50 protein-coding genes, 1 tRNA gene, 1 rRNA gene and 3 pseudogenes (1 of these 55 running past the window's edge) are annotated in these 57,671 nt (G+C 39.8%); 41 read left to right on the top strand and 14 right to left on the bottom strand.

Translation table 11 applies throughout. The features are described 5' to 3' along the window. Positions 1 to 2 precede the first annotated feature (2 nt). The 6 genes from rrf (at position 3) to tsaD (ending at position 3,151) form a co-directional block, all read left to right on the top strand. A 5S ribosomal RNA gene (gene rrf, locus CUU66_RS02290) occupies positions 3 to 119 on the top strand. A 164-nt stretch (positions 120 to 283) separates the two neighbouring features. Then, a tRNA-Met gene (locus CUU66_RS02295) sits at positions 284 to 357 on the top strand. Between the two features lie 176 nt (positions 358 to 533). Beyond that, the gene (gene tsaE / locus CUU66_RS02300) at positions 534 to 986 is read left to right on the top strand and encodes a tRNA (adenosine(37)-N6)-threonylcarbamoyltransferase complex ATPase subunit type 1 TsaE (protein WP_101640075.1); all 453 of its coding nucleotides are present in this window, start codon (positions 534 to 536) and stop codon (positions 984 to 986) included. Next, complete coding sequence (gene tsaB / locus CUU66_RS02305; RefSeq protein WP_101640076.1) at positions 983 to 1,681, top strand: tRNA (adenosine(37)-N6)-threonylcarbamoyltransferase complex dimerization subunit type 1 TsaB; 699 nt, start codon at positions 983 to 985, stop codon at positions 1,679 to 1,681. The genes tsaE and tsaB overlap by 4 nt, the downstream gene beginning before the upstream one ends. Positions 1,682 to 1,694: 13 nt before the next feature. Next, a complete protein-coding gene (gene rimI / locus CUU66_RS02310) occupies positions 1,695 to 2,147 on the top strand; it encodes a ribosomal protein S18-alanine N-acetyltransferase (protein WP_101640077.1) in 453 nt (150 codons plus the stop codon). After that, positions 2,144 to 3,151, top strand: coding sequence for a tRNA (adenosine(37)-N6)-threonylcarbamoyltransferase complex transferase subunit TsaD (gene tsaD, locus CUU66_RS02315; RefSeq protein ID WP_101640119.1), 1,008 nt, complete (start codon positions 2,144 to 2,146; stop codon positions 3,149 to 3,151). The genes rimI and tsaD overlap by 4 nt, the downstream gene beginning before the upstream one ends. Before the next feature lie 485 nt (positions 3,152 to 3,636). Here tsaD and CUU66_RS02320 read toward each other — a convergent pair whose 3' ends face one another. Further along, positions 3,637 to 5,565: an ABC-F family ATP-binding cassette domain-containing protein gene (locus CUU66_RS02320; protein WP_101640078.1), complete on the bottom strand. Its 1,929-nt coding sequence runs from the start codon at positions 5,563 to 5,565 to the stop codon at positions 3,637 to 3,639. A gap of 183 nt (positions 5,566 to 5,748) precedes the next feature. Here CUU66_RS02320 and moaC point away from each other — a divergent pair, with 183 nt between their 5' ends. Together moaC and CUU66_RS02330 are read left to right on the top strand one after the other, a co-directional pair. After that, a complete protein-coding gene (gene moaC / locus CUU66_RS02325) occupies positions 5,749 to 6,237 on the top strand; it encodes a cyclic pyranopterin monophosphate synthase MoaC (RefSeq protein WP_101640079.1) in 489 nt (162 codons plus the stop codon). A gap of 36 nt (positions 6,238 to 6,273) precedes the next feature. Continuing rightward, the gene (locus CUU66_RS02330) at positions 6,274 to 6,930 is read left to right on the top strand and encodes a redox-sensing transcriptional repressor Rex (protein WP_101640080.1); all 657 of its coding nucleotides are present in this window, start codon (positions 6,274 to 6,276) and stop codon (positions 6,928 to 6,930) included. Positions 6,931 to 7,096: 166 nt separating this feature from the next. Here CUU66_RS02330 and CUU66_RS02335 read toward each other — a convergent pair whose 3' ends face one another. Both CUU66_RS02335 and CUU66_RS02340 read right to left on the bottom strand, forming a co-directional pair. After that, positions 7,097 to 7,297 carry a YdiK family protein gene (locus CUU66_RS02335; protein ID WP_101640081.1) on the bottom strand — a complete coding sequence of 67 codons (201 nt, stop codon included), beginning with the start codon at positions 7,295 to 7,297 and terminating at the stop codon, positions 7,097 to 7,099. Beyond that, positions 7,294 to 8,028, bottom strand: a complete 735-nt coding sequence (locus tag CUU66_RS02340) for a CPBP family intramembrane glutamic endopeptidase (RefSeq protein WP_101640082.1) — start codon at positions 8,026 to 8,028, stop codon at positions 7,294 to 7,296. The genes CUU66_RS02335 and CUU66_RS02340 overlap by 4 nt, the downstream gene beginning before the upstream one ends. Positions 8,029 to 8,317: 289 nt before the next feature. On the opposite strand from CUU66_RS02340, the gene groES reads away from it, so the two are divergent. Then, a complete protein-coding gene (groES, locus tag CUU66_RS02345) occupies positions 8,318 to 8,602 on the top strand; it encodes a co-chaperone GroES (protein WP_101640083.1) in 285 nt (94 codons plus the stop codon). Positions 8,603 to 8,680: 78 nt separating this feature from the next. Continuing rightward, positions 8,681 to 10,318 (top strand): chaperonin GroEL, encoded by a 1,638-nt coding sequence (gene groL / locus CUU66_RS02350; RefSeq protein ID WP_101640084.1) that lies wholly within the window; start codon positions 8,681 to 8,683, stop codon positions 10,316 to 10,318. Between the two features lie 282 nt (positions 10,319 to 10,600). On the opposite strand, the pseudogene CUU66_RS24665 reads toward groL, so the two are convergent. Then, positions 10,601 to 11,038 (bottom strand): annotated as a pseudogene (locus tag CUU66_RS24665) (helix-turn-helix domain-containing protein); the annotation flags it as partial. Between CUU66_RS24665 and CUU66_RS02360 the strand changes: the two are divergent. After that, a pseudogene (locus tag CUU66_RS02360) lies at positions 11,016 to 11,374 on the top strand (winged helix-turn-helix transcriptional regulator). The pseudogenes CUU66_RS24665 and CUU66_RS02360 sit on opposite strands and share 23 nt — an antisense overlap. 446 nt (positions 11,375 to 11,820) lie before the next feature. Here the strand turns inward: CUU66_RS02360 and hxlB are convergent. Then, positions 11,821 to 12,378: a 6-phospho-3-hexuloisomerase gene (gene hxlB / locus CUU66_RS02365; protein WP_101640085.1), complete on the bottom strand. Its 558-nt coding sequence runs from the start codon at positions 12,376 to 12,378 to the stop codon at positions 11,821 to 11,823. An 8-nt stretch (positions 12,379 to 12,386) separates the two neighbouring features. Next, entirely contained in the window at positions 12,387 to 13,019 is a 633-nt protein-coding gene (hxlA, locus tag CUU66_RS02370; RefSeq protein ID WP_101640086.1) for a 3-hexulose-6-phosphate synthase, read from the bottom strand. A 215-nt stretch (positions 13,020 to 13,234) separates the two neighbouring features. Between hxlA and CUU66_RS02375 the strand changes: the two genes are divergently transcribed. From CUU66_RS02375 to CUU66_RS02400, 5 genes are all read left to right on the top strand, one after another. Next, the gene (locus CUU66_RS02375) at positions 13,235 to 13,600 is read left to right on the top strand and encodes a winged helix-turn-helix transcriptional regulator (RefSeq protein WP_101640087.1); all 366 of its coding nucleotides are present in this window, start codon (positions 13,235 to 13,237) and stop codon (positions 13,598 to 13,600) included. Between the two features lie 681 nt (positions 13,601 to 14,281). Then, positions 14,282 to 15,754 carry a glucose-6-phosphate dehydrogenase gene (zwf, locus tag CUU66_RS02380; protein ID WP_101640088.1) on the top strand — a complete coding sequence of 491 codons (1,473 nt, stop codon included), beginning with the start codon at positions 14,282 to 14,284 and terminating at the stop codon, positions 15,752 to 15,754. Positions 15,755 to 15,881: 127 nt separating this feature from the next. Continuing rightward, positions 15,882 to 16,775 carry a phosphogluconate dehydrogenase (NAD(+)-dependent, decarboxylating) gene (gnd, locus tag CUU66_RS02385; RefSeq protein ID WP_101640089.1) on the top strand — a complete coding sequence of 298 codons (894 nt, stop codon included), beginning with the start codon at positions 15,882 to 15,884 and terminating at the stop codon, positions 16,773 to 16,775. 318 nt (positions 16,776 to 17,093) lie between these two features. Then, positions 17,094 to 17,585: a hypothetical protein gene (locus CUU66_RS02395; RefSeq protein WP_101640091.1), complete on the top strand. Its 492-nt coding sequence runs from the start codon at positions 17,094 to 17,096 to the stop codon at positions 17,583 to 17,585. Between the two features lie 235 nt (positions 17,586 to 17,820). Continuing rightward, the gene (locus tag CUU66_RS02400) at positions 17,821 to 19,158 is read left to right on the top strand and encodes a glucose-6-phosphate isomerase (RefSeq protein WP_101640092.1); all 1,338 of its coding nucleotides are present in this window, start codon (positions 17,821 to 17,823) and stop codon (positions 19,156 to 19,158) included. A 160-nt stretch (positions 19,159 to 19,318) separates the two neighbouring features. On the opposite strand, the gene CUU66_RS02405 is transcribed toward CUU66_RS02400, so the two are convergent. After that, positions 19,319 to 19,837 (bottom strand): DJ-1/PfpI family protein, encoded by a 519-nt coding sequence (locus tag CUU66_RS02405; protein ID WP_101592853.1) that lies wholly within the window; start codon positions 19,835 to 19,837, stop codon positions 19,319 to 19,321. Between the two features lie 143 nt (positions 19,838 to 19,980). Here CUU66_RS02405 and CUU66_RS02410 point away from each other — a divergent pair, with 143 nt between their 5' ends. From CUU66_RS02410 to CUU66_RS23935, 6 genes are all read left to right on the top strand, one after another. Then, positions 19,981 to 20,376 carry a winged helix-turn-helix transcriptional regulator gene (locus tag CUU66_RS02410; protein WP_101592854.1) on the top strand — a complete coding sequence of 132 codons (396 nt, stop codon included), beginning with the start codon at positions 19,981 to 19,983 and terminating at the stop codon, positions 20,374 to 20,376. Between the two features lie 502 nt (positions 20,377 to 20,878). Continuing rightward, a complete protein-coding gene (locus CUU66_RS02415) occupies positions 20,879 to 21,736 on the top strand; it encodes a YitT family protein (RefSeq protein ID WP_101640093.1) in 858 nt (285 codons plus the stop codon). Positions 21,737 to 22,232: 496 nt separating this feature from the next. Next, entirely contained in the window at positions 22,233 to 22,736 is a 504-nt protein-coding gene (locus CUU66_RS02420; protein WP_101640094.1) for a hypothetical protein, read from the top strand. Positions 22,737 to 22,840: 104 nt separating this feature from the next. Continuing rightward, complete coding sequence (locus CUU66_RS02425; protein ID WP_180955126.1) at positions 22,841 to 23,047, top strand: iron-containing alcohol dehydrogenase; 207 nt, start codon at positions 22,841 to 22,843, stop codon at positions 23,045 to 23,047. Further along, entirely contained in the window at positions 23,040 to 23,591 is a 552-nt protein-coding gene (locus CUU66_RS02430; RefSeq protein ID WP_101592857.1) for a DJ-1/PfpI family protein, read from the top strand. Before CUU66_RS02425 ends, CUU66_RS02430 begins: the two co-directional genes overlap by 8 nt. 66 nt (positions 23,592 to 23,657) lie before the next feature. Beyond that, a complete protein-coding gene (locus CUU66_RS23935) occupies positions 23,658 to 23,804 on the top strand; it encodes a hypothetical protein (protein ID WP_180955127.1) in 147 nt (48 codons plus the stop codon). 334 nt (positions 23,805 to 24,138) lie between these two features. On the opposite strand, the pseudogene CUU66_RS02435 reads toward CUU66_RS23935, so the two are convergent. From CUU66_RS02435 to CUU66_RS02445, 3 genes and pseudogenes are all read right to left on the bottom strand, one after another. Further along, positions 24,139 to 24,423, bottom strand: a pseudogene (locus CUU66_RS02435) (tyrosine-type recombinase/integrase); the annotation flags it as partial. Positions 24,424 to 24,622: 199 nt separating this feature from the next. Continuing rightward, complete coding sequence (locus tag CUU66_RS02440; protein WP_101640095.1) at positions 24,623 to 25,174, bottom strand: DJ-1/PfpI family protein; 552 nt, start codon at positions 25,172 to 25,174, stop codon at positions 24,623 to 24,625. 111 nt (positions 25,175 to 25,285) lie between these two features. Further along, the gene (locus CUU66_RS02445) at positions 25,286 to 26,452 is read right to left on the bottom strand and encodes an iron-containing alcohol dehydrogenase (protein ID WP_101640096.1); all 1,167 of its coding nucleotides are present in this window, start codon (positions 26,450 to 26,452) and stop codon (positions 25,286 to 25,288) included. Positions 26,453 to 26,887: 435 nt separating this feature from the next. On the opposite strand from CUU66_RS02445, the gene CUU66_RS02450 reads away from it, so the two are divergent. The 13 genes from CUU66_RS02450 to CUU66_RS02510 all read left to right on the top strand — a co-directional run bounded on the left by CUU66_RS02450 (position 26,888) and on the right by CUU66_RS02510 (position 42,089). Beyond that, complete coding sequence (locus tag CUU66_RS02450; RefSeq protein ID WP_101640097.1) at positions 26,888 to 27,562, top strand: NAD(P)H-dependent oxidoreductase; 675 nt, start codon at positions 26,888 to 26,890, stop codon at positions 27,560 to 27,562. A gap of 893 nt (positions 27,563 to 28,455) precedes the next feature. Continuing rightward, positions 28,456 to 29,553, top strand: coding sequence for an L-dopachrome tautomerase-related protein (locus CUU66_RS02455; protein ID WP_101640098.1), 1,098 nt, complete (start codon positions 28,456 to 28,458; stop codon positions 29,551 to 29,553). Positions 29,554 to 30,489: 936 nt separating this feature from the next. Then, a complete protein-coding gene (locus tag CUU66_RS02460; RefSeq protein ID WP_101640099.1) occupies positions 30,490 to 31,941 on the top strand; it encodes an aldehyde dehydrogenase family protein in 1,452 nt (483 codons plus the stop codon). Between the two features lie 160 nt (positions 31,942 to 32,101). Continuing rightward, positions 32,102 to 32,725, top strand: a complete 624-nt coding sequence (locus tag CUU66_RS02465; RefSeq protein WP_257967875.1) for a nitroreductase family protein — start codon at positions 32,102 to 32,104, stop codon at positions 32,723 to 32,725. 351 nt (positions 32,726 to 33,076) lie between these two features. After that, positions 33,077 to 33,502: an OsmC family protein gene (locus CUU66_RS02470; protein ID WP_180955128.1), complete on the top strand. Its 426-nt coding sequence runs from the start codon at positions 33,077 to 33,079 to the stop codon at positions 33,500 to 33,502. A 985-nt stretch (positions 33,503 to 34,487) separates the two neighbouring features. Then, complete coding sequence (trxA, locus tag CUU66_RS02475) at positions 34,488 to 34,802, top strand: thioredoxin (RefSeq protein WP_101640101.1); 315 nt, start codon at positions 34,488 to 34,490, stop codon at positions 34,800 to 34,802. A gap of 242 nt (positions 34,803 to 35,044) precedes the next feature. After that, positions 35,045 to 35,563, top strand: a complete 519-nt coding sequence (locus CUU66_RS02480; RefSeq protein WP_101640102.1) for a DJ-1/PfpI family protein — start codon at positions 35,045 to 35,047, stop codon at positions 35,561 to 35,563. 132 nt (positions 35,564 to 35,695) lie between these two features. Beyond that, entirely contained in the window at positions 35,696 to 36,412 is a 717-nt protein-coding gene (locus CUU66_RS02485) for an SDR family oxidoreductase (protein ID WP_101640103.1), read from the top strand. 375 nt (positions 36,413 to 36,787) lie between these two features. Continuing rightward, the gene (locus tag CUU66_RS02490) at positions 36,788 to 37,687 is read left to right on the top strand and encodes an aldo/keto reductase (RefSeq protein WP_101640104.1); all 900 of its coding nucleotides are present in this window, start codon (positions 36,788 to 36,790) and stop codon (positions 37,685 to 37,687) included. A gap of 930 nt (positions 37,688 to 38,617) precedes the next feature. Continuing rightward, positions 38,618 to 39,046, top strand: coding sequence for an RrF2 family transcriptional regulator (locus CUU66_RS02495; protein WP_101640105.1), 429 nt, complete (start codon positions 38,618 to 38,620; stop codon positions 39,044 to 39,046). A gap of 144 nt (positions 39,047 to 39,190) precedes the next feature. Then, a complete protein-coding gene (locus CUU66_RS02500) occupies positions 39,191 to 39,526 on the top strand; it encodes an IDEAL domain-containing protein (RefSeq protein WP_101640106.1) in 336 nt (111 codons plus the stop codon). A gap of 486 nt (positions 39,527 to 40,012) precedes the next feature. After that, positions 40,013 to 40,789, top strand: a complete 777-nt coding sequence (locus tag CUU66_RS02505) for an SDR family NAD(P)-dependent oxidoreductase (protein ID WP_101640107.1) — start codon at positions 40,013 to 40,015, stop codon at positions 40,787 to 40,789. A gap of 595 nt (positions 40,790 to 41,384) precedes the next feature. Beyond that, on the top strand, positions 41,385 to 42,089 hold the full coding sequence (locus tag CUU66_RS02510) for a hypothetical protein (protein WP_101640108.1): 705 nt from the start codon (positions 41,385 to 41,387) through the stop codon (positions 42,087 to 42,089). 1,222 nt (positions 42,090 to 43,311) lie between these two features. Here CUU66_RS02510 and CUU66_RS02515 read toward each other — a convergent pair. Next, complete coding sequence (locus CUU66_RS02515) at positions 43,312 to 43,821, bottom strand: ECF transporter S component (RefSeq protein WP_101640109.1); 510 nt, start codon at positions 43,819 to 43,821, stop codon at positions 43,312 to 43,314. Positions 43,822 to 44,192: 371 nt separating this feature from the next. On the opposite strand from CUU66_RS02515, the gene CUU66_RS02520 reads away from it, so the two are divergent. The 6 genes from CUU66_RS02520 (at position 44,193) to essA (ending at position 54,044) form a co-directional block, all read left to right on the top strand. Continuing rightward, positions 44,193 to 44,486 (top strand): WXG100 family type VII secretion target, encoded by a 294-nt coding sequence (locus CUU66_RS02520; protein ID WP_101640110.1) that lies wholly within the window; start codon positions 44,193 to 44,195, stop codon positions 44,484 to 44,486. Positions 44,487 to 44,580: 94 nt separating this feature from the next. Continuing rightward, positions 44,581 to 44,820: an EsaB/YukD family protein gene (locus tag CUU66_RS02525; RefSeq protein WP_101640121.1), complete on the top strand. Its 240-nt coding sequence runs from the start codon at positions 44,581 to 44,583 to the stop codon at positions 44,818 to 44,820. A 53-nt stretch (positions 44,821 to 44,873) separates the two neighbouring features. Then, entirely contained in the window at positions 44,874 to 46,208 is a 1,335-nt protein-coding gene (gene essB / locus CUU66_RS02530; RefSeq protein WP_101640111.1) for a type VII secretion protein EssB, read from the top strand. Positions 46,209 to 46,245: 37 nt separating this feature from the next. Continuing rightward, complete coding sequence (essC, locus tag CUU66_RS02535) at positions 46,246 to 50,745, top strand: type VII secretion protein EssC (protein ID WP_101640112.1); 4,500 nt, start codon at positions 46,246 to 46,248, stop codon at positions 50,743 to 50,745. A gap of 4 nt (positions 50,746 to 50,749) precedes the next feature. Next, entirely contained in the window at positions 50,750 to 53,569 is a 2,820-nt protein-coding gene (gene esaA, locus CUU66_RS02540) for a type VII secretion protein EsaA (protein WP_101640113.1), read from the top strand. After that, on the top strand, positions 53,559 to 54,044 hold the full coding sequence (gene essA, locus CUU66_RS02545; protein WP_101640114.1) for a type VII secretion protein EssA: 486 nt from the start codon (positions 53,559 to 53,561) through the stop codon (positions 54,042 to 54,044). Before esaA ends, essA begins: the two co-directional genes overlap by 11 nt. Positions 54,045 to 54,583: 539 nt before the next feature. Here the strand turns inward: essA and treR are convergent. The 3 genes from treR to treP form a co-directional block, all read right to left on the bottom strand. Beyond that, positions 54,584 to 55,294: a trehalose operon repressor gene (gene treR / locus CUU66_RS02555; protein WP_180955129.1), complete on the bottom strand. Its 711-nt coding sequence runs from the start codon at positions 55,292 to 55,294 to the stop codon at positions 54,584 to 54,586. A gap of 25 nt (positions 55,295 to 55,319) precedes the next feature. Then, positions 55,320 to 56,987 (bottom strand): alpha,alpha-phosphotrehalase, encoded by a 1,668-nt coding sequence (gene treC / locus CUU66_RS02560; RefSeq protein ID WP_101640117.1) that lies wholly within the window; start codon positions 56,985 to 56,987, stop codon positions 55,320 to 55,322. Positions 56,988 to 57,141: 154 nt separating this feature from the next. Then, on the bottom strand, positions 57,142 to 57,671 hold the 3' portion of the coding sequence (treP, locus tag CUU66_RS02565; RefSeq protein ID WP_101640118.1) for a PTS system trehalose-specific EIIBC component. The gene runs 886 nt beyond the window's last position; the window shows 530 of its 1,416 coding nt (coding positions 887-1,416); its start codon lies off the right edge, out of view; its stop codon occupies positions 57,142 to 57,144.

Here is a 57,671-nt window from a genome sequence, read left to right on the forward strand (position 1 = left end):
TGTCTGGTAGTTATGGCGAAGAGGCCACACCCGTTCCCATCCCGAACACGGAAGTTAAGCTCTTTTGCGCCGATGGTAGTTGGGGGCTCTCCCCCTGTGAGAGTAGGACGCTGCCAGGCAGGATTTTAAATATCTTATTACCGTCGCGGGGTGGAGCAACGAGCATAACCTCCATGTCAATTCTGCGAGTTGTACCGATTGAGCTGCTGCTTGGGATTCTTTCTGAAATCGGGACAGTCGGGAAAATATAAAGCATAAGGAAAAATTTAATACTTATTATCGTCGCGGGGTGGAGCAGTCTGGTAGCTCGTCGGGCTCATAACCCGAAGGTCGCAGGTTCAAATCCTGTCCCCGCAATCATATGACTAAAAAAGCGAAACTCTGTTTCGCTTTTTTTATTGAATCCATGAGATGATTTGTCTCTTTTCAGTAAAATAAGGTAAACTACATATATCAATCTTTTTCCTTAGGAAGATGCTTCTCCTCCTAAGGTTTTTTTATAGCATGAGAAAACTTTATAATCAGGTGAATATATGACATATGAAATCATAACTAAAAATGTGGAAGAAACAACGGCTTTTGCTGTTCACTTATCAGGCCATTTAATGCCAGGTGACGTTATAGCCCTCGAAGGGGACCTTGGGGCTGGCAAGACTGCTTTTACAAAGGGGATAGCTAAAGGGCTGGGTATCACTAGAAATGTCAATAGTCCTACCTTTACCATTATTAAAGAATACAAAGGGCGTCTGCCTTTATATCATATGGATGTGTACCGTATGGAGGATGAGGAAGAAGACTTGGGCTTCGACGAATATTTTATGGGTGAGGGAGTATCCATTGTAGAATGGGCTCATCTTATTGAGAATCAGCTGCCAGTGGAAATATTGCATATACACATTTACCATCATGAGAATAATTCTAGACGTCTTGTCTTTTCACCGGCTGGAAAAAGATATGAAGATTTATGCAAGGAGATTTTTAAATGAAAGTATTAGCTATCGATACGTCCAACTATGTTATGGGGATTGCCTTAATAGAAGAGGGGAAAGTTCTAGGTGAATATATCACTAACTTGCAAAAGAACCATTCTGTCCGGGTGATGCCCTGTATAGAGGCACTATTGAATGAATGTAGTGTAAAACCAACAGAATTAGATAAAATAGTAGTTGCTAAAGGTCCTGGTTCATATACTGGAGTACGTATTGGAGTCACTATTGCAAAAACGCTTGCTTGGACTTTGAAGATTCCTCTAGCTGGAGTATCGAGCCTGGAGACACTTGCTGCGAACGGCCGCTTTTTTAACGGGCTCATCTCACCCCTATTTGATGCACGGCGGGGCCAGGTATATACAGGACTATATGAATTTAGGGACGGAGTTCTTAGAAGTGTCAGGGAAGACCAGAATATCCTGCTCTCTGACTGGGCTCAATCGTTAAAGGATCTGGCAAAGCCGGTTCTATTTTTGGGCAACGATGTACCGATACATCAAGATACTGTGAACGACATTTTAGGGGATGCATCTGTATTTGGATCCATTTCTATGTACAATCCCCGCCCAAGTGAGTTAGCATTTCTTGGCTTATCAAAGCCAGATGAGGATATTCATACATTTGTCCCTAATTATATCCGTCTGGCTGAAGCAGAAAGTAAATGGCTGGAACAGCAAAATAATTCATTATAAGGAAGAGAGAACAATGGGGAATACTTTAACTTATCGATTAATGAATATTGGGGACATTGACCAGGTTTTAGAAGTCGAGCATCTTTCCTTTTCTCTCCCCTGGAGCAGGGAAGCGTTTATGAACGAACTGCTTAATAATAAGCATGCTGTTTATCTGGTTCTAGAAGAACAAGACAGAATTATCGGGTATTGCGGTGCTTGGGTAGTGCTTGATGAAGCCCATATCACAAATATCGCGATTTTACCCCAATTCCGCGGGCGGAAGCTGGGAGAGGCATTATTAGTCAAAATGATTCAGACTGTGCGGAATATGGGGTCACTTACCGTAACTCTGGAGGTTAGAGTCAGTAATATAGCTGCGCAGTCTTTATATAGGAAATTAGGATTTCAAAATGGCGGAATAAGAAAAAGCTATTATACAGATAACTATGAGGATGCATTAGTAATGTGGGTGAATTTAAGATGAAGGATCAAATTATTTTAGGTATTGAGACAAGCTGTGATGAAACAGCTGTAGCCGTTGTGAAAAATGGCAGAGATATTATCGCAAATGTGGTTGCTTCCCAAATAGAAAGCCATAAGCGTTTTGGAGGAGTAGTTCCTGAAATCGCTTCTAGACATCATGTTGAAGAAATTACCTTTGTTATAGAAGAAGCTCTTAGGCAGGCCGGAATAGAATACAGCAACATTGATGCAATAGCTGTAACAGAGGGGCCCGGTCTTGTGGGAGCACTGCTTATAGGAGTAAATGCTGCTAAGGCTCTTTCCTTCGCACATAATATCCCTCTAATAGGGGTTCATCATATTTCCGGCCATATCTATGCCAACCGTCTGGTAACTGAATTAAAGTTTCCTCTGATTGCTCTAGTCGTGTCCGGCGGGCATACTGAATTAGTCTATATGAAAGAACATGCTTCATTCGAGGTAATCGGCGAAACCAGGGACGATGCAGCAGGAGAGGCGTATGATAAGGTAGCAAGGACTTTAAGTATGCCATATCCGGGCGGCCCTCATATTGACCGTCTGGCACACGAGGGAGAGCCTGTAATTAAGCTTCCGAGATCCTGGCTGGAAGAAGGTTCTTATGATTTCAGCTTTAGCGGACTGAAATCTGCTGTAATTAACACCTTGCATAACGCTGAACAGCGTGGAGAACAGATTAATCCCGCTGATTTAGCTGCAAGTTTCCAGGAAAGCGTGATCGAGGTCTTAGTCGGGAAAACTCTTAGAGCAGCCAGGGAATATGATGTTAAACAAGTATTGCTTGCAGGTGGAGTGGCAGCCAATAAAGGGCTCAGATCGGCGCTTACGGATGCTTTTGCTGATATCCCAGCAGTTGAGCTGATTATACCGCCTTTATATTTATGTACAGACAATGCAGCTATGATAGCCGCAGTGGGCAGTGTGTTATATGAAAAGGGCAAAAGGTCTGATTTAGCTTTAAATGCTAATCCAGGTCTAGAAATGTAAGAAAAGTGGTCTCCTTATTAACAGGAGACCATTTTTTTGTGGATATAGTCAATTTTCTAAAAATTTTGTGTATAACTTTTTATAAGGATGAATTTTGTGTGTTGATAACTGTTAGTTTTGTGGATAAACCACTTATTTAATGTGGATAATGTGGAAAAGTGTGTTGATAGCTTATTTATCCTTGGTTCTGGTGTGGATAATAATGTGTATAAAAAGTATAAATTTTACCTTTGAGAAAGAAATGAAGGTGGTATAAGAGTAAAATGTACAAGCTTAAGGAAAGTAGAGGGAAATTTAATTGGTTTGCGAGCAAGGATTCTGTAATGGGTACAATACTAGCTTAAAGCCATACATATTTTAAGCTGCTCACCTTCGATTATTTCACCAGCCGCTTTGAGAGAATACATCAATATTCAGCCTCCGATTATGTCTATCTGCATACATCCAGTTCCTTTCATATAAAAAACCGGAGCAATCACTCCGGCTTAGCTTTCTAATAATAGCTCCTCGATTTCAGCCCATTCTTCCAAAATCTCGTCTAATTCTTTTTGTACAGACTCTAGTTTTGAGTTAATCTCCAGCACTTTTTCATGATCTTGAAAGATTTCCGGATTGCACAGCTGCTCATTATATTCCTTGATTCGAGGCTCAAGTATATCAATGGCCGCTTCTATTTCCTCTAGTCTTCTTCTTCTCTGACGTTCTAGCTTTTGAGCTTCTTTATCTATTTTATGAGACGTTTTATGAGGCTTAGGCTCAGCAGCAGGCTGTCTGCCTTCTATAGCGGCTATTTCCTGCTGTTCCTGTTTTTTCATCATATAATAGTCGTAATCACCGAGAAATTCCTCTGAACCATTTTTAGAAAGCTCGATAACTTTTGAAGCAATTCTATTAATGAAATACCGGTCATGCGATACGAATAATATGGTTCCCGGATAATCCACTAAGGCATTTTCTAATACAATTTTGCTATCCAGATCCAAATGGTTTGTCGGTTCGTCCAAGATTAACAAATTGGCTTTTTCCATCATCAGTTTGGCCAGTGCCAGGCGGGCTTTTTCGCCGCCGCTTAATGCTGAAACAGGTTTGAGAACATCATCGCCTGAAAATAAAAAGTTGCCGAGGACGGTCCGGATATCTTTTTCATTTTCACCTGGATATTCATCCCACAACTCATTTAGCACTCGTTTATTGGATTTAAGATTTGCCTGATTTTGGTCATAGTAGCCTATCTTTACATTCGTCCCTATGTGGAACGATCCGTCCAGGGCAGGCATTGCACGAATGATGGTCTTAAGTAATGTGGATTTACCTATTCCGTTTGGACCAACAAGTGCTATGCTCTCGCCCTTCGAGATTCTGAACGAGATATTCTGAGATACAGGTGCATTGTCATAACCAATTGCCAAGCTGGATAGATTAAGTACCTCATTACCACTTGGCCGATCAATACCAAATCTAAAAGAAGCCGATTTTTCTTCACCTTGCGGCCTGTCCATCACTTGAATTTTTTCGAGCTGCTTTCTTCGGCTTTGAGCTCGTTTAGTGGTGGAAGCCCTGGCAATGTTTTTCTGAACAAAATCTTTCAGCTTTTCGATTTCATCCTGTTGTTTTTCGTATTGTTTCAATTCCCGTTCGAAATCTTCCGCTTTAAAAATCAGGTACTGCGAGTAATTTCCAATGTATTTTTTTATGGACGTCCTTGATATTTCGTATACCTGATTGACCACCTTGTCCAAAAAATACCGGTCATGCGATACAATTAAAACAGATCCAGAATACCCCTGCAGATATTGTTCAAGCCAGGTAAGCGTCTCAATGTCTAAATGGTTTGTCGGCTCATCCAGTATGAGAATGTCAGGTTTTGTAAGCAGCAGCTTCCCGAGGGCCAGCCGGGTTTTCTGTCCGCCGCTCAGAGTAGATATTTTAGTCTTAGGATCAAACTTGGAGAACTGAAGACCGTGCAGGATGGAACGGATATCTGCCTCGTATTGATAGCCGCCCAGTTCCTTGAATTGAATCTGTGCTGAATCATATTCTTTCAGGATTTTTTGATACCTTGCCTCATTGTTATACGTATCAGGATCAGCCATACTCGTTTCGAGCCTCCGCAGTTCTTTTTCAAGGTTCCGAAGAGGTTCAAACACCGTAAGCATTTCATCCCAGATGGATAAAGAGGATTCCAGACCTGTATCCTGTGCGAGGTAACCAATCGTTACATCTTTCGGTTTGATTATTTCCCCGCTATCATAAGATAAGAAACCTGCTATAATCTTTAGGAGAGTTGATTTACCTGCTCCATTTCTGCCTACAAGAGCAACTCTGTCCCGATTTTGGATTTCGAGTTTAATATTAGAAAGAGCCACTTCGGCTCCGTAGTATTTCGTTAAAGAATTTACCTGAAGTAAGATCATTGTATTCACCTCAATATACCGTTAGTTTACCTTATTTCATGCCAAAGGGGAAAGTATAAGATAGGTAGAAGGAATTAATATATTAGCTCTAATAAGACTGGAAATATTCTTTGTGATATATTTAACAGAACATCATACACAGATTTAAATAAATAGTGTATCATCGAAAGAGAGGCGATTATTTTGGGAGAACTCACACACTTTAATGAGCAGGGACGAGCACGTATGGTGGACGTAAGCCATAAACCGGAGACCGTACGGACGGCGATTGCTCAATCAAGCATTACGATCAATCAAGAAATCTATACAAAAATAGAAAATCGTGAACTAAAAAAGGGCGACGTCCTTTCAGTGGCCCAGGTAGCAGGCATAATGGCATGTAAAAATACATCAAGCATCATTCCGATGTGCCATCCTATTCCTATTAACGGCGTTGACATTTCTTTTAGATGGGAACCTAAAGAAAACGGGTATGAACTGATTATTACCGGTTCTGTTAAGACGAAGGGAAATACTGGTGTTGAAATGGAAGCGCTGACAGCCGTATCGGCCGCGGCTTTGACCGTATATGATATGTGTAAGGCTTTAGACAAAGGCATGATCATTGGTCCCACTTTCCTTGTCGAAAAAACAGGCGGGGTTTCAAGCAGGGATTTTACAAGGAATCCATAAAAGGTATATCAATGAAATGTAAAAGGGGAAACAGCTATGGCTCAAGAACAAGTGAAAATACCTCAAGCTACTGCAAGAAGGCTGCCGCTTTATTATCGTTTTTTAAATAATTTACACTCTCAGGGGAAGCAGAGAGTCTCTTCTGCTGAACTGAGTGAGGCAGTTAAAGTAGATTCAGCGACCATCCGTAGGGATTTTTCCTATTTTGGTGCACTGGGAAAAAAAGGGTATGGATATAACGTAAACTATCTGCTGGGCTTTTTCCGGAAGACTCTCGACCAGGATGAACTGACAAAAGTTGCTCTTATCGGGGTGGGAAACCTTGGGACGGCATTCCTAAACTATAACTTCCTGAAAAATAATAATACCAAAATAGAAATTGGCTTTGATGTTGATGAAAGCAAGGTAGGAACAGCGATAGGAGATGTTCCAATCTATCATATGGATGAGCTTCAGGAGAAGCTGATTGAGGAAGGGATAACAGTCGCCATTTTGACTGTTCCGGCTCCCGTTGCCCAGCCGATCACGGATTCTCTCGTCGAGGCGAATATCAAGGGAGTTTTGAATTTTACACCTGCACGTTTAAATGTCCCTCCGTCCATAAGGGTTCACCACATAGACCTTGCTGTTGAATTACAATCCTTTGTATACTTCTTGAAACATTATCCTATAACAGAAAAAGAATTATTGTAAAAGCTCTGTCCTAGTGATTGCAGCCAGCGGAACCAGGTTTCTGCAGGAAGTACGGGAACCCCATTGGCGTATATGCTTCCCTTAACCTCCTATTATAATCAACATAATTCTAAACATCGGCTTTATTATAGCCATATAAAAAAAGGAGCCCTCGAAAGGCTCCTTTTTATTTAGTCAATTTCCTTAATTTAAAGTAGAGTGCAAACATTCTTATTGCTGATGCAAAGTCGAGTGTTGCCAAAAAGACAAGAAAATAGGAGAAAAATCCCCAGCCTGTCTGCGAGACATTCTGTGTAGCAAACACAGTAAATAATATACCAAGTCCTAAATATATGACTGCCATAAATAATGGCGACTGCTTTCTCATAAAATTCCTCCTATAAAGCCTTGAACCTTCTCTGCATCATTCATCATTTTTTCAATATCATCTTTATAGACACTCTGAACAATAACCACCAGTGTATTCATAGCCACGTGGGCGAAGATCGGAACAATGATTCTTTTTGTTTTTACATATAAAAATGCAAACGAAAAGCCCATTGCTGAATATAAAAGCAGGTGAGCCGGTTCACCGTGTACCAGGCCGAATATAAGTGAACTGATCAGGGCCGATATAATAAAGTTAAATCTCTTATATAAAGCCCCAAAAATGATTTTACGAAACACTATTTCTTCTAGAATGGGGCCGATTATTGAACTGACCACAATTACCAGAGGGACCGCTTCAATCAGCTGCACAATCTGCTTCGTATTCTCAGAACCCGGATCGATTCCGATGAGCCGCTCAATGTTCCCTGCAATAGACTGTGCAAATAAGGAAATGAATACACCGCCTATGGCCCAAAGGATTGAGGCTGTAACAGGCGCAGCTTCCCGTGCGTACATATTTTTTTTCATATCCTTACGGAGCAGCAATAGTATGATAATCAATGCTGCAATAAAGCTGATTACAATCCAGTAGGCACCCGCAGTTAAACTTACCCTTTCAGCTGGCAGCCCTGCGTTTCTTTGGATAAGTCCTAATATGGGAACGCCAATTATGCCAGAAAGCTGCATGGCAACATACACAATAATGACAAGCCAGTACTCTCTTTTCAATATATGTGGTCTCCTTTTGTCTGACTTTTATACCTCATATAAAGGCCATTTTACTAACTGTTTGGAAGTTGTTCAAATAATTAAGTCTGAACATGTCCTAATAAGACTATACTATATTAGTCTTAATCTGGTAACGAAAGAAAATTAATCCCAGTGTTGAAAAAAGTTTAGCTTCATGCTTGCAAAAATGGTTGGTTTTATTTAATATAATAATTGGTGTTAGCACTCTAAGTCGCCGAGTGCTAATAATTCAAATCTTACTTACCTATATTTGAGGAGGTTGTTTCAATTGTTAAGACCATTAGGTGATCGCGTAGTAATTGAACTTGTTCAATCTGAAGAAAAAACTGCAAGCGGTATCGTATTGCCGGATACTGCAAAAGAAAAGCCTTCAGAAGGAAAAGTTGTATCTGTTGGAACAGGACGTGTTCTAGATAACGGTGAAAAAGTCGCTTTAGAGGTTTCGGAAGGCGATCGAATCATCTTCTCAAAGTATGCTGGAACTGAAGTGAAATACGAAGGCAATGAATACTTAATTCTTCGTGAAAGTGATATTTTAGCTGTAATCGGCTAATCATTTTCCATAAAACATACTTAGATTTAGTTTATGTTTAATACTTACTTTTTATAATTTCAGGGAGGTAATGAAACAATGGCTAAAGATATTAAATTTAGTGAAGAAGCCCGCCGCTCTATGCTGCGTGGGGTAGACGCTCTTGCAAATGCTGTTAAAGTAACACTTGGACCAAAAGGACGCAACGTGGTTCTTGAGAAGAAATTCGGTTCTCCGCTTATTACTAATGACGGTGTAACGATCGCGAAAGAAATTGAATTAGAAGATGCATTTGAAAATATGGGTGCTAAGCTGGTTGCTGAAGTTGCCAGCAAAACAAACGATGTTGCCGGTGACGGTACAACGACTGCTACTGTTTTAGCTCAGGCTATGATCCGCGAAGGATTAAAGAACGTAACAGCTGGTGCTAACCCAATGGGCATCCGCAAAGGTATTGAAAAAGCTGTAACGGTTGCTATCGAAGAGCTGAAAGCTATCTCTAAGCCAATCGAAAGCAAAGCTTCTATCGCACAAGTTGCGGCTATCTCCTCTGCCGACGAAGAAGTAGGACAATTGATTGCTGAAGCTATGGAGCGCGTTGGAAACGACGGTGTAATCACAATTGAAGAATCTAAAGGATTCACTACTGAATTGAATGTTGTAGAAGGTATGCAGTTCGACCGTGGATATGCTTCTCCTTACATGGTAACTGATTCTGACAAAATGGAAGCAGTTCTTGATAATCCATACATTTTAATCACTGATAAAAAAATCGCAAGCATCCAGGAAATCCTTCCAGTGCTTGAGCAGGTAGTACAGCAAGGCAAACCATTGCTATTGATTGCGGAAGATGTTGAAGGTGAAGCTCTTGCGACACTTGTTGTGAACAAACTTCGCGGAACATTCAACGCAGTTGCTGTTAAGGCTCCTGGCTTCGGTGACCGCCGTAAGGCAATGCTTGAAGACATCGCTGCATTAACTGGCGGTGAAGTCATCACTGAAGAATTAGGCCGTGACCTTAAATCTGCTTCTATTGAATCCCTTGGCCGCGCAGCTAAAGTTGTGGTTTCTAAAGAAAACACAACAATCGTTGAAGGTGCTGGAGACAGCGCGCAAATTTCTGGCCGCGTAAACCAAATCCGTGTTCAATTAGAAGAAACAACTTCTGAATTCGACCGTGAAAAGCTACAAGAACGTCTTGCTAAATTAGCTGGCGGAGTTGCAGTAATCAAAGTTGGTGCTGCTACTGAAACTGAACTTAAAGAGCGCAAGCTTCGCATTGAAGATGCTCTGAACTCTACTCGTGCTGCAGTTGAAGAAGGTATCGTAGCAGGTGGCGGTACTGCCCTTCTTAACGTATACAACCGTATTGCAGGCATTGAAGCAGACGGCGATACTGCTACTGGTGTGAACATCGTTCTTCGTGCAATCGAAGAGCCTGTACGCCAGATTGCTCACAATGCAGGCCTTGAAGGTTCTGTAATCGTAGAACGCCTAAAACGCGAAGAAGTCGGCACAGGCTTCAACGCTGCAACTGGCGAATGGGTAAACATGATCGACTCCGGTATCGTTGACCCAACTAAAGTTACACGTTCTGCACTACAAAACGCGGCATCTGTTGCAGCTATGTTCTTAACAACTGAAGCTGTAGTTGCTGACAAACCAGATGAAAATGCTGGCGGCATGCCTGATATGGGCGGCATGGGCGGCATGGGTGGAATGGGCGGCATGATGTAATAAGCATCAAAAAGGCTTACTATATAGGGGTTTTTAAGTGGGTATAATTGCTCATACTTTTACTCATAGTAAGCAAAAAATGCTCGCTTTTTTCACAAAACCCATCTTATCAGAGAAGGTCTTTCATCAGTTCACTGAACTGGTGGGAGGCCTTTTCTTCATTGTGGGCAGTGTATGAGCAGAAACATCATAGTCCCATTAATGCTGAATGTCTTGAATTCTCCTTAACCTCCTATACTGCTACTCCTGCTTCAATCAAAAGGGACAAGTGAAGAGTTATGATTAACGAAAGCGTTTTATATCGCTGAAAGGGGCCAGACCGAACAATCGAGCATATTCACGACTGAATTGAGAAGGACTCTCATATCCAACTTGAATGCAGCATTTGCAGCTTCCTCTGTCTCAGAAAGCATGAGGCAACTAGCCTCTTGTAACCTTAATTGTTTTTGATATTGCAAAGGACTCAATCTCGTAACTTGTTTAAAATGATCATGCAAGATGAAGAACTCATGTTAGCGGTTAAAGCTAGTTCTTCAATGCGCAAAGGCTTAGCAAAATCTTGCTTTATCATATGAATCACTTTGGCGATACGCTGCGCATGACTACCGATCATTGCTGTCTGTTTTACAGAATCACCTTGTTCATCCTGTAGTATTCGGTATAGAATTTCACGGATCACTAAGGTGCGAGTACGGGAATATCCTCTGGTGCATCTAAAATTAACTGTGAAAAAGAATTGACCCTTTCGGTTATTGGCGGGAAGTGGAAAATGCTTATTTTATGGCATTTAGGCAAAGAAGGGACCAAGCGGTTTGGCGAATTAAAAGCCCTTATGCCGGGCATTACGCAAAGAATGCTGGTGAATCAGCTGCGGGAGCTGGAAGATGATTTTATTGTAAAACGTCAAGTATACCCAGTTGTTCCGCCAAAAGTAGAGTATTCACTCACTAAGAAGGACATACTTTGCTCCCGATTCTGGATTCTATGTACAAGTGGGGAAAAAACTATATGGAAAATGTGATGGGCACTCCAGCAAATAAAGCGTCTATTAAATAGCAATCCTTCCAACTAAAGACCACAAGTAGACGTTAAAAAGTCAAGAGTTGTGGTCTTTTTTGTGCAGTGGCTAAGGGGAACGTACCCTATCACCTTGTTATTGGAAATCGACTATATCAACCGTTCAAGCTATTATAAATGGAAAGCAACTCAGCCACAATGTAAAGAAAAGGCTAGGCAGGAACAGGATTTACGGGATCACCACAATGACAAACGAACTCAAAACAAACTAAAAAACGCGCGCCAATTGAATATCGGCACGCGCTAATTGAATAGTTTTTTTACATTGTCTACTTGATGGGAACAAGACCATTATTATTTTAAAGTGTTTTTTTTATTTTACATCTTCGTTGACTCACTGGTGTCTTCTCAGAATTAGCCTTATCATTAATTGTTAAGATAGCCCGAAAACAAATGGTGTTAATTTGGATAAATGGTTTACTACTTTATTCCAAATTGGCATGTTTGCCGTACATCGTATTGGTATCTAAGCCTTTTTTGTCCATGAACCTCAGGATCACAGCATCGTAAAAAAGTAAGAGAGTTTGCTCAAAAAGAGAGCCCATCGGCTGGATTGTTTTATAGTCGCCTTCTGACTGGTCTTTGGGCGAGCCAGGCAATTTTATTGCGATATCCGCTAATTTTCCGATGGTGGATTCAGGAAATATTGTTGCTGTTGCAATAGTCCCACCGATGTTTTTTGCATTCGCAGCCATGGAGACCAAACTTTTTGTTTCTCCTGAACCTGATCCGATGATCAAAATATCATCCTTTTCAAAGTTAGGGGTTACGGTTTCGCCAATCACATAAGCATCTATCCCCATGTGCATCATTCGCATTGCAAAGGATTTACCCATAAGCCCAGATCTTCCTGCACCAGCTACAAAGACCTTCTCTGATTCAAGAATCCCGTTAACCAGTTTTTCAGCTTCTTCGTCAGCTATTAATTTTACTGTACGATTAAGTTCTTTTATGATTTCAGCTAAATATTGAGTAGTCTGCATAATTGGTATTAGCCTTGTTTAACCAATTTTTGCATTTGGGCAGCTGCACCTTTAATATCAGTTTGTCCAGTGATACCGCCACCAACAATGACAAGGTCAGGTTGTGCTTTTATGACTTCCGAAAGTGTTTCTAATTTAATGCCGCCTGCAACTGCAGTTTTTGCATTTTTAACAACACGTTTAATGGTTTGAAGGTCTTCAAAAGAATTTTTCCCAACTGCCTGAAGATCGTATCCAGTGTGTACACAGATGTAGTCAACGCCAAACGCATCCACTTCTTGAGCACGAGTTTCAAGATCCTTCACAGCGATCATATCAACAAGGATTTTTTTGCCTTGTTTTTTAGCTTCTTCAACAGCACCTTTGATTGACATATCTTCAGCTGCTCCAAGGATAGTGATGATATCAGCGCCAGCTTCAGATGCCTTCATGACCTCATATCCGGCTGCATCCATAATTTTTAGGTCTGCTAACACTTTTAATGAAGGGAAAGCTTCTTTCATTTCTTTTACTGCTCTAAGACCTTCATTAATAACAACCGGCGTTCCGATTTCTACGATATCAATATGCTCTTCCACTTCTTTCACCAGTTCAATTGCTTGTGGAATGTTAACTAAATCTAATGCTAATTGTAATTCCATCTATACTTCACTCCTGATAATTTTTTTGTATAACAGTATTAATAATGCCCAATTCCCCAAATTAGGTCTCAGGCAAGTGTAACCAAAGTTCTCCTTTAACCATGTTACAGATGCCATTTTACTGGGTGTGTTAAATTATTGGAAGTACGCACATTATTTTTACATAGTGATAAAAAGTATACTATTGGTTATAATACAAGTCGGAAGTGATATGAATGTCAAGGATACAGGATAAAACATTTGACTGTGAAAAGGAATTGACCCTTTCTATTATTGGCGGTAAATGGAAGATGCTTATTTTGTGGCACCTCGGCAAGGAAGGGAACCAGCGTTTTGGTGAACTGAAGGCTCTCATGCCGGGCATTACCCAAAGAATGCTTGTTAACCAGCTTCGCGAGCTGGAAGAAGATCTGATTGTTCATCGCGAAGTTTATCCAATTGTACCTCCGAAAGTGGAGTATTCACTGACAGAACAAGGTAAAAGCCTGATGCCGATTCTTGATTCTATGTATAATTGGGGTGAAAACTATATGGAGAATGTCGTTGGGGACCAGGCAGAAAGAAAAGAGGCTATCAAGTAGAAAAATAATCCCTTCTTTTAGGATTCGCATTAACGGGCAGTAAAAGCCTACAAATGGAAGTTTCACTTTTTCTCGTATCGATACGCATTAAACAAGATTGGAGAAAAAATACTACATTCATTAAAGGAATCAGTAACTAAAAAGCCAATGGCAGCGATTTATGTATAGTCGCTGCCCTTGGCTTTTTTACTCTTGGTAGTCCTATCAATAGTATTATTTTTTATACTATGTTATATCAATGTACCTATATGTTAATAAAGTGCGTACTTACAAAAATAAAACATAGGGAATATACTAATTTGGCTCAAGTAATTGTTAGATTAGGGGATACTACAAAAAAACAACAAACTCATTAGATCATCAAAAGGATATTAATGATGATAGGTCATTAGAATATAGTGGTAGTCCAATAAAATATATCAACACGTTTTTATTAATTTTTGCTTGCATGCTGTTTTGCTTTAACAAAACATATGCGAGAGGAGAGATTCCTGTCCAAAATGTGGTCATGCTCAATTAAGAGATATCATTTTTATCGTACAGGTTGGGAGAGTGAAACGAAACTCACATTCAAAAGCAGGATAAGGCATTAGTGAAAATCCTTGTTGTTGTGTATTAAAAATAAAGAAATTAAGGGATTTTTCTTTTTGAAAATGTTTTGAAGAAGTGGAGGAATAAAAAGTGGATTCTATGACTTTTGTCTTATTTGGGGCAACAGGGGATTTAGCCAAGAGAAAAATTTTCCCCGCCTTGTTTAATTTATATCTGGATCAAAAATTGCCTGACAGTTTTTTAGTTATTGGTGTAGGTTTAGAGGAATTGTCTGATGTGGATTTTCAAACACATGTAAAAGAATCATTATTCACTTTTTCCAGACATTTGTTAAATGACAAATCCAAAAAAGAAGAATTTTCCATGGAATTCCGTTATAGCCAATTAGATGTAACAAATGCTGAAGGGTATAAAAAGTTACTCCAACTCGTTCAACAAAATGAAAGAGAGCGGAACATTAAAGAGAATCGAATGTTCTATCTATCTGTTGCTCCTGAATTCTTTGATGTAATTGCTTTGAACATCAAGGAGAGTGGATTAGGATCGACAAAAGGATGGAAACGATTAATGATCGAAAAACCTTTTGGGCGTGATTTAAAATCTGCTCAAGATTTAAATGAAATACTAAGCAAAGCTTTTGAAGAAGACGAAATTTTCCGGATTGACCATTATCTTGGAAAACCGATGGTTCAAAACCTTGAAGCTTTAGAATTTGCCAACCCTGTGCTGCAATCACTATGGAACAATCGGTATATTGCCAATGTGCAAATAACGGCTAGTGAAACGGTTGGTGTAGAAGAGAGAGCTAGTTATTATGAAAAAGCAGGGGCTATTCGTGATATGGTCCAAAATCATATGATGCAGCTGTTGATGATGACGGCCATGCATCAGCCAAAACAGATGAGCACGAACGATATCCGTACAGTGAAAAGAAAAGTTATGGACTCTCTTCGGCCAGTACAGAGAGATACTGTAGGTATCCACGTTGTTCGTGGTCAATATGGACCGGGCGAAATAAAGGGTAAACCTGTAGTCGGATATTTAGAAGAACCTGGAGTGAATGCTTCTTCCACAAACGATACATTTGTGGCTGCTCGTTTATGGATTGATAGTTCATTCTGGGATGGGGTGCCATTTTATATCCGGACAGGAAAAAGAATGAAGGAAAAGTCGACGCGGATTGTAATTGAATTCAAGAGTCCAACGAAAAATGTGTTTACTAACGAGAATCAATTTGCAGAACCCAATCTATTAGTTTTCAAAGTAAGTCCAATTGAGGGTGTGTCGATGCAATTAAATAGCAAAAATTTAACAAATGGAAATTTGGAGCCGATAATTGTTGACTTCTCAGCAAGTACAAAAGACATACCAGAAGCTTACGAACTCTTAATATTCGATGCTCTGCGTGGGGACTCTACATTCTTTGCTCATTGGGACGAAGTTGAATTATCTTGGAAATGGGTACAGCCCGTTTTAGAGGCGTTTGAGGAAAATGACCTTCCACTCCACCTATATCAAGCCGGTTCGATGGGACCACAAGCTGCTTCGCAATTATTGGAAGAGGATGGTTTTAAATGGTGGGAAACTAGGGGGGAAGTTTAATCCGCACCTCCCTGGAAAGCCATTGGTATGAAGAGAGCAAATGGTTCCATAAGGAGACCATGAAGAACAACAAATGGGTAGCATAATAATATAGGCTATTTTTTGTAATTTAAAGGAGGAAACTCAAGTGAAAGTAGGATTAATTGGATTAGGGAAAATGGGTATGAACTTAGGAAAAAACTTAATTGACAATAAACACCATGTAATGGCGTTTGATCTAAATACACATGCTATTGAAGAAATTAAAAAATACGGAGTTGAAGGAGCATCCAGTTTACAAGATCTTGTTCAATCATTAGAAAAGCCACGAGTTGTTTGGATAATGGTCCCACACTCCGTCGTTGATTCAGTTATTAGTGAAATCACACCATTTCTAAGTGAGGGAGATATCGTCATTGAAGCTGGTAATTCGCATTATAAGGAATCCATTCGTCGTTACGAACAGATGAAGAAAGTTGGAGTGAGCTTTATGGATGCCGGTACTTCTGGGGGGATGGAAGGTGCTCGCTATGGTGCTTGTTATATGATTGGTGGAGATCCTGAAGCATGGAGCATTGTCGAGCCGATTTTTAGAGATACAGCTGTAGATAATGGGTATTTATATGCTGGGAAATCTGGTAGTGGCCACTTCTTAAAAATGGTCCACAATGGAATAGAATACGGAATGATGGCCGCCATTGGTGAAGGATTCGAAGTCCTGGAAAAAAGCGATTTCGATTTTGACTATGAAAAAGTGGCACGGGTGTGGAATAACGGTTCTGTCATCCGCTCATGGCTCATGGAATTGACAGAACGCGCATTTTCTAAAGATGCAAAATTAGATGAAATTAAGGGCATTATGTATTCTTCTGGGGAAGGGAAATGGACAGTTGAAACCGCTTTGGATCTTCAAACAGCTACCCCTGTTATCGCTATGTCTTTACTAATGCGTTACCGTTCATTAGACAATGATACATTTACAGGTAAAGTGGTAGCTGCCCTTCGTAATGAATTTGGCGGACATGCTGTGGAAAAATCATAAAGTCATCTGCTGTATATGTCTTTCGTTAAAATGAGCCGGAAATTCATTGGATTTTTAGTTCGGCATATCCCGAAAATTGCAACTATGTTGATTGAAGCGGAAGGAGCGAGACTCCTCGAAAATGCATTCACATTTTCTCGTGCGGTGCTTATTCACGGATGATGATTCAACGTCCTGCGGGAAAAACGGGACAAGGGAGACCCCGCAGCCGCACAGCGCCGAGGAGGCTACCCGTTCGCCCGCGGAAAGCGAGCACCTGGAGCCAACAGACAAGTTTGACAGAGCCAAAAAAATAAAACAATATTGAGGTGTGACATCATGAACGTATTGGATGCAAAAATCATTAACACACAATATGGTTTAGAAACCTATTTAGATATGGTGAAGAATATCGAAGTAAAAGAACTCCATTCTCCATTAGATAATGAGCCCTTTTATGAAATAGTATTAGGGATAGAGTATTTTCTTCTAAGGGACAGAAAATATTATGATAGTGAAAGGAATTATTTTCGGATTCGAATGAGCGAAGATTTTAATTCAATCACGTTAAGAGAGACAGATACCGAAAGTTTATTTGCTGTCAAAACCGAACACGAGAGAGACTCAACTAAGCTGCTGGTTGGAGAATGGCTGATAAAAACCAATGCTTTCAAGCAAGTAATAAGTGAACTGATCCAACAAAAGAAAACGGAGAATGTTCAAAATGAGGGAGACACTCGAAAAGTATCAGGAACGATAAGATTCTTGGAAATATTACTTGAAATCAAAGCAGAAGACATACTAAGTGCCGATGTAGAGAGGGACCATTGAGTTTTCTTAATACTAACTATCTTAATGTACGCTATTGATAATTACAAGGTCCTCTAAGGATTTTTTCAAAATTGAAGGGGAGTTTACATGTGTTTTTAAAAACTTCCCTTATATACTGTAGAAAAGAAGAATGCACTAACATGAAACGTTTTACTATGCCGAGAGATCTCTTTTACGGAGAAGGATCTCCGATTGTAGCAGCAAAGCTAAAGTTGATTGAAAGGGGAAGTGATGTATGACTATTTCGTTCGATTACTCCAATGCATTAGCATTTATGAAAAAGAGTGAAGTAGATAATCTAAGTGAATTTGTAAAAGTAGCTCATAAAATGCTACATGAAAAAACAGGCCCCGGCTCTGATTATCTTGGTTGGGTCGATTTGCCACTAAACTATGATAAGAGTGAATTTGAAAGAATTAAACAAGCTGCTGAAAGAATCAAGAAACATTCAGACGCAATGGTTGTAATTGGTATTGGTGGTTCGTACCTGGGGGCAAGATCAGCTATAGAATCTCTGTCCCATAGCTTTCATAACCAGATGAACAATAAGACACATGTTTATTTTGCCGGTCAGAATATCAGTTCTACTTATATCTCTCATTTATTTGAGCTATTAGAGGGGAAGGATATCTCTGTTAACGTCATTTCTAAATCAGGAACAACGACAGAGCCAGCCCTTGCTTTCCGTATTTTCCGTGACTATATGGAGAAAAAATACGGAAAAGAAGAGGCGAGAAAACGTATTTTTGCTACTACAGATCAGAAAAAAGGCGCATTAAAAAAGCTTGCGGACGAAGAAGGTTATGAAACGTTCGTTATTCCGGATGATGTTGGTGGAAGGTATTCTGTGCTAACAGCAGTTGGTCTTTTACCAATTGCCGTAGCAGGACTCGATATTGATCAAATGATGGAAGGGGCAGCAGCGGCTGCTCGTAAATACAACAATCCTGATTTATTGACAAATGAGAGCTACCAGTATGCTGCAGTGCGAAATGCACTCTACAATAAAGGCAAAGTTATCGAATTGCTTGTTAACTATGAGCCCTCCCTTCACTACGTATCGGAATGGTGGAAGCAGCTGTTTGGGGAAAGTGAAGGGAAAGATCAAAAAGGGCTTTTTCCTGCTTCTGTCGATTTTTCAACGGATTTGCATTCCATGGGGCAATATGTACAAGAAGGCCGACGAAACCTTATAGAAACAGTTTTACAGATTAAGAAACCTCGAATTGATGTAACCATTCATGAAGATCCGGATAATATCGATGGGTTAAACTTCTTAGCCGGTAAGACAATGGATGAAGTCAACAAAAGTGCATTTCAGGGTACCCTTATAGCCCATACAGATGGGGAAGTACCTAATCTCGTGATTGAACTGGATGAAATGAATGAGTTCACTTACGGTGAGATGGTTTACTTTTTCGAGAAGGCATGCGGGATTAGTGGTCATCTACTAGGCGTTAACCCATTCGACCAGCCAGGAGTCGAAGCATACAAAAAGAATATGTTTGCTTTACTTGGCAAACCTGGTTATGAAGCAGAAAAAGCTGCTATCCTGGAGCGTTTATCGAAATAATGTTTGGTTGTAGATTTCAGAGAATCTTTAGAAACTCGGTTATCATGCAGGGAGCTGCGGATTTCCATTACTGAAATATTAGTATATATGTAAAGAAGCCTTCAAGAATAAATCTTGAAGGCTTTAAATTCATCAAACTTTTATAGTAAAAACCAAAAATTTAGCGTAAAGCAGCGATTAGGCTTTCTCCAAATTCTTTGGCACCATCTGGGCCATCACCAGTGATAATATCATCATGTGCAACGACGTGTTTTTGAATATATTCTACCTTATTTTCTTTCAATTCGTTAATTTGCACATCAACTGGATAACATGTTGCTGTTCGTCCGGAAAGTAAACCTGTTTTAGCTACAGTAACGGCTCCTGCACAAATTCCTGTTACAAGAACTTTTTGCTGATATGCTTGCTTTAAGTATTCTAGTAGTTCTAGATTTCCCCATAGATGATCGTTCGTACCAGATCCGCCAATTACAGCTACGACATCATAATCAATTGCTGAAGCGTCGGAGAAGATTACTTCAGCGTTTGCCTTGCCTTGATAGTCGCCGGTAATTTCACCTGTTTTAGTGCTTGCTAGGGTTACTTCAACTCCAGCATTTTCTAATATTGTTTTAGGTTGAAATAATTCATCTTCATTAAATCGTTCCGGTGGAATAATAAGTAATGCTTTTTTATTCATAAATTTGCCTCCTAATAATAAAAAACTGGTCTATATGACTGAACCCAATTGTACAACGGGAGATCTACATTATGAAGACTGCACTTTTTTGTGCGGAGGTTACCTAAAAGTTACTGGTAAAATAAAAAGGGGGCTAAAAAGCAATGTCAGAAACATTAAGAGAAGAAATCAGACAGAAGATTTTAAAGGGTGATTATAACTGTGAAAAAGAACTCACCTTATCCATCATTAGTGGTAAATGGAAGATTGTTATTTTATGGCATTTAGGTGTTGAGGGACCACACCGATTCAGTGAACTACAGAGACTTTTCCCGAAAATATCACATAAAATATTAACGAATCAATTGCGTGAACTTATAGAAGATGGAGTCGTCCATAGAGAAGTTTTCCCTGAAGTTCCTCCAAAAGTTGAATATTCGATGACTGAACTCGGAATGACTTTACAACCAATTGTTGAAATGATGTATGAGTGGGGCAAAAAGCGAATAAAACAAATTAAACAAGATATTCATTCTCCAAAAAGGGAAACTGACAATTAATGATTTCACTATTTTTAAAAAATCAGCAGTTTGTATTATGTCGATCCACTTCATTACTGGCATGCTATAGACGTCATTCCTGGGGAATTTACCATGAATAAATTTGGGAAAGCAGTGGAAAACCCAGAAAAAGGAATATTTGTAATATGAACGTGGTACAATATGAAACCGAGTTTATCAGAATTATATTTGTATTTGCGCACTGAAGAAGGCAAGACTAAGTTGCCAAGGATTCTAATAGTTGCTGGAAAAACTACATAGAAAACATGATTGAGTCCTTCAAATGAAGTGTATTAGGTAACAAGCTTCACAAAAAAATAAAGAATAATACCACAAGTAGACTTTAAATAAGCCAAGACCTGGGGTTCTTTTTGTGATTAATGATCGGTATGGAATGCTTAAAGGGTTACAATCTGGAAAGATGCAAATAATATTTCTATGAAAAATAGCATTCCTGTTAATCATAACAGAAGAATAAAACAATTTAATTTTGGGTGTGATTATGAATAAATTTGTTGAATATGTGTTTATAACTTTGGGGGCATCAATGGTTGCCTTGGGAATAGAAACAATGTTAGCACCAAACGGGCTAGTAGATGGTGGTGTTACAGCGTTATCGATTATGGCGAATGCAATATGGGGAATTCCAATTTATGTTGTGTTATTGGGATTAAACATTCCTATCTTAATCTTTACATCCAAAGAAGTTGGGCAAACCTTTGTAATTAGAACTCTGTATGCAAATATCATTACCACCATTGGTTTAGTACTATTTAAATCAATCCCGCCTATTACTCAGTCAGACGTGTTAATTGTCTTATATGGCGGAGTAGTCTTAGGTGTAGGCATAGGGATTGTTGTAAAATTTGGTGGTGCAATAGACGGCACAGAAATGCTTGCAATTTGGTTTAACCAACACTATCGATTTCCAATTGCTTCATTTTTATTAGCAGTGAATTCTGCCATCTTTACGATTACGGCCTTTGTCTATTCGTTAGAACAGGCTATGCTCTCTCTAGCCGTTTTTTATATTGTGACGAAAATGATTAATTATGTTTTAGATGGATTAAATCACGGGAAAGCTGTAATGATTATTTCAGAAAAACCTGATGAAGTAGGAGATAGTATTATCAAAAATCTAAACATCAGCATCACATATTTGTATGGGGAGGGCGGGTTTTTAGGTCAAAGAAAGAAGATTATATATTGTATTACCGACAGGTTCATTTTTTCCAAATTAAAAAGTGTTGTTTTAGCAAAAGATCCAAAAGCTATAATGGAGGCTTCCTATGTTTGTGAAACATCTGGTATAGATAGGTCGCTTATATTACCCAATTCAAATTCTTCCGAAAAATCCTAATATTGTTTGAACCGTTAAGATTTTTTAAAGTGGATAATATTTAATGGTAGGTAAATTATACCGATTTGTATAGGTGTGATTACACCTACAGAAAACTGCAGGGCCGATGACGCAGTGATAAGCAAAAACATCTCAACGAACCGTTAATGCTCGGTAATTTTTTTCAACACTATTATCTAAAAAGTTTTAAAGATCCTCGTAACACTGACGGGGATCTTTTTGTTTTATGTAATCTTATTTAAAACGAACAAAAGTCATTGGTATATAAAAGTATAATATATATATATTTATATACTATATATTAAAAAAGTGCGTACTGTGAATGTTTTATTGTAGGTATTATACTAACATCTATGCCGTGAGCCAATCTTATTTAAAGTTAGAGAACGTAAGGAATAAGAACACATAACAATTTTTAGTAGGAAGAATGAAGATATTTTAGTAAACAAGCTGTAAATATTAACTCAATCCGCAAGGTGAAAAGGGAGTGAAAAATATGAATGTATTGGATGCGAAAATAATAAATACCCAATACGGTATGGAAACCTATTTAGACTTTGTGGAAAATGTGGAGGTTAAAGAACTTCATTATTCTACAGAGATAGCCCCATTTTACGAAATTACAATAGGGGTAGAGTATTTTCTGTTAAAGGAAGAAAAATATTATGACAGTAGAAAGAATTATTTTCGTATCCGTATGAATGCTGATATGAGTTGTATGACACTAAGGGAAACAAAAACGGAAAGCTTATTTGCTGTGAAAAACGAGTTTGAGAGAGATGCAACAAAGGAGCTGGTTGGGGAATGGCTCATCAAAACCAATGCGTTTAACCAAGTTATAAATGATCTGATTGAACAAAAGAAAATGGAAAACGTTCAAACAGAGGAACACATCCAAATAGTCTTAGGAACCATAAGGTTTTTGGACAAGTTATTAAAACTCAACACAGAAGTCATTTTGGGTGCAAACGTTGAGAGAGATCCTGAGTATGCTCATTAGTAACCTTTAACTATAGTTTAATTATGAATTATTATGTGATTTTAAAAAATAATAAGAGAATACTGATACAGCTTCCCCTACTTCATTAAGGAAAATTACGGACTATGATAAGGGAGTCAAGTATCCGGTTTTTTTGTTATGAAATCACGCTTGACATTGCCATTATTGATCCAGAGTTAACTTATTCCAGGCCGGCTTCGATCGTAGCTTATACGGGTATGGATGCTTTGACACATGGTATTGAAGCATATGTGTTTGTAAACACTAATATTTCTAATAAAAAGTTGAATGAGAGGTATTTTTATGAGTAAGAAAATATTGATTGTTACTGGAGATGCTGTTGAGGCACTTGAAGTTTTTTATCCTTATTATCGTTGTCTTGAAGAAGGATTCGATGTATCCATTGCTTCCCCTTCTGTTAAAAAGTTGCGCACAGTTAGCCATGATTTTATAGAGGGAATGGAGACATTTGAGGAAAAACCAGCATACAACCTTGAATCACATGTAGCTTTCAAAGATGTTAATCCGGAGCAGTATGACGGATTGATCATTCCGGGAGGACGTGCGCCAGAATACATTCGCATGTTTGATGAAGTCCCAAAGATTGTCAGCCATTTCTTTGAAGCCAATAAGCCAGTTGGGGCGATTTGCCATGCGGCACAGCTTTTGACTGTCATTCCAGACTTAATGAAAGGCCGGGAGTATACAGCTTATCCTTCTGTTGAGCCTGATGTAAGAGCCTGCGGAGCTACGTATATAAATAAAAACGTGCATACTCACCAAAATCTTGTGTCAGGTCAGGCATGGCCGGATTTACCAACATTCATGAGGGAATTTATTAACATGCTGAAGTAATTGTAAACTTATTCGAGTACTGCACCCCAAAAGTTAGAGTGAAAACTACTTTTGGGGTGTATTATTATGGCTAAATTTAATGAAGAATTTAAATTAAGGGTAAATTGGTATATATTTACAAAAAAGCATGGTATGGAAGACAGTACCCCGATTATAAGGTGGGTAAAAGCATTCGAGAAATCGGAGTGGAAGAGAGGAAGAAGCATAGGGTAACCCAGCATATAATCATCTCCCACCATCACCAAAGCCGTGTAATATGTCTAGTTATAAAAAACAATTTTGGTTATCTAAAGACCTAAAAAGAATGTTAACATTTTGCTAACGCAATCCCATAAAAAACGGTAAATCACCGTTAAAGATGTTACAGCCAACAATATCCAAAACGTTGATTTACCGCGTTTTTCGCACCTCTCGTTAACAATATTACACTCTAGCAGCCTACGGGCGGCATGATGTAATTAGGGTCTATAAACCCTTTTACATCAAGGTTTTAACCCTGTTAGGACTTTATTTGTCCGCGGATTTGTCCGCAAAATTAGATATACAACTATAAGAGAAGGTCTTTCATCAGTTTACTGAATTGTTGGGAGGCCTTTTCTTCCATATTCGCGGTCATATGAGCATAGATATTCATGGTAGTATTTATATCTGTGTGGCCTAATCTCTGCTGGATTTCCTTTATACCTACACCCGCTTCGATTAATAAAGAAGTGTGAGTATACCGGAAAGAGTGTGGCGTAATATTTTTTTCTATCCCTGCTATTTTAAGCAGCCTCTTTAGTCTTGTTTCAAAAACTTTCCTTAATTGCGGATGGCCATCTTCTCGAGGGAAGTAATGGACCTCCGTGTTTTACCAGTTAACTATTGTCGTTGTCGTTATAACATGCCCAATTTCATACCAATAAAAAACAATTCTTGTTATTTTCAGCACTAAAATAAGCAGCTGCCTTCCATTGGAAGTTTAGCTGCTTGTAAGTAAAGAGTATTCCCTTTTTCTTAAAAACGTAAAAACTTGACTTGTCACAAAGAGCCTACTTCAGTAAGGTGATAAACTCCCTCATGAATGTTGGTAAATCTGGCCATGCCTGACCTGAAACAAGATTTTGATGAATATGCACGTTCTTGTTGATATACGTAGCCCCACAAGCTTTTACATCCGGCTCGACAGAAGGATACGCTGTATATTCCCGGCCTTTCATCAAATCTGGAATTACGGTCAACAGCTGTGCCGCATGGCAAATCGCTCCAACCGGCTTATTCACTTCAAAGAAATGGCCCACAATCCTTGGCACTTCATCAAACATTCGGATGTATTCTGGCGCACGTCCTCCCGGAATGATCAATCCGTCATATTCTTCAGGATGGACATCCTTGAATGCAACATGTGATTCGAGGCGATACGCAGGTTTTTCCTCAAATGTCTCCATTCCCTCTATAAAGTCATGACTGACGGTACGCAGCTTTTTAATAGAAGGGGAAGCGATGGTAACATCATAACCTTCTTCGAGACAGCGATAGTAGGGATAAAATACCTCAAGTGCCTCTACCGCATCACCCGTAACAATTAATACTTTTTTACTCATGAACATACCTCACATTCATCATATATAAGACTAGAATGACCAGGAATAAAAACATTTATCCTGGTTTTCGCATTATCACAAACGAAATATTACTGACTCTTCAGGCTCTCATTAAAAGTTGATTTTATCTCCGTTGTAAGCAGCAATGTAGATTTTTTTCATATCCTCTATTGATACTTGTCTCGGGTTTGATGGAGTACACGGGTCTTCAACAGCCCCCTCGGCCATCTGGTCCAGGTGTTTGTGAAATTCTGCCTCATCCACACCAAATTCCTTTAAAGTGAGCGGAAGATTTAAAGATTTGTTTAAGCGGCGTATCAGTTCTGTTAATGAATCAATTAATTCATCGTCTGTGCTACCATCTAAACCAAGCATCCTTGCAATGTCAGCATACCTTGAACTTTCAGCCTTTTTATTATAATCAATTACGTACGGGAGATAGAGTGCATTAGCTGTTCCATGCGGAATTTTAAAAATCGCCCCACTCTTATGGGACAGGCTGTGGACAATTCCTAGGAATCCATTTGAAAAGGCCATGCCTGCAATGGCTTGTGCATAATGCATTTCTGCTCTTGCAGCTTTATCACCAGATGCGGATTTTTCTATATTTTCTACAACCTGCCTGATCGACTGCATTGCCAACGGATCAGTAAAAGAGTTATGCGCAGTGGACACATAAGCTTCTATACCGTGTGTTAAGGCATCCATTCCCGTATAAGCTACAATGGGAGCCGGCATGGAATACGTCAACTCAGGATCAATAATTGCGATATCGGGCGTGATCTCATATCCGAATACCGGATACTTAACTCCCTTATCATAGTCTGTAATAACAGAAAATGGTGATACATCGCTGCCTGTTCCACTAGTTGTTGAAATCGCGATGAAACGCGCCTTCTTACGCAATGTCGGCAGTACGTTGGGAGCCTTGATCTGATCAAATGGCAGCTCAGGGTTTTCGTAAAAAATCCACATTAGCTTTGCCGCATCAAGTGGCGATCCACCACCAGCGGCAATGATCCAATCCGGCTGGAATTCTTCCATTTTCTTGCCCCCGTTTTGGGCGGTTGTTATTGATGGATCGTTTTCAACGCCTTCAATTAGTTGGGTTTCTATGCCAGCCTCACGCAAATGGGATTCGATTTTATCCAAATAACCGGACTTTTTAATCGATTGACCTCCAATAACAATGGTCGCTTTTTTCCCTTTAAGGCTTTTCAATACTTCCAGCGACCCTTCCCCAAAGTAAACATCTCTCGGAATTGTAAAACGGTACATATGTGCTCTCTCCTTTTCTTTCGTAATGGAACTGTAACAGTTTTCCCCTAAGGTTATGTCAAAAAAACAAAAATCAACTAATTGTTAAACTTAAGGTCATCTCTAACTACTTTCTGTTCATCAATTTCTTCATCAAGTAATATTTCATGTTTCTCTGGAATTTTTTCCAAATCCAAATCACCCCTTTTATTTCATTACTCAATTAGGCAGGAGCTTTTCTTACTAAACTGCCTGTTAGTGGATCTGTCTAGAATAAAAGAAAATTAAGATGGCACGAATGAAGTAAAGTAGTATTTAGAGTAAGAAGATTTTCACTTTAACATAATATAGAATGAAAGCCTGAACTAATTATTTGTTAAGAGGAAGCTAAATCGTATACAATATGTCAGCTAGTATCAAATTGAAATTTTACTATGAGAAGAGGTTCAATTCATCATGAGCAATGAAAATACAAAAAAACTGGACATCCTTTCTGCATTCAACTTTCGCCATGCAACAAAGGTGTTTAACGGAACAAAGAAAATTTCCGATGAGGATTTTACATTCATTTTAGAAACAGGCCGGTTGTCCCCAAGTTCTGTTGGATACGAGCCATGGAAATTCCTTGTTGTGCAAAATAAGGAGTTTCGTGAAAAGCTAAGAGAGGTTTCATGGGGTGCCCAAGGACAGCTACCGACTGCAAGCCATTTTGTTGTTATTCTTGCACGTACAGATGTAAGGTATGATTCTGAGTATGTGCAGCAGTTGCAGAAGCATGTGAAGCATATGCCTGATGATTTGCTAGAGCAACTGAAGCCTAGATACAGAAGTTTTCAAGAGGAAGATCAGCACCTGTTTGAAAGCGACCGGGCATTGTTTGATTGGGCGAGCAAGCAAACATATATTGCGCTTGGCAATATGATGACCGCTGCGGCGCAAATCGGCATTGACTCTTGTCCGATTGAAGGCTTTAGCTATGACAAAGTAAATGAGATTTTGGAGAAGGAAGGACTTCTTGAAAATGGCAAGCTTGCTGTATCTGCTATGGTTGCCTTTGGCTATCGCGCCGAGGATCCGACGCGTCCGAAAACGCGAAGAACTATGGAAGATGTTGTACAGTGGATTAACTAACAAAGTAAAGAATTCTAGTGCAAAGATGATTACAAAACAACATAAGACTTGAATTTAATCCTAACATTCGGATTATGTACAAGGCCACTTTGGGATTTTGGGTAAGTTCACCCCTCGGTGAACTTACCCTTTTACCTATTGCCTGCGTTACTTAAAAAAACAATTTCCCTCTAATATATAGAGATAATAATATGAAGGAACAGATAAAAAGAGTAGTTCATCAAATATCAGAGAAATGCAAATTAAGTACTGACATAACAATCACCATTCAAAAAAGCTGATCTGACTATAGATCAGCTTTTAAATCATTTTTTTCGTAATCCTTTTCCTTTAGTCTGTATCAACAGTATGGGGTCAAATACATATTATTGAATCTAGAGTGATAATAATTCCTGTTCCTGAACTCCCATGAAAATAAAAACTGAAAAAAGGCATACAAAAATAGACTCAAAAAGGCTGGGCCTCATAAAAGTTAGATCTAAAATTTGTGGTACATGGCTTGAATTCAGGCCCTTCTCGGTGGAGTAAAAATAAGTGCAGCTGGAGCAACAACCAGAATTAGGATTAATCTCCCATGAGTGCTACCCATCAAGGGTGCGGCTTCTCATCAGTTCACTGAACTTTTGGGAGGCTTCTTTTTTCACTTATTGGGTTACTAAAGGTACATATGTTTTCGACTGTCTAAGTGAGACACCAGCCTCAGGTAGAAACGATGATGGGTGTATCTTAGATGGAATGTTGACAAGTGGCTATTTTGTACAGCCCCCCGCGGGCCACACAGATTAGATGCCATAACCTACAATTTTATGATCGATAAACAGACCAGGCACTAGAAAAAATTTTAATCATATATAGGTGATATCCCGTGCGAACTTGATGAGGAGGATCATATCATGAAACCTATATTACCTATTGAAAAATATTTCGGTACGTTAGAACTAGTTTTTGCATTTAATGGGGCAATGCCTACAGGTGTTAGTGTTTCAGAGACCGGACGTATTTTCATTTGCTTTCCAAAATGGGGAGACGACGTTAAATTTACGGTGGCGGAAATTGTTGGGGATAAATTGCAGCCATATCCTAATTTAGAAACCAATATAGTTAACCTCGAGAATATCACTAATTCCTTCATTAGTGTGCAAAGTGTAGTGGCTGATGGAAGGGGAACGCTTTGGGTAGTAGATACAGCGGCGCCAAATTTTTCTGAACCTATTAAAGGTGGGGCGAAATTAGTTGCTGTTGATTTAAAAACCAATACAATCAGAAGAGTATATACATTTACAGAAGATGTTGTCCTTCCAACAACTTACCTGAATGATGTCCGGTTTGATTTTCGTATTGGAAACGCAGGTTATGCCTATATAACAGATTCTTCTTCCAAAGGACCAGGAGCTATTATCGTCGTAGATTTAGAAAATGGAAACGCGTTTAGACGGTTAAATGGAGCAAATTCAACGTCACCCGATCCCTATATGATACCGAAAGTAGAAGGAAAAGTGTTGATGAATCGAAATAAAGATGGCGGGACTTCTCCATTTAGATTGGCGTCTGACGGTATTGCGATTTCTCCTGATGGAAAGGTATTATTTTTTTGTCCACTAACAAGCCGTCATCTATTCTCGATTTCAACAGAAGCATTGAGAGACAGAAATATACCGGACAGGGATTTACATTATCATGTGAAGTATTGGGGAGAAAAAGGTGCTTCTGATGGAATGATAACAGATGCAAAAGGGGCCGTTTATGCTGGAGATTATGAGAACAATAGCATTCGAAAGATATTGCCGAATGCCACAATGGTAACCATCGCACACGATCCGAGAATTTTATGGCCGGATACTTTTTCGATTGGTCCGGATCAATATTTATATGTCATTGTGAACCAATTACATCGGCAGGCAAGATTTCATTATGGAAAAGACCTGAGACAAAAACCTTATAGTTTACTTCGTATGAAAATTGATGAATTTCCTGCTCCTACCTTTCCATAAGAAAAATTTAATTATATGCAATTAATGAAAAGAGACTTTCACTATGATTTTTAACACAGTCATGGAGCCAACTGGAGCCCCGTTTAATTCGATTGCCAAGTTAAAACGATGGGCCCGTCCAAACCGTTAAGGGGTATCCACCAAATTTAAATTTATTCTGAATTCTTTTTTATAGTTCATTGTTAACCAGCCAGCACCCTATGTGTTGCCGCATACACTCCTGACATGTGGTTTGTTTCTACTATGGTTAAAAATATTACAGTTTGAAACTAAATGGACGGAATAATGTAATCATCCGCATCCCAGTAACGAAAAAGGATAGATAAGAGCCTTTCAATGCTGCTTATCTATCCTTTTAATTTTTTATTACATATAAATTTTCCTCTAATATCCTATATGTACCCCGATGCTTTATATCCCATTTTTAAATATTTATGTCCACCTTTAAAAATGTTAACTTAAAGCCTTTTTTCATACACTATTTCTTTCTATGTATGTATAAAAATGAATGGGCGGTATGATGTAAGAAAGGCTACAAAGGCCTTATACGTTCAGGGTTTATCCGGGACATTAATGCCGTTTGACCACAATTTGACCACTTATGTATTAAAATCAACCTGTTGGGAGTTTCCCGAGAGGTTTTTAATTTTGTAAAATGTGTTTTTCAGAATTTAAAACACCTAAATGTTAGCGACAAACCCCTCTATTCTCACCAACAGCACCCTAAATTGGTAGACGCAAGTAACAATTGTTGGTGTTTTTTTGCTTCGATAGCACCCAGTCTCAGGGTAGGAAATCTAAAAATAAAAACTGTAAAACAGTTCAAAATAGAAACAATGGTACTTCTCCAATGTTTTCGACAACGATTTTTGTTGCAGTCATTCTTATTGGTTATACATTCACCAGGCCAAAAACTTAGAGAAAGGATGATCCCAAATGTACGAAAAGTGGAATAAGCAATTTATTGGAGGAGAATGGAGGGAGGGAAACGGAGAAAGAGTGTACGAGGATAAAAATCCTTATAGTGAAGAAACCCTTGTACAGATTCGCTTAGCCAATTCTGAGGATATTGATGAAGCTTATCGTTCTGCCCGGAAGGCACAGAAAGAATGGGAAGAGATCAATGCTTATGATAGGGTAACTATAATGGAAAAGGCTGTTGAGTTAGTGAAAGAACGCAGGGAAGAAATCGTTAAAATTCTGATTGATGAGAATGGTGCTTCTCATACGAAAGCAAACATTGAAGTTGACGGGGCAATTGGCATCATGAAAGAAGCGGCAACATTTCCGCTTAGGATGCATGGGAAAATTATGCCTTCCGTTATACCAGGGAAGGAAAATCGAATTTACCATAACCCGGCTGGAGTGGTGGGAATCATTAGCCCCTTTAATTTTCCATTTCATCTAACTATGCGCTCCCTTGCACCCGCATTAGCGGCAGGAAATGGCGTAGTCATCAAGCCAGATTTGCAAACGATGATTTCTGGCGGTCTGTTCATGGGGAAATTATTTGAAGATGCGGGTATTCCGAAAGGGTTATTAAATATAACGGTTTGCAGTTCCTCTGAAATCAAAGATGCTTTTGTTGAACATCCAATTCCTCAAATTATTTCTTTTACTGGATCTACGCCTGTGGGGAGACATATAGGAGAATTGTGTGGAAGGCATCTTAAACGCGTGGCTTTGGAGCTAGGCGGAAATAATGCCATGATTGTACTTAAGGATGCAGATATAGAAAGAGCTGCTGGTTCTGCTGCATTTGGTAAGTTCCTTAATGCGGGGCAAATCTGTATGTCGTTGAACCGTATTATCGTGGAGCGTCCCGTATATGAAGAGTTTTTAAGAGCGCTTGTGGACAAAGCATCTCAAATTAAATATGGCAACCCAGCGGATAGAGATGTTGTCGTTGGCCCGCTTATCAATAACAAGCAAGTTGGCCGGATTCAAGAATTAATCGACAAAAGCTTAGAAATGGGTGCCAGTTACGCCTTGAAGGGAGAAATTGAGGGGAATGTGTTTGCTCCTACAATCCTCACAGACGTCACCAATAACATGCCGATTGCACAGGAAGAAATATTTGGGCCTGCTGTAGGGGTCATTGTTGTAGAGGATGAGATAGAGGCTATACGAGTAGCGAACGAAAGTGAATATGGACTGAGCGGGGCGGTTCATGCCGGCTCTATTGAACATGGTGTAGAGGTGGCCAAACAAATCGTCACGGGAATGATTCATGTGAATGACCAAGGGGTAAATGATGAACCGATTGTGGCGTTTGGAGGAGAAAAAGCTTCCGGTTTAGGTCGTTATGGCGGTGAATGGGCACTGCATGAATTTACCACAACGAAATGGATATCTGTCCAAACAAATCCTAGAGAGTATCCGTTTTGACAAAGCCCCCGGTTCCATGGGAGATTGATATATTGAAGAATTACATGCCAGTAAAAATACAAGGCTGATGCTCCCATAGTGTAAATTTTAACTAACAAAGGTTAATCTGTTTTGAGGCAGGGTAACCTAATTAAGACTTTTTCTAGAAAGGATGATCACCATGGCTATGAACACAACAGAACAATCTCTATCGGTACGACAAGCAATTGAAAAACGCCATAGCATTCGCACATATAAGCAGGAGCCTATTCCTCAGCAAGACCTAAATAAGATTTTTGAGTTGGTCCGCTTATCCCCAAGTGCATGGAACCTTCAACCTTGGCGTTTTCATGTAGTGACAGATAACGATTTAAAGGAAAAGTTGGAAGAAGCAGCTTATGGTCAAAAACAAGTGACTTCAGCTCCAGCGGTTGTTGTGGTTACAAGTGATATGGAGGATGTACTTGCTAATATTGCTGACACTGTACATCCGGGACTTTCTCCAGAGCGCAAGGAAGAAGAAGTGGCCAATTTGTCAGGTTTTTTCAATGGTATGACGGTGGAAGATCGTGCTCAATGGGGATTAACCCAAACAAATATTGCGTTCGGGTTCCTAATGCTTGCCGTTCAAGGATATGGATATTCAAGCAACCCTATGCTGGGCTTTGATCAGGAAAAAGTAAGAGAGCTCCTGAATCTTCCCGGGCATGTCAAATTTGCAGGCATTCTACCCATTGGGAAAGCAGATTCTGAAGGATATCCGCATCATCGTTTTGACTTAGAGAAAATCGCTACATTCCATTAACTATACAGGATTCACTGGAGGGCTCTTAAGTCCTCCTTTTTTATTTCAAGACATCGACCGTCACGCCATTAAAGATGTAACGCCAGTCGATGCTTTATTTATAGGGTAAAATATGAAACCAGTTTCATGCCAAATTTTTTCTTTTTTGAAAGTATTTCAATATTTAATATGTTTAATCAAACGTTTAATTAAGAACTGTTTTATCGATATCATCAAGCTAATCAATGCTTTGTACCGTATTTTTCATCTTTCGTGAACTAATTGCGATACCTGTAGAATAAAAAACATACATGCACGAACATGATATTAATATAAAATTATTTATTTGAAGGAGTGTTAAGCATGGCTGACATGAAAATAAATGTGAATGCTGTTTGGGATGGTGGAGTAAATGGGAATGGAAACCTTAAAGCGGAGTATCTTAATACAAAAATCGCTATTCCTGCATCTTTAGGAGGTAGTGGCAGCGGAGCAAATCCAAAAGAGATTCTTGTTTCTTCGGTAACTACTTGTTATACAGCATCTCTTACGTTTGTACTTGCAAGCAGAAACCTGCCTGTTGCTGAACTTACAGTGAACTCAGAGGCAAATATATCTGATAATGATTTTAAAATTATCCATTATCCTCATATCGTTTTATCTAAAGCTGCATCAGAAGAACAAATTCAATCCGCACAAAGAGCGACGGAAGCAGCAGATAAAGGGTGCGAAGTCGGAAATCTATTGAAAAAAGCAGATGTTAAAATTGAAATTCGAGGTAAGGTTTCTTTGCTATAAACTGATTCATTCAAAGATGTAGTAATTTATTTTTAGACCTTTTAAATAAAACGGTGTTTAAATTTTAAGGTGGCGACTCTGCTGCCTTTTTTATGTGAGGAAACAACTAAAATTAAGAATGAAAAATATTGTGGCAATATACTGGTAGCCTCTCTAGGTTTATGACGAAAGATTAAAAAAGCGAACCATTCTTTGACTTGAAAGCCATTTAAGAGTGTCATAATAGTTCTCAACTTTAAATGAAAAGTGACCTTCTATGTCGGGTGCGCTTTCATAATGACGAATCGTCTGTGAATCTGGCTCGACTATGAAGTGGAATTGCTGTTACCCTATTTCATGTAGCTTGAAAATCAAAATTAAAACGAGGGGTTTTTTTAAAACATAAAATTTTCCCGTAAACTCTATTAAGACTTACACAAAGGAGACACTTATATCTAATCACAACCTTCACTTCTTTCATTTTAAATAAGTTATTTTTGACCTTAGTCGTTTTCGAATCTAAGATCACTAATCCCTTCCTCAACCAGATCTATCGGAAATAGCACAACCACAAAAATACCTTCGCAGGTGTAATAGGTGGCATTAGCAAAGTCAGATACTTTTGTATAAATAAACAAAAATCTGCTTCAGGTGAAAAACGCAAAATGTAATCAGAACTTTTCTTCAGTGTATACTCACTATAATGGAATTGAGAATATCGAGTTAATTTTTCTTGACTTTATAAACTGTAAATATTAAAATTACAGTAATTCCTTTTGAACAGGAAGCAATCAATTTGAAAAGTGGTTTTTAAAATAGTAGTTTATTTCGTTCATTTACCAGACCGTTGCTCCATAATGTCTATACTGTAAACTATTTTACTACAGTGCGTTTTATAAACTACAAACTGTAACTTTTTTTATTACAATAAAGGTAATAATGTATTTTTTGTAAACATTAAAAAAATACTTTTATTAAAAATAGAATGAATTGGAGGATATAATAAATGGCTATCTCACATACAACAGACCAAACCTTTAGCAAAGAAATTGAAGAGGGATTAGTTTTAGTGGATTTTTGGGCACCATGGTGTGGACCTTGTAAAATGGTTGCACCTGTATTGGAGGAAATCGATGGTGAAATGGGGGACAAAGTTAAAATTGCCAAGCTTAATGTAGATGAAAACGCAGGAACAACAGGAAAGTTTGGAGTCATGAGCATTCCTACGCTGATTCTTTTCAAAGACGGAGTGGCTGTAGATAAGGTTATCGGGTTTCATCCAAAAGAAGCTTTGACAGAAATAATTTCAAAGCATATGTAATTTTTAGAAAGAGGATGAATCTATATCTGAACATACAAAAAAAGTATTTGATATACCATTCTCATTGCTGCCCTTTCACCGATTGCATGTATGGAAGTTTTCCGGTTGATGTTTTCACCGTACACTAGAACTTACACAGCTCGCTCAAATTTCAGCTGAAATTGTTAACAGCTACAGCAAAAATACAAATGGATGAAAAAGTGTTATCAACAAATCTTTTTCTTTTTGAGGAGGAAAAAATAATGAGTAAAAAAGCACTCTTAATTATACCGCCAGAACGTTTTAATGAAGATGAGTTATTCAAACCAAAAGAAGAGCTTGAAAATGCAGGAATCGAAGTAACTATTGCCAGCACCGTAGCAGGTGATATTACTGGTGATTATGATGGGAAAGCAACTGCTTCGGTTATCTTTTCAGACGTATCGGCCACAGAATTTGATGTTGTTTCGGTAATTGGAGGATCTGGTACAAATGATCATCTATGGGGAAATCAAGAATTACAAGGCTTTTTGAAGCAGGCTTACAATGAGAAAGTTCTTGTAACAGGAATTTGTGCAGGTGCTGTTACAGTGGCTAAAACTGGTTTGCTTTCTGGAAGAGAAGCAACTTGCTATCCAGTAGATGTTCAAAAGAACGAATTGATAGCTGCTGACGTTAAATATGTTGAACAACACGTTGTTGCCCATGGTGATATTATTACTGGCGATGGTCCACAAGGAGCGGAAGAATTTGGAAAGGCCCTTGTTAAAGCATTACGCTAGTTCTACATTTTAGTGGATAGAGTGTGGTTCGGAAGTGAATTTCGAACCCACCCTATTTATTTTACTAAAAATAGTATGTAATATTGTTTTCAGATACAACCTAAAAAGAATTTTTTAAGGAGGGTTCATACAATGTCATTAAAAGGAAAACGTGTGGTCGTAATAGGAGGTACTTCTGGTATCGGATTATCCGCGGCAAAGGCATTTCTTGAAGAATCTGCCCAAGTCATTATTGCAAGTCGTTCTGATGCAAAACTATCGGAGGCAAAGAATGTACTTGGCGGTAATGTGGAAGCGTACAATATTGATTTTCGCAGTGAGGAAAAACTTGCAGACTTCTTTAAAATGGTAGGGAATTTTGATCACCTTGTCGTTACAGCAGGTGAAGGTGCAATGGGTCATTTTAGTGACTTACCTGCCGCGTCTGTTAGAGAAGCGTTTGATAGTAAGTTTTGGGGGCAATACTTAACCGTTCTTGCTGCTATTCCGTACTTAAATGATAGCAGTTCTATCACGTTGACCTCTGGTGTTTATGGAATTCGTCCACCACAGGGGGCAACTACGCTTGCTTCGATCAATTCAGCGATCGAGGGTTTGGTTAGGGGGCTTTCGGTAGATCTGGCCCCTATAAGGGTAAATGTTGTTTCACCTGGTATCGTAGACACCCCACTCTACGGAGGGATGCCTGACGAGCACAGACAAAATTTATACAGCAAGATTGCCCAGCAGCTGCCGGTTAATCGCGTGGCACAGCCTGAAGACATTGCTGAGGCCTACGTGTACTTAGTGAAGAATGGTTTTACAACTGGTACTGCTCTTCTTATTGATGGCGGGGCTCACTTGGTGTAAGGAGTATTATATTATTATTTTTGTGGCTATACTACAACAATGTATAGCCACTTTTACTTTTTAAATGGCTTTGTTAAATAGTATTGTTGTTTTTAAAGCAAAGGCTATGTTAATGCTCAATGTTGATTTTTGCACTATGTTGATTCTCGTTACAGGTGCGAGACTCCTGCGGGAGCAGCGGGACAGGAGATACCCCGCAGGAGAATCCGAGGAGGCTCACCGCCCGCCCCTAAGGTCCGCGAGCGCCTCCTAGCTGCAATCAACAGACAAGTTTAACAGAGCTTTATAAATAATAAACCAATTTTTCAACAAAGATAATGATTGAAGATTTGGAGTTCAAGAAAAACAAGGTCAGATATGAAAGGAATGAAGAAAATGAGTTTAGGTGACCATGAAAATATATTGAAAATTAGGGATTCACTTGAAAAACGTGTAGTACCTTTACCTGATGGAACCTTTCTTCCAAGCATTGGCCAAGGAACATGGTACATGGGTGAAAATCCTCAATCGAAAAACAAAGAAATCAAAGCTTTGCAACTGGGAATAGAACTAGGCATGAAGCTGATCGATACGGCTGAAATGTACGGAAATGGCGATTCCGAACGTTTAGTTGGTGAGGTAATCAAGGGTCGTAGAGATAAAGTTTTTTTAGTATCGAAAGTATATCCTCATCATTCCGGGTTAGATTTGATTGAAAGCGCATGTGAAAATAGTCTAAAACGACTGGGAACAGATCATCTTGATTTGTACCTTTTACACTGGAGAGGTCGTGTTCCTTTGGCAGAAACGATTGAAGGAATGGAGAGGCTGCGAAAGGATGGTAAAATTGTAAGATGGGGAGTTTCTAATTTTGATACGGATGATATGAGAGAGTTGCTGGATACCGCTAACGGAAAAAAATGTGTGACAAATCAAGTGTTGTATCACCTAGGTTCTAGAGGAATTGATTATGATCTCCTGCCATGGCATTATGAACATAACATGCCAATTATGGCCTATAGTCCCCTGGCCCAGGGAGGGAGCTTAAGAAGACAATTACTAAGCGATCCAACCATCATTGAGATTGCAGAAAAATATAATGTGCAGCCATTACAAATTGCTCTTGCGTGGACCATTCGTTCGAACAACGTAATTGCTATCCCAAAAGCTGTTAAGGAAGAACATGTTTTAGCCAATGCTCAAGCTGCTAGTATTCAATTGACCATAGAAGATCTAAACAGACTTGACGAGGTATTTCCAAAACCAACAAGAAAAATACCTTTGGATATTATATAAAATGAATGGGGCAAAGGATCTGTACTCTTTGCCCAGTAGAACGTGTCAATAACCCTTCTCAAACTCTGATTTTGTTAACAGAGTCCTAAAGGACATTTTCATGCTTTTCCTTTTGGATCCAATTATATCCAATTTTACGATTGTTTTATATAAACTGATTTCTTTCTTCCTCTTTCCTTTAGGCTGTTTTCGCAAACTTTGTTGTTATTGAACATGGGGGTTGCTTTCCACTACAGGATGCTCGCTTTCCGCGGGGCGGGCGCTGAGCCTCCTCGGCTTCGCCTGTGGGGTCTCACCTAATAGAAAAGCGGAAGTGCCTTGTTCAGACCCGACAAGCATAAGACAAGCGGGCCGTGGAAAGCGGTTTTCCTTTCCATGGACCGATTGGCTTATGACTCGAGGGTCTAGGCGCTGGAGCCGGACATTGCCCGCTGCTCCCGCAGGAGTCTCGCACCTTACGTTCCAATCAACCTGTTTAACAATAGGATAGGCTCACCGAACTACTAAAAAACAACAATCTTTTAGAAAAGAGCCTTCCTTTATTCTCTTAAATGCGAGATAATGACCTCATTAATATCGGTGATGATAGGTAAAAGTTTTTATGGTTATTTATTTCTCAGGTTATTAATGGGGGCATCCCTGCTATAACCAAGAAGTAATAGCAGAAGCTTACTTATACAATAATTTCAAAACACGCAAATTGGTTTACGTACCTTCAAGGAAGAGAACGTAATTCGTAAGGCTTTACAGGATGCTTGGAATTCCTTACTCATAGTTAAGAGTTGATATACCATACTTCTAATTAGACACTTGACAAGATTAACTGTAATATTTATTATTACACTATGTTGATGGATTTTTAAAAAAGATGCTGAAGCTATATGTAAAGCAAAAAGGTGATAGATGTGTTGATTTCTAAGGAGGCAGGCCATGAATAGTGATTTTACACTTGCCATTCATAGTTTAACTTATCTTGCGTTGCAGCCGGACCGTATGTCAACAAGTGATGGTATCTCGGAGAGTGCTGGTGTCCACCCAGTACGCATTCGTAAAGTGCTAAGCTTGTTAAAAAAACATGGATTTATAAAATCAAAAGAAGGAACCGGCGGCGGATTTATTTTTAATCTAGATCTGTGTGAAGTCAATCTTTGGGATATATATATGATAACCTCTGAAGGTGCCTTGCAGCCTAAGTGTCCTGATTCAAATGAAGAGTGTATTGTGGGAGCGAATATGAAAAGAGTATTATTTACAATTTTCTTAGGTGCGGAACAATATTTGGGTGAATATTTAAAGAATTATACAATTAAAGAAGTTGTCGATCTTGTAAATCAAGAACAAAATAGCGGCTGTGACTGATGGCCGTTGACTTCTTTATATTAAATGTAATAAATAAAGTTACAGATTCATCTAGGAGATTTATCCCGATTACTGTAGCTTAAAAAAAGGTTCTTTCTTGATTACATTCATAAAATACAAATTAACTTAAGAAGGTGAAAAAGGATGTTGACGAATGATAAGTCCGTTTTGAAAACAGGTGATTGGATTAAGGGGAAATCAGGGGATGGGCAGTTAATAATTGGTTATATTGAGTCACTGAGTGTTCTGGATGGAGTTGTTAAAGTAACGGTGGCTAAGAGTGACAATCATGAAACGCTTGGCAAAACCATTCCGGTTTTAAGTAAAGATGTTAGGAAGCTCCCGCTTTCTAAGGTGGTAAACAAGGAACAAATTCTATTTCTAATAGACTTGGCATTATCAACGGGGGATGAAGAATGGTTTATTGAGCTTTCTTCCAAGTTAAACTCAATCAATCAGCTTGTTGATGGAGTACATTAAAACTTATACAAATTATATATAGATTTTTCATAGATTTATTTTGCGAAGAGGATAAAAAAGCGAAAAAATATGAAAAGGAAGGATCTATTGATTTGGACTTTCTGCAATCTATCATACGAGTGGAGAATGAAAGTAAATATCACCATTTTTTTTAACCTTGGCCAAAAATGGGATAGGTTTTCCCATGTCAAAAGGGAATGTAAAAACAAGTTTAAAAATTGTTCGACTGCTTATCATAAAGGGTAAAGTGCATCAGGCTGGAAACCTGCGGTAGCGACATGTAAAATCATTGAGACGGAGTTTGCCAAAATGGAATCCTCCCTTTTTGGACATTCTATTTATTGAGTTTACTGATTTCAATAGTCTTGCCACCCATATTGTTTAGGCAGCAAGATATCGAGTTTTAACACAATCTCACCAGGAATACCCTGACCCCTTTAAATAGGGGTCACAGACAGGAAAAGGTATCTTAAAGGAGAGTCTACAATGATGAAATTAAAAGATCAGCATATCGTGGTGACCGGAGCTTCAAGTGGTTTAGGCTATGCAATGGCAGAAGCGCTTCTGAAAGAGGGAGCAACTGTTGCCTTATCGTCCCGCCCGGGAGGGAAATTGAATGAAGCTGTACATAACCTTACGAGACAAGGTTTAGATGCTGTAGAGCTTCCGATGGATGTCCGTTCTGAACAATCAGTGAATGATGCCGTCGATTGGGTGAAAAAGGAATGGGGGAAAATTGATGTTCTCGTAAACAATGCCGGAATAGGCATGCGAACGGTGAACCCTCAATTTCTGACTGACCCGCAGCCTTTCTTCCAAGTTTCGCCAAGTGGATTCCGTGATTTAATTGATACAAACGTTACAGGATATTTCCTGGTTTCCCGCGGTTTTGTTCCTTTTATGGTCGAAGGAGGAAAAGGCAAAATCATTAATATTTCTATGAATTATGAAACAATGAAGCGAAAGGGATTCGTCCCTTATGGACCTTCTCGCGCAGCCACTGAGTCTTTGTCCTATATTATGGCAGAGGATTTAAAAAGCTATGGCATTACAGTAAATATGCTGCTTCCTGGAGGAGCCACCATTACGGGCATGATTCCTGATGAAGTGAAGAAGCAGCTTGAAGGCAGATTTCAGTTATTAGACCCGGGCGTAATGGCTAAACCCATTGTCTTTTTGGCATCGGGAAAATCGGAAGGGATTACTGGGCAACGAATTGTGGCAATTGAATTTGATAAATGGCTACAGGAAAAGGGCAAATAACTCTTAAGACTTAGATGTTTCCATTAAAAGTGATTTAAGGTGAAGAAAATATATATTACTCTTTTTCCAGCACCCGCAGCCATTCAATAGTCCCTAACAGTTTAGTAAGAAACGAAGTTATAAGAAGTATGAAAATGAATATGGGCGGCATGATGTAATAAACATCATACAGCCTGATATATAGGTTTTTTAAGTGAAATACAATAAATATTCAATTTTTTTGTTTTTATTAAGCAAAAATGTTCACTTTTTTCACAAAACCATTTATCAGAGAAGGTCTTTTCATCAGTTTAACTGGTGGGAGGCCTTTTTTACGTATTAGCTATATGTGGCATAAAAAGTTAGTTTGGTATTGTCCGTATGACCGAATGGTTTGGTTTGTACACCGCTTCCATTTAAAAGAGGACTGCAAGGATATGAGACATCGAGAAACAAGAATGTAATTTCCTAAAACATGGGGCAGGAGGCCCAGCTAATATTTAGGATGAAATAGGAGTACCATAGCGGGCATATCGCACACGAAATTTAGATATGGGCGATATGGCTCTTGCGAATAAATATAAAAACCTTCATATTGAATCCGAGGAGGTGCGATATGCGACACGATATACAATCGAATGAACGGGCTTTCTCTTCCAAGGAAGTGGCGGAAGAAGTGGGAATTGCAACTCCTACAGTTCGAAAGTATGGCCAAATCTTAGAGCGGAATGGATATGAATTTCTAAAGGATGGGGACCGGCGCATCTTTGTTCAATCTGACATAAGAGCGCTTATAGCGTTACGCGATACGGACAAGCCCCTAGACGAGACAGCTAAAGATCTTGTGAATGAACAAAAGGAAAGAATAGAAGGATCCAATGATACAGAAATTGCGACAAACGATACATATGAAAATCTGCCACACGACCCCAATCAGTTAAAAGAGATCTTGATGTTTTTAGTCAATGAACTTGCAGCAACACGTGAAATGAATGTCCAACTGACAAACGATATGTCACAGCTTAAAACAAAGATTTCCCAACTGCAGCAAGATCATCATGTGATAAGTTCAAGTATTGGAAATTCAGCGCAAAGAACTAATGCTAAAATTGAAAAATTAACTGAACAGCAAAATACCCATTACGAAACCTTGCTCCAGCAGGAAAAACAAAGAAGTGAACTCTTGCAAAAAGATTTACAAGATATGCGGGATGAACAGAAAAAAGAGTGGAGTTCGCAAAATGAATTTAATAAGCGCTTAGAAGTAACGGTACAAACGCGTAAAGCAAAATGGCGAGGGTTTTTCTCCTTATTCCGGTAATAGGTTCAGTGGGCGATATGCCTAAATCAATCGAAGGCTAAATGGCAGATTTTTAAGCGATATAGATCTAAACAAATACATCCCTTCTTAACCAAAAAAAGCTCGCTTCATAAAACGGAATTCAGGCGGTTGTGCACTGCATTTAACAAAGTAGAGTTGCTTATAACCAAGGTTTAGGTTGGCTGATTTGTGTATATCACTGGGCGATATAATCCAATACCTATATGTATAATGGAGAAGCGGAGTTCGATACGGGAAACATGATAGCATTCGGATTGGACGAGTATTCCTTTCTTTGAAAGCAAAGACGCAAAAGAAGTAAAATCTAAAGATGGTTTGGACTATCTGCATTCAATCGGACATCGAAGGGCTTATAGCGTTACGCGATACGGGCAGGTTTAAGGCGATACAGCTGAACCTTATGTATAACCAACAAAAGAAAGATGAGTACGGTCAAATGAAACGGAGTTTAGGGTTACACCGATACATAAGACAATATCGCCCGTAATCCGATCCATTCAAAGTATGATTTTCATGGTGTTAACCCATACCTCGTATCCACACATAAACCGATATCCCAACAAATGATATGACTCATAAAGCAAAGGTTTTCCGACTTCAGAATGATCACCATTTCAAAAGTTAGGGGAATTTAACGCAATAAAACTAATAAAAGAGTTCGAAAAGAAAAGCAAGATTAGTAAATAAGAAAAAGATTATAATTTCTTAGCTCGTTAACGATATTTAAATGGTCTTTTCCGAGTGACTATTTAGCTTTGCTTCGGTAATTCGAAATCACCTTTTTTCAGAATTCAACAATTTCCCGAGAAATATCTACAAAGTCTGAGTAGATATCGACAAAATTAAACGCATGTAAATTGCATTTTTTGCGGATAAAGAAAGTAGACATACCTAAGGCGTTCAAACGAGTGGAGAAACTGCAAATTTCTAGTCTTCATCCGTGGAATCAAAAATCTAATAGGTGCCCATAACAAAAAAAGAGGAATCCCCTTAGTCCACGGAACTTTTGGGAATCCTCTTTTTTCATTAGTGATAGTTTAACCATTCGTTTTTGGCAGACCGGCACAGATTCATGCCTTTACTAATAATGTCTTCTTTACTCATTTGAAATCCCTATAAGATTAAAATTCAATATTAAAAAAGTAACCTAAGAGCAGTTATTTTTTAAATGCTTTTTACAAAAAAGCCGTTAGCAGGATTCCTAAACTTGCGCAATTCTTTTCTTGAATCGACCAGCAAGCGGAACAACAATAATTCCTGCCAATACGACCTGCATGACATTTCCGGGGATGGATCCGAATGGCTGAATCCAGTTTCCATATAGGATCACTTCGGTAAAATAGTATCCTACGATTTTTATAATGAGTGCAGCGGCAACTGCCAATGTGTATACGAACACTCTGTTGCCACGCAGCTTCTCAGATATAAGACCGGCTGTAAAGCCCATTGAACCTGCAATAATGAAGGTAAAAGGTGCCCACAGTGTCCAGCCGGAAATAACGTCAAATAAGCCCATTCCGAAGGCGCCTGCTATGGCCCCGGTTTTTTTGCCGTAAACCATGGCTGCTATAAAAAGAGGAACGTTACCTAAATGGATCAGCCCTCCGTTACCCATTAGTGGAAGCCTTATGTTGATGAACATAGTCGCAACAACGGTAAGTGCGATAAAAAGTGCATTGATGACTAAGGCTCTTGTTCTTGTTGAGTTCATTAGTTAACCTCTTTCTTTTTTTATTATTATCATACTCCTAATCTGGTACTTTATAAATATGAAAATCATTCCGAATGTCAGGATCCAGTAGAAACATAACAGAAGGAGCGAAAGTTCAATATCTCTTATGGCCGCCGCTCAACCCCTTAATAGTCAAGATCATAGACATGCATTCTCTAAATAAAATATAACTAATATGGAAAATTATGTTTTATAAATTTTGGAGCTGGGTATAAAGACATAGTAAACAAGATGCGGGTGGATTGACGTAGGGCTAATTTACTCTTTTTACCAATTTTTTATATTATTAATGGTTTGATAGGACCCGTTAAATTAAAATGAAGGTATTAAAATTATGAGGAGTGATGAGTATGTCAGGTAATATCAGATTAACCCCGGAAGAATTGCGTGGAGTGGCTAGACAGTATCAAACAGAGAGCAGTAATGTTCAGGAATTAGTATCAAGACTTGATAACATGAGCAGCCACTTACAGGATATCTGGGAAGGTGCATCCAGCCAGGCATTTGCTGAGCAGTATCAGCAGTTACGGCCTTCATTTGAAAAAATGGTAACACTTCTTGCAGAGGTTTCCCAGCAGCTTAACAGCTCTGCTACTGTGCTTGAGGATACAGATCAGCAGATTGCAAGCCAGATCCGCGGATAATAACCATAATCTAAGTTATGTAGAAAGGAGCCCGTAAATCTGCTTTTTTAGATTATGGCGCTCCTTTCTTATTGATGTGATAGAGGTGAGGGGTATTTACATACAAGTTACAGTTGATTTAAAGAATTATACGGGCGATGTTTTCGATCTGCAGCTATCGAATTTCCTGTCCATTAAAAAAGTGATCGATATTGTGTGGCAGGTCAAAAAGGTAGCCGATCAGCCAAGGGAAGGATATTGGATCAGGGTGCAAAATAAGGACGTTGTTGTACAAGGATACGGCTCTCTGCAGGAGAACGGGATAACGAATGGAGACAGGATTGAAATCCTATAGCGGTTCTTATTCCTGGCATATTTACCAACAAACGGATTAAGGAGTTCATTGAAATGGAAGGCAAAAAAACGTCCTATTTGGAAGAACAGACAGAAGCAGCAATCACACACGACGGCGGTCATGTCTTTGTTTTTCAGCGGTCTAAGGTTAAACTTCATGATCATTTGGAGATCAGCTTTCTAGAGGAGTCAGCAGTTCCTCTTAAGAAAGAAATAGAGGTGACTGAAGACGAAGTCATCGTCAAGGTCAAGGCTCCTCCTGAGTTTCTAACATTCACTGATTTAAGGAAGAAAAACAAACAAGCCAGGCTTATCTTTGCCCATCAGCTTGTCAAAAAGGTAAGTAGCCATGAATGGCCGAGGCTGAATCTCATTGTAAGCCCGGAGAATATCGTGGCAGACCCGAGCTTAACACCGTATTTCCTCCATTATGGTGTGAAGGAAAGCATCCCCCCGTACGAAAAGGAACCAGAGCGTATTCTAAAAGAAGTTAAAGCGGCTGTTGCTGCCGCTGCAGATGGACAATATACATTCAATGAGTATCTTCATTACCATCAGACTCTTAAGCTATCAAATCTTTCTAAAGATATAATGGCTCAGGAAAGTTATGAAGAGCTTTTATCACTATTGGAAAGCAGCATCAACGGACTTGAGAAACAGGAAAGTACCTATGCACATATACCACAAAGAAAGTGGAACATAAACCGCTATTCGCTGATTGGTGCTGCGATTCTATTAATCCCTGCTATTATTTATTTATTTTATACCATTCTAGTTGTGCAGCCTAAACAAGAAGCCTATGTGAAAAGCGGAGAACTTTTCTTGGAAGGAAAATATAGCGAAGTCATTGAAGAACTGGATAAGTACAATCCAGAGGACATGCCTTATGTTGTGCAATATGAGTTGGCCTCCTCTTATGTAACAAACGAAAACCTGGATGACGCCCAGCGTGATGCTGTGAACAATTTAATCACACTCCAGACAGATCCGCAGTACTTTCTCTATTGGATATACATCGGACGAGGAATGAACGAAGAAGCTGTTGATATAGCAAGATCCCTCGAATTCAGAGACTCAATCATCTACGGACTTTTAAAGTATAAAGAAGATGTGAAAGCAAATGACAAACTTTCCGGTGAAGAAAAGCAAAAGGAATTAGATGCAATCGAGCAGGAAGTTAAAGAGTATAAACAGGATATTGAGGAACAGAAAAAGCTTGAAGAAGAGAGCAAGATGGAGGAGGAATCCCAGGCAGCAACGCAGCAGGAAGCTGTAGAAACACAGCCTGCCGTTGTAAAGAAAGCTGAACCGAAGCCTCCGGCAAAAGAAACACCGAAGGCACCCCAAACGAAAGAAAAAACCAAAGCTGTACCTAAGGATGCGGAATAATGGACGCTAAAAGCAGCGGTGTAGGAGATGAATTTTAGTGGGTCTATTATGGATTTTTTATGAAGAATCGTATCAGCAGTTTGTATTTAAGGATGATGCACAGGGATCTATTTCCATTGGGAGCACTGGAAAAAGCTCTATCTGTATTCAAAGCTTAAGCTCAGGCGGCGGTCCGATTGAACTTAAACCAGAGATGGAGGAAGGCGTGTTTACTCTATTCTGTAAAGATGAACAGCTCGGAACCATCAAGCCTCATACCCCCATAACCATTTTTATTGAAGGGCTGGCCGTTAGTTTTTATTCAGAGCTAAAGCCGATTAATGAGGTAATGTATTACATGGGTGACAGGCAGCAGGTCGTCTTTTCAACAGATGGAGCAGCAGACATACATAAAGAGGGTGTATGGCCCTTTCAAAAAGGCGATGGAAAGCCAGCCTTAGTAAAGAGAAGAGGAAATTGGCATGTGATTCCCGCTGGAGATGATGATATTTACCTAAATGGAATCAAGATTACAGAAGCAGCCGAACTTAAGCTGGGAGATCTTCTGTTTTGGCCATTCATGACAGTGTCGATGTTAGAGCAGGATCTGCTGGCTATTAAGACAGCGGAGCCATTCAAAGCAAGCCTGCCAAGGATGCAGCGGCCTACTTCGGAAATGCAGAAGAATTATCCTGGCTACAGAAGGACGCCGAGGATGGTCTATGAACTGCCGGATGATAAGGTGACCATATCTTTTCCGTCCCAAGAAGGGGAGGATAACCAAAGGGGATTATGGATCATCATCCTGCCACCGCTTTTGATGCTTATGATTATGGGGATCATTGCCCTTATTCAGCCAAGAGGGTTATTCATTCTCATTTCTATTGTGATGTTTGGGACAACGATGGTCACGTCTACGGTTCAATATTTTAAAGATAAGAAGAACCGCAAGCAAAGAAAGAAAAAGCGCAAGGAAGTATATACGAAATATCTGGAGCAGAAGCGGGAAGAGCTGCAGATTTTAAAAGAAGAACAGGCTAAAGTGCTAAATTACCATTTTCCAGATTTTGAACGAATGAAGTATTTAACTGAAAACATCAGTGACCGCATATGGGAAAGATCATTTGAGAGCAGCGACTTTCTTCATGTCCGCGCAGGAAGGGCGGATGTACCATCAAGCTATCAGGTGTCGGCTTCAAGCTCGGATGTCGCGAATAGGGAAATAGATGACCTGCTCGAGCAATCCCAGGAAATGGTGAATGTGTATAAGAAGGTTGAAGGGGTTCCGCTTCCAATAGACTTATCGTCAGGGGCCGTTGGGTTTGTCGGCAAAGACTCAATTGTAAAAAAAGAGCTGCAGCAGATTATCGGGCAGCTTGCTTTCTTGCATAGTTATCACGATATCCGCTTTGTGGCTGTTTTTAAAGAAGAGGAGTATCAGGATTGGGAATGGATGAAATGGCTTCCGCATTTTCAAATGCCCCATTCATATGCCAAAGGCCTGGTATATGATGAGCAGACGCGGGATCAGCTGCTTTCTTCCCTTTACCAGATCCTTCGCAGCAGAGATCTTGAAGAGGACAAAGAAAAAGTAAGGCATGTTCCTCATTTTATCTTTATTGTGACAAATCCTTCCCTGATTGCGGAACATGTCATTCTTGAATACTTAGAAGGAAGCATTGGACATATCGGACTGACCTCCCTGTTTGCGGCAGATTCGAAAGAGAGCCTGACAGAAGGAATACACACGGTCATTAAATACATCAATGAACGTGAAGGAGAAATCCTCATTCAGCATAATAAAGCGGATCATACTTTATTTGAATTGGATGCACATTCAATGGTTGGGAATGAGCGCTTCTCAAGAAGGCTGAGATCGCTTGATCATCAGAAAGGAATGAATAACTCCATCCCGGATATGGTGTCTTATCTGCAGCTTCTCGGTGTAAAGGAGGCTGAAGAACTGCCCATTGAAACCAATTGGAATAAGAATCAGTCATCCCAGTCCCTTGCAGTGCCCATCGGTTTAAAAGGAAAGAAGGACATTGTGGAGCTGAATCTCCATGAAAAAGCTCATGGACCGCATGGATTGATTGCTGGAACGACCGGATCTGGGAAAAGTGAACTGCTTCAGACTTACATATTGTCACTGGCTGCCCATTTCCACCCCCACGAAGTCGGCTTTTTGTTAATTGACTATAAGGGCGGGGGAATGGCACAGCCGTTTAAGAATATGCCCCATCTGCTCGGGACCATTACAAACATTCAGGGAAGCAGGAACTTCAGTACACGGGCTTTAGCCTCTATAAAAAGCGAGCTGAAAAAACGGCAGCGGCTGTTTGACGCATATGAAGTGAATCATATAAATGATTACACCGATCTATATAAGGAAGGGAAAGCGAAAGAGCCTCTGCCTCACTTATTCCTGATTTCAGATGAGTTTGCTGAATTAAAAAGTGAGGAGCCTGAGTTCATCAGGGAATTGGTAAGTGCGGCACGTATTGGACGGAGCCTTGGGGTTCATCTAATCCTTGCAACCCAGAAGCCTGGCGGGATTATTGATAACCAGATCTGGAGTAATGCCCGTTTCAAGATCGCTTTGAAAGTGCAGGATGAAGGCGATAGTAAGGAAATTATAAAAAACGGGGATGCAGCCAATATTACGCTGACAGGAAGGGGCTACCTTCAAGTCGGCAATAATGAAGTATATGACTTGTTTCAGTCTGCATGGAGCGGCGCGCCTTATATGGAGGATACCTATGGTGCCGAAGACGAGGTAGCCTTTGTAACAGATTTAGGATTAATTCAGATTTCAAATATAGCCGCCCAGAGCAATCAAGGCAGAAAGCAAAAGCAGACAGAGATTGAGGCTGTTGTAAAGGAAATTATTAAAGTACAGAAAAAATTGGGGATTCAAAAGCTTGCAAGTCCATGGCTTCCGCCGTTAGAAGACCGTCTTGCACTGTCCTATAAAGAATCTGATCGGTACCGTTTTAAAATTGGCTTAAAGGACGAGCCGGAGAAGCAGAGCCAGTCTCCCTGCGAATTCCATTTAGTGGAAGACGGCAATATTGGAATATTCGGTTCATCCGGATTTGGGAAGTCGACCACGATATTGACACTTCTAATGAACTTTGCTTCTCAATACAGTCCTGAAGAGCTGATTTACTATGTGTTTGATTTCGGAAACAGCGCCTTGCTGCCGCTGCGTCAGCTGTCACATACTGCAGACTATTTCCGGTTTGATGAGCAGCGGAAAATAGATAAATTCCTTCATATTATCAAAGCAGAAATAGAGCATAGAAAGCAGCTGTTTTTAGAAGCTGAAGTCAGCAATCTGAAGATGTATAATTCCAAAGCTGAAAATCCATTGCCCACTCAATTCATTGCTGTTGATAACTTCGATCTTGTAAAAGAGGAAATGCAGGATATTGAAAACCAGTTTACACAGATTGCAAGGGATGGCCAGTCATTAGGTATTTTTATGATCATATCCGCAACTCGAATCAATGCGATCCGCCAGCCGTTAATGAATAACTTGAAAACAAAAATCATTCATTATTTGATGGACAGTTCAGAAAAGTACTCCCTGCTCGGAAGAACGACGTATGAGATTGAAGCAGTTCCTGGCAGGGCCCTGGTGAAAGAGGAACAGACCTATTTAACCCAAATCTATATGCCTGCCAGCGGAAAGGATGACTTTCAGGTACTTGAAAATCTAAGGCAACAAATAGCCAAGCTTAATACGAAGTATAAGGAATCCAGAAAGCCAAATTCCGTTCCAATGCTTCCAACCCACTTAAACCTGAAAACGTTATATGGCGAATATCCTGTTCAAACGCAGGATGGTCTGATTCCAATCGGATTAGATGAAGAGCGGGTTCAGCCTGTTTATTTGAACCTTAAGGTAAACAGGCACTATCTTGTTGTAGGACAGTCAAGGAAGGGCAAGACAAACTCCCTAAGAGTTATGCTGGATGCCCTGTTAGTCCAGAACGTTGAGGAAATAGGCCTTTTTGATGCCATTGATAGAGGATTATCATCTTATGCCTCACAGAAAAAGGTCCGATATCTGGATTCAAGGGATGATATAACAGATTTTCTTCTTGCCATGGATGAATTATTTGAAGTCAGAAGCCGTGAGTATCTTGACAGCCTCCAGGCAAACAGGGTTCAGGAGCTTGTCTTTAAGCCGGTAATCATGATGATTGATAGTATTTCAAGATTTCAGCAGACGGTGGATGCAAAAATCCAGGATAAAATCACTGGATATATAAAGCACTACAGCCATTTGGGTTTTAGTTTGATAGCCGCGGGCAATGCAAATGAATTTACGAAGGGCTTCGATTCTTTAACAAGTGAGCTGAAACAGATCAGGCACGCTATTTTATTAATGAAAAAGTCCGACCAGAGCTTATTCACCCTTCCTTTTTCGAGGAAAGAAGAAGAGATACAGCCAGGATTCGGATATTATGTCGAAAATAGCCGAGAGTATAAAATACAGATTCCTAATGTCATAGAAGAACAGATTCCAAGAGTAAAGGAAGAGAGCAGGTGAAGAAATGTCAGGAAAGTTAAAAGGGCTTAAAATGATTGCTGCCATGCTGGTGATCATGGTTATGCCAAGCTTGTTTTTCACTTATATCGGGCATGAACCGTTAAAAGCGCAAAACGAGGCAAGCCGTCATATTGCTGTAGTCAACGATGATGTCGGTTCGGAGTTTGATAAGAAGCCTGTTAATTTCGGACGGGAGATATCGCCGGCCTTAGAAAAGGATTCCGATTATCAATGGGAGGTAGTATCCCGCTCTGCAGCAGAAAAGGGGCTGGTTACACAGCAATACGATGCTGTCGTTTATTTCCCATCTGACTTTTCAAAGAATATCTTAACATTCAATGATGAATCTCCGATGAAGGCGTCGGTCAAATATAATGTTCAGACCAACCTGGATGCTAAGAATAAGGAAAAGGTCCAGAAAGAGCTGGAAATAACAAAAGGAAAAATGAACAAGCATATCTCCACTATGTATTGGGGTGTCGTCTCACAATCTGTTGACGATATCCGCCAGAAATTTGACAAAATACTAGAAAAAGAGATTGCCTTTCAAGATACCATCTACTCTTTTTATAACCCGAATTCGGGTAAGTTAGCTGAGGAAATTGACCAGCAGCGAACCATGATTAAGGATCTATTTGCCGCTACAAAAGAGGCGGGGAAGGCATCTTCAGAGTCCCTGTCGGATTTCCAGTCCAATAAGGAAGAAGTCGCTGCTTTTATTGAGGCGGTTAACCAGTATAAAGAATACCAGGAAAGACAGAATGAACTTTTCCTGCTGACCGCCTCAGAAAACCAGCAGATTCTTGAGGACAGCTTAGGCCGGTATGAAACGATGCTGAGCGATGGAGTCCAGTCGATTGCAGCAAGGCAGATGGCCGCTAATCCAGAGTTTCAGACTGATGATGCTATGCTGAAGGAAAAAGTCGCCAGCCTTAAAACAAAAATAACGGAAAGTAATGAGAAGCTGAACCAGCTTTCTACCTCGATTGAAGAATCTACAATCGAAGAACAATTTGAAAAGCTTGCCTCCATACAGCGGGATTTGGTTGTCGAGTACAAGCAGGAAGCAGGTTCGGCTGCGATGGATAATGTTCAGCAGAAGCTGATTCCGGCCCGCCAGAAACTGCAGTCTCCTTCTACTGAGACAGACAATCCTGGAGTTCCGGTGCCAGAAATAGAACCTGGCGATGATGATAAAGCACTTGCTATTATAACTAATGCAAAAACACAGGCTGAACAGCTAAAGGCAAAGCTTGATTCAGATGTAGAAAATCAAGAAAGTCTAAAAAGTATTTCAGACGCACTGGGATTGATAAAGGCTGAGGTTGAAAAAGCGGAAGAGCAGGTAAAAGCACAGGAGGCTAAAAACCAGGAAATTCAGCAGGCTTACAAGGAAATTGCTGCGAAAATGCAAAACCTTGAGCAAAATCCTGGTTCAGGTATAGAAGATGCCGCGATTACGAAGATACAGGAGAAGGAAAATGCCATTCTGCAATCACAGGTTCTTCCGGAAGCTAGAAAGCAGGCATTGGCACCTTACTTTCATACAGGCATTCAAAATAAAAATATGAATGACCTTCTCACATACTATGCCTATCTATCAGAATTTGAAGCCTTCCTGCAGCGTTCAGCTGAATCAGATGAAGAGCTGATCGACAACATTATGAAAGAACAGGAAGATTCAGATGAAGTCAGAAAAGCATTTGCAGTCTTGAAGGGAGAGACAAGTTACTTTAATGAGCTCCAGGATGGCTTAACTTCTTCCATTGACGATGTCAGCAAGCTCGAAGGTGACTATAACTCCTATGCAGAAAAAGTAGACCAATTTATAGATAAATATGGAACATACATTAGTGAAGAGCAGTCCGCCATATTATCGGACTTAGAAACGATCCAGTACAATGCCAGCGGAGTCACTGAAAGCTTAAGGGAGGATTTCAAGCCGGCAGAGCCTGAGCAGGAAGTGGTTCAAGATCTACAGGGTGAAATGTTCTTAACTCTGCAGGATAGTGCATCTGGAGATTTGGAACGCATATCGGGGTTAATTACTTCCCTTTCAGAAAGGCAGGATCATATCGAGAACTATACGGACACTCTGCAGAAAAAGGTGGGCTCTGTACAGGGAAGAGCAGACCAATTAAACAGCACTTGGGCTGCAAATGTGGATTCAACTAAAAAAGTAAAATCAGATGTGTATGGGCTTTTAAATAATACTCTTGTAGATGACCAGCAAAATGGATATGTGTATGATTATCTGGCTAACCCAGTGAAAGTGGATGGAGAAGTTGCAGCAGAAAAAACGGTCAATATGCCTCCTATCATCATGCTGATCATTATACTGCTGTGCGGATTGCTTATCGGATTTTTCCTATATCACTACTCCAATCTGCCGCTTTTGGTTCACTTATCATTGTTTTTACTGCTGAACACAGCAGTAGGATTGATCATCAGCATCTACGGCCTGAATTTATATCCCTTAGAGGATACTCAGGCAATTAAATGGACGGTTTTCACTATCTTATTGTTGCTTGCTTGTGCAAGCTTTGTCAGATTCGCGTTTTATATCGGTCCGTTCGTTGGATGGCTGCTCGGGGCAGGGCTGATTTTATTCTTTATCACACCGTTACTGGACATGGTACTGCCGAACTTTGACATCAGTCATCCGATTTCAAATGTATATTTATCTATTCAATATGGTGACCAGGCTGAATTTTATCCAGCTGCAGCTGTCCTATTGTTCATCACCGTTTTATTAACGGCGATTCCCTATATTAGACATTCAATGGTACTCAGGAAGCAGAGGCAGCTTGCCCATGAAGGTTAAGAAGGCAGCTAAGATTGTAACATTGATTGCTGTACTGGGCATACTCAATATCCCAGGGTATGCAGCAGCGGATGATAATCGGCCGGTTGAACCGAATACGTACAAAGAAAAGGAAATTGATCTTCAGACGGAGTATTTCCATGAAGATTCTCTGTTGAAGGAGAAAGAACAGCTTTCAGAAGAACAGAAGATGTTGACCTTCAAAAGACAGGAGCAGGAGTTCTTTGAACAGATTAAAGAAGGACTATTTATAAATGCTGAAAGTAAAACAACAACGGTAAGTGCCAATGCGAGCGAGCTGAACCTTTTCTCAAGGGAGAGCTTCAGCAGTCCTTCAGATGTCATTGCTTCTGACAGGGGAGAGGAGAGGGAGTCCAGCTTCCTGCCTCTGGTGTTAGGCTTGATTCTTACTTTGTGCATTCTTTATATGTTTCTTATTCTTGTACCTAAAATGACGAAAGCAGCCAAAAACTAAGAAGTGGAAAAACGATGACTGTCTCCACCTGACTCTTTGTGGGGCCAATACAATTTTTTCAAAAACGCTCTTTTCTAAAAGATTGTTGTTTTTTTAATAGTTATGTGAACTTTCCTTATTGTTAAACAGGTTGATTGGAACGTAAGGTGCGAGACTCCTCGATCCGGCTCCAAGCTGAGACACTCGAGTCATAAGCCAATCCGTCTATGGGAAGAAAAGCACTCCCCACAGCCAGCTCGTCTTATGCTTGTGGTGTCTCTGCCTGCCAATTTTGTTAAGTATTCCATATTTATTAAATCAACATTTAGCTTTAAAATATCAAATGATTGGCAGGCACCGCTTTCCGCCTTTCTGCGCGGGAGCAGCGTGACAGGTGAGACCCCCACAGGCGAAGCCGAGGAGGCTCAGCGCACGCCCCTAAGGTCCGCGAGCATCCTCACGTTCCAATCACCCCCTTATTCAATAACAACAAAATTTGCGAAAACAGCCTTCAAAAAAAACACCTGAAACTTGAATTTCTTCATGTTTCAGGTGTTTTTCTATTTTCTCCGGGCAAAATCTACAAATCGGAATTTATCTGGCCGGTGTCTCGATTCAGTATATTGAAAGAGCCTGGCATCATCCAGGTAAACATAGTTTTTAACTACTACGATATTGGAAAAGCCATCAAGGTTTAAGTAGGCATAATCATCTTCATTCGGCTCTTCCACCGTAATTTCCTTTTTCGCAAAGGAAATAGAGAGACCAAGCTCTGACTCAATGTATTCATAAATTGAGTTCTGGCAGATTTCCTTTGTTAACTCTGGCACAATTTCTTCATTGAGATAATCTTTATCCAGAATAATTTTCTCACGGTCTATTTCTCTCACCCGAAAAAGCTTCCAGACTGCCTGCCCACTGGAAAGCCTCATGTTTTCCACGATTTCAGGTGAAGGTATAGTCCGTTCAAGCTTCACTACTTCTGTCCTGGCACGATGTCCCATTTTTTGGGCTAATTCTTTAAAGCTTACAAGGCCTGATACAGGAAAATTGAACTTGCTTATGTCCAGGACAATGGAGCCTTTACCCTGTACTTTATGAATATACCCATCCTCCGATAGCATTTTAAGAGCTTTTCGAATAGTTTCCCGTGACGTTTTGTAAAGCTCTGTCAGCTCGTTTTCGGAGGGAAGGAGCGAGCCGGCACGCAGTTCATCATTTTGAATTTTGTGTGCCAGGTCATCATATACCTTGGTAAATTTATTAATCATGTGCATCACCAGTGTCATTTTAACACTATTTCACAAGATGATAAACAATCGATTCGAAAGGACGCAGCTTTAGGCTCTTAGTAAGCTTAGGCGAAACCTCATAGTTTGAAATAATGATTCTGCTGCTGCCTTCATATTCAGGGAGGTCAATTTCTGCCCCCGTATCAAAGAAGTTATTGATTACAAGCAGGCTTTCATTATTATATGTGCGCATATAAGCAAAGACCTGTGGATGATCCGCCAGCAGAAGTTCATAATCGCCGAACGTTATAATATCCAGCTCTTTACGGAGCTTAATCAACTTTTGGTAGTGATAGAAAATGGAATTGGGATCTTTCAAAGCCTGTTCAGCGTTTATCGTTGAATAATTATCTGCCACTCCAATCCAGGGAGTTCCTTCTGTAAAGCCTGACTGCGGTCCGCCAGTCCATTGGACAGGAGTCCGGGAATTATCCCGGGAACGGCTCTTAATAATATCCATAATGGTTTCATCAGGGAGTCCCTGTGCTTTTAGGATATTAAAGTAATTTAGAGTCTCAACATCACGGTATTCATCAATGGAGTTAAATTTAGGGTCGGTCATGCCGATTTCTTCACCCTGGTATACATATGGAGTCCCCTGCATCATATGAATCACTGTAGCCAGCATTTTAGCCGATTCATTATGATATTCATGGTCATTTCCATAGCGTGTCACAATACGCGGCTGGTCATGGTTACACCAGAAAAGGGCATTCCATCCACCGCCTTTATTCATTTCTACCTGCCATCTGGACAAAACGTTCTTAAGAGCAAGGAAGTCGAAGTCCGCAAGCGCCCATTTTTCACCATTAGGGTAATCTACCTTGAGATGGTGGAAATTAAAGGTCATGCTTAGTTCTTGATTCTTCGGGTTTGTATATCGAATACAATGGTCGATTGTTGTTGATGACATTTCACCCACTGTCATGCTGTCATACTTTGAAAAGACATTTTGGTTCATTTCGTGGATGTAGTCGTGAACTTTCGGTCCATCTGTATAAAATCTTCTTCCGTCTCCCGGAGGAACTGTGCCGTCGTCATTAGGGAAGTCCTGATTCTTAGAGATGAGGTTAATAACGTCTAACCGGAAGCCGTCGACTCCTTTTTCAAACCAGAAATGCATCATGTCATATATTTCTTTGCGAAGTTCTTCGTTTTCCCAATTCAAATCTGCCTGGGTTACGTCGAATAAATGCAAGTAGTACTGATCAGTTTTTTCATCCTGCTCCCAAGCAGAGCCGCCAAATTTAGATATCCAGTTTGTTGGTTCTCCCCCATCCACAGGATCACGCCAGATATAATAATCCCGGTAAGGATTGTCTTTTGACGATTTTGCCTGCTGGAACCATTCATGCTCGGTCGATGTATGGTTCACTACGATATCCATAATGATTTTAATGCCGCGGTTATGCGCTTCGGAGAGCAGCTCATTAAAGTCTTCCATCGTCCCGTATTCATCGTGAATCTTGTAATAATCGCTGATATCATACCCATTATCCTTTTGAGGAGACTTATATGGAGGCGTAAGCCATAAAACATCAACACCAAGCTCCTTCAAATAATCAAGCTTTTCAATAATCCCTTGTAAATCACCAACGCCATTCCCGGTCGTATCCTTAAAACTCTTAGGGTAAATTTGATACACCGTTGACTTTCTCCACCATTCCTGCAAATCAGGACACCTCCAGCGGGAAATAGGGACATTCCCTATTTCCCAATATAGTTTTTCATATAGATCAGGCGGGAAATGGGGGACAGTCCCATTTCCCAAAACGAAATGGCAAAGCAGGGAGGGACCCTGTTTTGCCAGTGTTTTATCTAATTTTCTATTTTTGTCTGCGCAGTTTTCCAAGTATTAGTGTAAGTACAAATGGTACCACAAGTGCGATTGCCATTCCAACAAAGAACGGACCCCATTTTTGAGGCACAATGGAGAAGAATGCCGGCAGTCCGCCAACCCCGATGGAAGGAGCCATTACTTTATTAATTGTAATGTAGACACCGCCAATTGCTGCCCCAGCCATAGCCGCAAAGAAAGGAAAACGGAAGCGCAGGTTAATCCCAAACATTGCCGGCTCTGTTATACCTAGAAATGCTGAGATACCGGAAGATAATGAAAGACCTTTTATTTTATCATCTTTTGTTAACAGCATCATAGCTAAAGCTGAAGATCCTTGAGCGATGTTTGATAGTGCCAGGATCGGCCATAGGAACGTGCCGCCGATACTTGCAATCAGCTGGAAATCAACCGCCAGGAATGTGTGATGCATTCCTGTAATAACAAGCGGTGCGTATAAGGCGCCGTATATAAATCCGCCAATTGCAGGAACAGTATCAAAAATGGTAGTGAAAACAT

It is taken from the genome of Peribacillus deserti (assembly GCF_002863585.1).
Classification (GTDB): Bacteria; Bacillota; Bacilli; order Bacillales; family DSM-1321; genus Paraperibacillus; species Paraperibacillus deserti_A.

What these genes read in the sequence shown, in the direction of transcription:
- tsaE (WP_101640075.1), top strand. Translation starts at nt 534, where the DNA reads ATGACATATGAAATCATAACTAAAAATGTGGAAGAAACAACGGCTTTT.
- tsaB (WP_101640076.1), top strand. Translation starts at nt 983, where the DNA reads ATGAAAGTATTAGCTATCGATACGTCCAACTATGTTATGGGGATTGCC.
- rimI (WP_101640077.1), top strand. Translation starts at nt 1,695, where the DNA reads ATGGGGAATACTTTAACTTATCGATTAATGAATATTGGGGACATTGAC.
- tsaD (WP_101640119.1), top strand. Translation starts at nt 2,144, where the DNA reads ATGAAGGATCAAATTATTTTAGGTATTGAGACAAGCTGTGATGAAACA.
- CUU66_RS02320 (WP_101640078.1), bottom strand. Translation starts at nt 5,565, where the DNA reads ATGATCTTACTTCAGGTAAATTCTTTAACGAAATACTACGGAGCCGAA.
- CUU66_RS02330 (WP_101640080.1), top strand. Translation starts at nt 6,274, where the DNA reads ATGGCTCAAGAACAAGTGAAAATACCTCAAGCTACTGCAAGAAGGCTG.
- CUU66_RS02335 (WP_101640081.1), bottom strand. Translation starts at nt 7,297, where the DNA reads ATGAGAAAGCAGTCGCCATTATTTATGGCAGTCATATATTTAGGACTT.
- groL (WP_101640084.1), top strand. Translation starts at nt 8,681, where the DNA reads ATGGCTAAAGATATTAAATTTAGTGAAGAAGCCCGCCGCTCTATGCTG.
- hxlB (WP_101640085.1), bottom strand. Translation starts at nt 12,378, where the DNA reads ATGCAGACTACTCAATATTTAGCTGAAATCATAAAAGAACTTAATCGT.
- hxlA (WP_101640086.1), bottom strand. Translation starts at nt 13,019, where the DNA reads ATGGAATTACAATTAGCATTAGATTTAGTTAACATTCCACAAGCAATT.
- CUU66_RS02375 (WP_101640087.1), top strand. Translation starts at nt 13,235, where the DNA reads ATGTCAAGGATACAGGATAAAACATTTGACTGTGAAAAGGAATTGACC.
- CUU66_RS02395 (WP_101640091.1), top strand. Translation starts at nt 17,094, where the DNA reads ATGAACGTATTGGATGCAAAAATCATTAACACACAATATGGTTTAGAA.
- CUU66_RS02400 (WP_101640092.1), top strand. Translation starts at nt 17,821, where the DNA reads ATGACTATTTCGTTCGATTACTCCAATGCATTAGCATTTATGAAAAAG.
- CUU66_RS02405 (WP_101592853.1), bottom strand. Translation starts at nt 19,837, where the DNA reads ATGAATAAAAAAGCATTACTTATTATTCCACCGGAACGATTTAATGAA.
- CUU66_RS02410 (WP_101592854.1), top strand. Translation starts at nt 19,981, where the DNA reads ATGTCAGAAACATTAAGAGAAGAAATCAGACAGAAGATTTTAAAGGGT.
- CUU66_RS02415 (WP_101640093.1), top strand. Translation starts at nt 20,879, where the DNA reads ATGAATAAATTTGTTGAATATGTGTTTATAACTTTGGGGGCATCAATG.
- CUU66_RS02420 (WP_101640094.1), top strand. Translation starts at nt 22,233, where the DNA reads ATGAATGTATTGGATGCGAAAATAATAAATACCCAATACGGTATGGAA.
- CUU66_RS02425 (WP_180955126.1), top strand. Translation starts at nt 22,841, where the DNA reads ATGATAAGGGAGTCAAGTATCCGGTTTTTTTGTTATGAAATCACGCTT.
- CUU66_RS02430 (WP_101592857.1), top strand. Translation starts at nt 23,040, where the DNA reads ATGAGTAAGAAAATATTGATTGTTACTGGAGATGCTGTTGAGGCACTT.
- CUU66_RS23935 (WP_180955127.1), top strand. Translation starts at nt 23,658, where the DNA reads ATGGCTAAATTTAATGAAGAATTTAAATTAAGGGTAAATTGGTATATA.
- CUU66_RS02440 (WP_101640095.1), bottom strand. Translation starts at nt 25,174, where the DNA reads ATGAGTAAAAAAGTATTAATTGTTACGGGTGATGCGGTAGAGGCACTT.
- CUU66_RS02445 (WP_101640096.1), bottom strand. Translation starts at nt 26,452, where the DNA reads ATGTACCGTTTTACAATTCCGAGAGATGTTTACTTTGGGGAAGGGTCG.
- CUU66_RS02450 (WP_101640097.1), top strand. Translation starts at nt 26,888, where the DNA reads ATGAGCAATGAAAATACAAAAAAACTGGACATCCTTTCTGCATTCAAC.
- CUU66_RS02455 (WP_101640098.1), top strand. Translation starts at nt 28,456, where the DNA reads ATGAAACCTATATTACCTATTGAAAAATATTTCGGTACGTTAGAACTA.
- CUU66_RS02460 (WP_101640099.1), top strand. Translation starts at nt 30,490, where the DNA reads ATGTACGAAAAGTGGAATAAGCAATTTATTGGAGGAGAATGGAGGGAG.
- CUU66_RS02465 (WP_257967875.1), top strand. Translation starts at nt 32,102, where the DNA reads ATGGCTATGAACACAACAGAACAATCTCTATCGGTACGACAAGCAATT.
- CUU66_RS02470 (WP_180955128.1), top strand. Translation starts at nt 33,077, where the DNA reads ATGAAAATAAATGTGAATGCTGTTTGGGATGGTGGAGTAAATGGGAAT.
- trxA (WP_101640101.1), top strand. Translation starts at nt 34,488, where the DNA reads ATGGCTATCTCACATACAACAGACCAAACCTTTAGCAAAGAAATTGAA.
- CUU66_RS02480 (WP_101640102.1), top strand. Translation starts at nt 35,045, where the DNA reads ATGAGTAAAAAAGCACTCTTAATTATACCGCCAGAACGTTTTAATGAA.
- CUU66_RS02485 (WP_101640103.1), top strand. Translation starts at nt 35,696, where the DNA reads ATGTCATTAAAAGGAAAACGTGTGGTCGTAATAGGAGGTACTTCTGGT.
- CUU66_RS02490 (WP_101640104.1), top strand. Translation starts at nt 36,788, where the DNA reads ATGAGTTTAGGTGACCATGAAAATATATTGAAAATTAGGGATTCACTT.
- CUU66_RS02495 (WP_101640105.1), top strand. Translation starts at nt 38,618, where the DNA reads ATGAATAGTGATTTTACACTTGCCATTCATAGTTTAACTTATCTTGCG.
- CUU66_RS02500 (WP_101640106.1), top strand. Translation starts at nt 39,191, where the DNA reads ATGTTGACGAATGATAAGTCCGTTTTGAAAACAGGTGATTGGATTAAG.
- CUU66_RS02505 (WP_101640107.1), top strand. Translation starts at nt 40,013, where the DNA reads ATGATGAAATTAAAAGATCAGCATATCGTGGTGACCGGAGCTTCAAGT.
- CUU66_RS02510 (WP_101640108.1), top strand. Translation starts at nt 41,385, where the DNA reads ATGCGACACGATATACAATCGAATGAACGGGCTTTCTCTTCCAAGGAA.
- CUU66_RS02515 (WP_101640109.1), bottom strand. Translation starts at nt 43,821, where the DNA reads ATGAACTCAACAAGAACAAGAGCCTTAGTCATCAATGCACTTTTTATC.
- CUU66_RS02520 (WP_101640110.1), top strand. Translation starts at nt 44,193, where the DNA reads ATGTCAGGTAATATCAGATTAACCCCGGAAGAATTGCGTGGAGTGGCT.
- essB (WP_101640111.1), top strand. Translation starts at nt 44,874, where the DNA reads ATGGAAGGCAAAAAAACGTCCTATTTGGAAGAACAGACAGAAGCAGCA.
- esaA (WP_101640113.1), top strand. Translation starts at nt 50,750, where the DNA reads ATGTCAGGAAAGTTAAAAGGGCTTAAAATGATTGCTGCCATGCTGGTG.
- essA (WP_101640114.1), top strand. Translation starts at nt 53,559, where the DNA reads ATGAAGGTTAAGAAGGCAGCTAAGATTGTAACATTGATTGCTGTACTG.
- treR (WP_180955129.1), bottom strand. Translation starts at nt 55,294, where the DNA reads ATGATTAATAAATTTACCAAGGTATATGATGACCTGGCACACAAAATT.